Genomic DNA, 55,006 nt, shown 5'->3' with positions numbered 1-55,006 from the left:
CGCGGCTCAGCGCGGTCGGCACCAGCTCGTCGCAGTGCGTCGTGATGCCGCTGAGCACGAGCATCATCGCCCACTGCCGGACGGTGCGCGGACCGAGCATCGTGACGGCGTCGTGGACCGACGTGATGCGCCGGCGCAGCGAGTAGGCGGCCGAGTTCAGCAGGCGCAGGAGACGCAGCGTCAGCCCGGGGTCGCGCGTGACGATCGCCTCGATCTCCTCGAACGTCGCGTCGGCGCGCGTGAGGACGCCGATGTCGTGCAGCGAGCAGGAGGCCGATGAGGGGATCTCGCGCCCGGTGACGATCTCCGGCTTGCAGAAGAAGAAGCCCTGAAACAGCTCGTAGCCGAGGGCGAGGCAGTCCTCGAACATCGCCCGGTCCTCGACCTTCTCGGCCAGCAGCGTGACGTCGAAGCCGCGCAGGAGGCGCGCCTGCTCGGCGGCGTGCTCGACGCCGCCGGCCAGCACATCGATCTTGACGATCGAGGCGAGGCCGAGCAGCTCGTCGGCCTCGGGGCTGTAGACGAAGTCGTCCAGCGTGATCGGGAAGCCGGCCGCTGCGAACTCGCGCAGGCGGCCGAGCAGCTCATCGTCGAGCAGCTGGTCCTCGAGCAGCTCGAGCACGACCTCGCCGGGCGGCAGCGACAGCGGATCGACGTCAAGGAGGAACCGCCGCGAGACGTTGATCCACGCGGGCATGGCACCGACGAGGCTGCTGAGGCCGATGTCGCCGAAGGCGGCGAGCAGGACCTGCGCCGTGGCCTGCTCCCCGTCGGTCGCCGACCCGCGGTGCAGCAGTTCGTAGCCCTTGAGGCGTTGGCGCCGGTCGAGGATCGGCTGGCGGGCGACCGCGACGGAGCTGGCGAGCGCGACGTCCATGCGGCCCTTTGGTCGGCTGATCCTGAGCGCTCTGTAGGCCCGGGCCCGGGGGTTCTGGCCGAATGGTCGACCCAACAGGACGCCAACATCGCGCCCACCGGACCCTCACGGGCCCCTGCGGGCAGCTTCAGCGCCCGGCGAGAGGGTTCGGCGCGGTGCGTGAGACCCCGGCCTACGCCGCCGTGACGGCGGGCTCGACCTCCTCGGCGGGGCGCAGCCGGCTGCGCTCGGCGCGCCCGAGCCTGACGACGGCGCTTCCCGCGCTCCTAGGCACCGTGGCGTCGGGTGCGACCGTCGGCCTCTGCACCGCGCTCGTGCTGGCCGCCGCGGAACGTCCGTCGTTCCTGTCGGGCCCGGCCCGCCACGGCTTCCCGTCCTGGATGGTCGGGCCGCTGGCCCACCGCGCGGGCGGGCTGCCGGCCAGCACCACGGCCCTGCAGGCCGACCTCGTGCGGGTCCTCGCGCTGCTGGCGATCGCCTGGCTCGTGGCGTGGCTCTGCGCCGACCGCATCCCCGCGGCGGTGCTGTGGGGCGCGGTGGTCACCGCCTACGTTGTGCTGCTGCTCGGGCCGCCGCTCTCGCTGACCGACGTCTTCAACTACCTGCACTACGGGCGGATGGGCCCGCGCTACGGGCTCAACCCCTATATCTCGCTCCCGCTCGCCGCCCCGCACGACGCGGCATACCCCTACAGCAACTGGCACCACCTGCCGTCTCCCTACGGGCCGCTCTTCACGCTGGTCTCCGAGGCGCTGTCGCCGCTCTCGCTGCCGGTGGCCTACTGGACGCTGAAGGCGCTGCTGCTGGGCGCTTCGCTCGGGACGCTGGCGCTCGTGGCCACGACGGCGCGGCGGTTGGGCCGGTCGTGGAAGGCCGCTGTGGCGCTGGTCGCGTTCAACCCCTTGGTGTTGGTCTACGGCGTCGGCGGCGCACACGGGGAGCCGTTCCTGCTGCTGGCGATGGTCGGCGCGGTCGCGCTGGTCGTCGCGGGCCGTGCCTCCGACGCGCCGTGGTATGACGCCGCCGCGGGCGCATGCGTCGTGGTCGCGACCGGCGTCAAGCCGTCGGCGGTCTTGTTGGTGGCATTGGTCGTGCTCGGCGCGCGGCGCCGGCTGCCGGCGCTCGGGGGCGCGCTGGCGGCCGGCGCGCTGACCGGCGTTGCGGTCCTGATCGCCTTCGGCGGCCACCTGCCGGCAACGTCGATCCAGGATCGCCTGGTGACGCCGCTGAGCGTCGCCAACGTCGTCGCCGCGCTGGCCGGCCACGGCGGCCTGACCGCGCAGGACCGGACGATCGCCCACGGGCTGCTGGCCGTGGTCTGCGCGGGCGCCGCCATCGCAGTGCTGCAGCGTCGCGACCGCCTGCCGGGGGCCGCCGGGCTCGTGATGCTCGCCGGCGTGCTGACGCTCGGCTGGACGATGCCGTGGTACGTCTGGTGGATCCTGCCGTTCGCAGCGCTGGCGCGCACCCGCGCGCTGGCCGCCGCCTGTGTCGTGTTGACCGTCTGGCTGGCGCTCGGCGCGATCCCGCAGATGCCGCGCCTGATCCACGACGCGCACTTCTACCCGACGCGCTCGGTCGCCGGGCGCACCAACCACGACTTGACCGAGAGGTATCTCAAGTGAGCACCCAGCTCGTGCGCTTCGCGGTCGTGGGAGCATCCAACACGATGATCACGTTGATCATGTACGCCTTGCTCGTGACGGCCGGCGTGCCGTCGGTGGCCGCGGCAGTGCTCAGCTGGTCGGGCGGCGCGGCCAACGGCTACCGGCTCAACCGCGCGTGGACGTTTGCCTCGACGGTGCGGGGCGCGCGACCGGCCGTGCGCTACGCGGCGGTGCAGGCGCTCGGCGCCGGCCTCAACGCGCTGGCGATCTGGGCGCTCGTCACCCACGAGCACGCCCCGCGGATCGCGGGCGAGCTGGTCGCGCTGCCGGTCGCCACCGCGCTGACCTTCTTGTGCTGCCGGCGCTGGGTCTTCGGCGCGGGCGCCGCGCGCGTGAGGCGCGCCGCGTGACGCGCCACCGGCGGGCGCTGGCGACGACGCTGGGCGCGCTGGCGCTGCTGGCGGCGGCCGCGTGGGCGACCGGCGCCTTCGCGCTGCGCTACGCCTCCAGCCCGGCTCGGACGCCATGCGCGGTGCTCCCACCGGGCGACAACAAGGTCTCGGTCGACACGCCCGACGGCGACCGGACCGTCCTGCTGCACGTTCCCGCCAGCGGCGCCGACAAGCCGGTGCCGCTCGTCATCGCGCTGCACGGCGCCGGCGAGACCGGACCCGACTTCGCGCAGGACACCGGCTTCAGCCGCCTGGCCGACCGCGAGCACTTCTTGGTGGCCTACCCGACGGCGGTCGGACCGACGGCGTTCTGGGACATCACCGGCCAAAAGCAGGGCGACCTGCCCGAGGAGGTCGCCGAGCTGGGCAAGTCGCTCGACGCGCTGGAGGGGGTGGCCTGCGTGGATCGCTCACGGGTCTTCGTGACCGGCGTCTCCAACGGCGGCGGGATGACCGCGCGGCTGGCGTGCGAGCTGTCTGACCGACTGGCGGGCGCCGCGCCGGTCGCCGGCGGCTACAAGGCGCTGCCGCCCTGCCATCCGTCGCGCAAGCTGCCGATCCTGGAGATCCACGGCACCGGCGACCAGGTCGTCCCCTACGGCGGCGCGCCACCCGACTACAAGGGCAGCGTCGCGCGCTACCTCGCGCTCTGGCGAAGGATCGACGGCTGTCGCGGCAAAGCCGCGCGCCTGGACCCCGCGCCCGGCGTGCACGAGATCACCTGGCGAAGCTGCGGCGACGCGACGCGCGTCGAGCACGTGCGGCTCGACCACCAGGCCCACGGCTGGCCCGGCGGGCCGCGGACCGTGCCATCGACCGCCGCGTTCTCGACGACGTGGCGGACGTGGGAGTTCTTCCGCTCGCTGCCGGCACGGGCACCGGCGGCGTGACGCGCAGCGCGAAGAGGAGGCCGCGGTGCGGCTGGCCGGCGGCGCGACTGACGTCGGTGCCGTGCTGGCGGGCCCAGCGGACGACGGGGAGACAGCCGGTGCGGCCGTTGCCCGAATTGGCCGTGCAGGCGTCGCCGAGCAGCGCGTAGCGGACGCGGCCGGTCGCGACGGCGGCGGCGAGCTGCTGGGGCGTGACGAGCGCGCGCCCGGCCCCGTCGGACAGGATGAGGACGGGGCGCCCGTCGCGGGCGATCAGCTGGCCGACCTTGGCGGGCGCGCTGGCGGCGACCTCGTCGCCGGCGGCGGCGTCGTGGGCGTGGAGGTAGGCGGCCAGGGCGGCGAACCGGGCGTCCGGCAGCGCGCCGGGGCGGCCGGAGTCCTGCGTCGCGTGGGCGACGGCGGCGACGGAGGTCACGAGCGGCACGGCGAGCACGGCGCCAAATGTTGTGATGGCCATCGCCTTGATCACCCGCCCGCGCTCGGGCGTCGCCACCGCCAGCCCAGCGCCGAGCGCCGCCGCGACCGCCGGGTCGACGCACGCGAGGTAGCGCGGACGCAGGTCGGGCATGGCGCTGCAGAGGACGATCCCGCCGACGAGCCACGCGGCGATGGCGAGCAGCCCGCCACGGGCGATGCGGTCCAACCGCCACGGCCGCCCGAGCGCCAGCGCCGCCGCCAGCGCCGCGAGCGCGGCGACCGCCTCGATCCCGATCCAGCGACCGAGGTGCGCTTGGGCCGAGAGCAGCCGCGTGGGCGACGCCGGGCCAGGACGGCGGGAGAGCGCGACAGCGTGCTCGCGGGCGCGGGAGCCCGTCGTGGTGGTGGCCACCGCCGCACCGCTGTGGGTCGCGCGACCGGGGACGACCCGGTCGATGCCGTTGTAGATCAGCGCGGCCTGCCACGGTGAGCCGGAGGTCGACCCCAGCGCCCACGGCCGCGGGTGCAGAGGAACGAGCGAGACCACCACCAACCAGGCGGTGGCGGTGACCAGGAAAGCCGCCACGCCGATCAGCGCACCGCGACGGCGCTGCCCTGGCACGCGCGGCGCGATCAACCACCACAACAACCCAACGGCCGCCGCAGGCAGCAGCGCCTCGGCGAGCTTGACGTCAAACGCGAGCCCGACGAGCACGCCCGCCCCGGCCAGCGGCGCGAGCCGCTGCGTCCGCGCGGCCCGGACGACCAGCAGCGCGCCCGCCACCGCCAGCGCCGCCATCACCGAGTCCATCGTGTCGCTGCGCGCCGTCACCACCGCAGACGGCAGCACCGCGAGCGCGAGCCCGCCGGCCAGCGCCGCGCCGCGCCCAAGCAGGGCGCGCAGCAAGGCCATCACCAAGACGACGAGCGCCACACCGCCCAGCGCCTCGGGCACGTGCAAGGCCAACGCGGTGAACCCGAAGAGCTTGGTCGCCCCGACCTGCAGCCACAGGTCCACCGGCGGCTTGTCGATCGCCACCCGCCGACCGGGCTCGAACGCACCGGCCAAGAACGCGCTCCAGGAGGCGCCCATGCTGCGCACCGCCGCGTCGTAGTACGGATCGCCCGGCACGCGCGCGAGCGCGACGAGCCGCAGCCCGGCGGCAAGACCGACGGTCGCAACCTCCGGAGCCAGGCCAACCCACCGCAGCGCACGCCCGTCGGTTCGGGCGCGCGCCACGGTGGGAGCCGCGACGGCGACCACGCGGGTCAGACCGGACGCGCCGCGGCTGCGGGCAGGGCGGCCGGGGCCTCGGCCGCCTCTGCCCGCAGTTGCCCGCGCAGGTCCCGCAACTCGCGGAACGCGCGCAACACCACCGCCGGGTTGGCACCCGACGAGCGGCCCGCCGTGCGGGGGCGGTGGGTGACGCCAAGCTCGACGATCTCCGCGCCCGCCGCCTGGGCGCGCACCAGCAGCTCGGTGCTGACCATCGCGCCGTCGGCGCCGAGCGCCAACCGCCCGATCAGGTCGCGGCGCAGGAGCTTGAACGCGCAGTCGACATCGCGGATCGCCAAGCCGAAGGAATGCTGCACCAGCGCGTTCCAGGCGTGCGCGTTGACACGACGGTGTGCGGGGTCGGCACGCTGGATGCGATAGCCGGCGACGATGTCGGCCGTCGACACGAGCGCCAGCGTGCGATCCAGGTCGGCGAGGTCGAACTGCCGGTCGGCGTCGGTGAGGAAGATCCACTCCAGGCGCGCGGCCGCAAAGCCGGTCCGCAGCGCGGCGCCGTAGCCGCGGTTGCGCTCGTGGGCAAGGACGCGCACGCGCGGGTCGCGCTCGCCGATCGCGGTCGCCAACGCCCGCGTTGCGTCCGCGCTGCCATCGTCGACCACCAGGATCTCGTGCGCATCGGCAACGCGACAGGCGGCGGCCGTCGCGTCGGCGATCATCGCCTCGACGTTGGCCGCCTCGTCGTGGCAGGGGAGCACGATCGAGAGGCCGGCAAGACGCGGGAGCGGCCCGATGATCGGAGCCTGTGGAGAGCGATCCATGCCACCAGCCTGCTCGCGCGCCCTGAACCCGTCGCCAAGCCCAGGTTGCGTCCATGCGGAGGGGGTGTTGGGATCGTGTTGCGTTCAGGATCTCACCAGGATGAGCGGTCTACATTCGCTGCTGTGCTGACCGACGACGCCCGCCCTGCCGGCCGCGTCCTCGTGGTGGAGGACGACGCGGATCTCTCCGAGGTGATGGTGGGTGCGCTGGTCTCTGACGGCCACGCGGTCGTCCACGCCGCCGACGGTCGCGCCGCGCTCGACGCGCTGGCCGCCGAGTCCTTCGACCTGGTGTTGCTCGACCTCGCGCTCGGCCAGGGGCCCGATGGCGTCGAGGTCTGCCGCCGGCTGCGGGCCGCCCAGGACGATGCGCACGTCGTCGCGGTCACCGCCCGCGAGGGCGAGGCCGACACCGTGCTCGTCCTCGAGGCCGGCGCCGACGACTACGTGACCAAGCCGGTCGGCATCGCCGAGCTGCGCAGCCGCGTCCGCGCCGTGTTGCGCCGGGCACAGCGCACGCCCGGGCGCCCGCCGCTGGAGCACCGCACGCTGCGCGTCGACACCGCCGCCCGCCGCGCCGAGGTCGCCGGCGCCGAGCTGCATCTGACCTACTCGGAGTTCGAGGTCCTGCAGGCGCTGATGGCCGTCGGCGGCCGCCTGTTGACCCGCCAGGAGCTGTTGGACGCGATCTTCGGCGGCCACGACTTCCGCGACCCGCGCGCCATCGACGTCCATGTCCATCATCTGCGCGACAAGCTCGCCTCGGCTGGCGGCGATCCGGGCTGGATCGCGACCGTGCGCGGAGCGGGCTACCGGATCGACGGCTAGGAGCGCCGGGGTGCCGGGGTTGCGCGTCAAGCTGGCCCTGGCGCTCGTCGCGACCAGCGTGGTGACGCTGATCGCCGCAGTCGGCACCTTGGTGCCGCCGCTGGAGCACCGCCTCGATCAGGATCGCGTGCGCGACATGCGCGAGCTGGCGCGGACCTCCGAGCTCGCGCTCGGGCGGATGCCGGCGAGCGACCTGCGCCCCGGCGCGCGCGGCTCGCGGCGGCTGGTTCACCGCATCGCCCGGCGCGTCGGCGGCCGCGTCGCGCTCTTCGACGTGCACGGCGCCGAGGTCGCAGACACCGACCCCGAGCGCATCGAGCCGCGTTCCCAGACGCCGGAGCGCTTTGTCGATGCGGGCTTCGCGCGCGCCGGCGATGTGCGCCAGAGCGTCAGCGATGGCGAGGCCATCGTAGTCGTCCGCGCCCACACCCGCGCCGGCGTCCGCACGCTCGTGCTGCGCAAGTCGCTGGACGACTCACGCGCCGCGGCGTCGGTGGTCCGCAGCGCGTTGCCGGTGGCCGGCGGCGTCGGGCTGGCCGTCGCGGTGATCCTCGGCTCGGTGCTCGGCTTCGGGCTGCTGCGGCGGCTGGAGGGCTTGCGGCGCGCGGCGCGGCGGCTCGCCGACGAGGGGATCGAGGAGCCGTTGGATGTGCACGCGGCCGGCCGCGACGAGGTCGGTGAGCTGGCCGGTGCCTTGGAGCTGATGCGCGCGCGGCTGCAGGCCCAAGAGCGTGGGCGCCAGGCGTTCCTGTCGACGGCCTCGCACGAGCTGCGCACCCCGGTCGCGTCGCTGCGCGGGACGGCCGAGCTGCTGGAGGAGGAGCTCGCCGGCGCCCAGCCCGACGTCGAGCATGCGCGTGTCCGCGCCGCCGCGGTTTCACGGCAAGCCCAGCGGCTGTCGGCGCTGGCCGACGACCTGCTCGGCCTCGGACGGCTGGACGCGGCGATCCCGCTGGTCGCCGAGCCGATCGATCTCGCCGAGCTGGCCGGGACGCTGGCGGGCGAGGTCGAGCCGCTGGCCCGGGCGGCCGGCGTCGTCGTGCGCCTGCATTCCTACGGCGCCGCCTGGGCGCTGGGCGATCCGCTGGCCGTCGCGCGCATCATCCGCGCGCTGCTGGACAACGCGCTGCGCCACGGCGCGCCGCCCGACACCGAGCTGAGCGTCACGGTGACCACCGACGGCGAGACCGCCGCGGTCGCCATTCGCGACACCGGCGGCGGCGTCCCCGAGGCCGACCGCGAGCGGATCTTCGGGCGCTTCGAGCGGGCGACGGCGCGCGGGGCGGCGGGCTTCGGCCTGGGCCTGCCGATCGCGCGCGGGCTGGCGCGGCAGCTCGGCGGGGACGTGGCGGTGACCGATGCCGCGCCCGGCGCGCGCTTCACGCTGACGCTGCCGGCCTGCGTCTCGCCGTTGGCGCCCGAGCCGCGCATGACTGCTCAGCGTTCGTGAGCCCCGCACAGCGATGCGGCGAGGGCCAGCGTGTCGGGGTCCAGCGCTCCTGCGGTCAGCCGCTCGTGGGCCGCCAGCGTGGCGACGAGCGCCCGCTCGACATCAGCCGCCGTGAGGGCGCGCACGATGTCGGCGGCGCCACCCGCGGTGGCCGGACGCCAGGCGATCTCCAACGCTGCATAGATGTCGACCAGCGCCGCGCGCAGCTCCGCTCCGCCCTCGACGATCACCATCGCGGTCACCAGCGACGCGCCCTTGATCGAGCGTTGCGCGGTCCCCGCCAGCTTGATCCCCGCGGCGTGGACCGACCACTCCCCGGCGCAGTACTCGCCCGGCAGCTCACCGGCGCGCGCGGCGATGCCAAGCCCAGCCAGCGCCTCGACGAGCAGCGCGGTCACCGTCGCAAAGCGCTCGGGGATGCCTTCGGCGATCGTCCCCACCGGCACGATCAGCTCGAGAAGGACCGAGCCCGGGTCGTAGCCGGCCGCGTGCCCGCCGCCGAGGCGCAGCAGCGGCGTGAAGCCGTGCGCGACGGCTGCCGCGCGCGCCTCCGCGTAACCGTCGCTCAACGCGTCGAGGCGACCGAAGGCCAGCGTCGGGCCCGGCCGGAAGATCCGCGCCGTTGGAGGCCGCATGCCCGCGCCGACCTGGCGCAGCAGCGCGTGCGTGATCGCCGCGTCGAGCACGGGATCGTCGGGATGGCGCTCGCGCAGCAGCTCCATCGTCAAGGCCTACACGAAGACATCGGTCAGCGCGAAGGCGTCGACGTCGACCAGCCCGTGGTCGGTCAGCTTCAGCGACGGGATCACCGGCAGCGCGAGGAAGCTCAGCGCCATGAACGGCGCGCCGAGGTGGCACCCGAGCTCGGCGGCGACCGCCTCGGCGCGCGCGAGGTCGTCGGCAACCTCGCGCGGCGGCCGGTCGGCCAGCAGCCCGGCCAGCGGCAGCGCAACGGTCGCCCGCACCTCGCCGCCGGCCGCGACGACGAGCCCTCCGCCGAGGTCGGCAGAGGCGCGCGCGGCGATCAGCGCGTCGCCGTCGTCGGCTGCGGCGACCACGATGTTGTGGGAGTCGTGGGCGACGCTCGAGGCCAGCGCGCCCGCGCGCAGGCCGAAGCCGGTCACGAAGCCCTGGCCGACGTTGCCGGTGTGGCGATGGCGCTCGATGACGCTGAGGCGCAGCAGATCGGCGTCGGGCTCGGGGCCGGCGACGCCGGGGGCGGTGGGGGCGGGTTTCAGCGCGACGGTCTCCGAGGTCGTGATCAGCTGGTCGGCGATCAGCCCGATCGCGCGGACGCGATCGCCGTCGCGGCGCAGCTGGAGGCTGTCGCGCCAGGCGACGTCCATCGTCGGCCGCAGCCCGCCGGGCGCTACGGCGCCGCCGCCGACACGCTCGCCGTCGCGCGCCACCACCCGCCCGCCGGCGATCACCAGCGAGGGCCGCACGTCGGCGAGATCCTCAAAGAGCACCAGGTCGGCGCGGCGCCCGGGCGCAATCGCCCCGCGGTCGCGCAGCCCGTAGTGCTCGGCGGGGTTGAGCGTCGCGAGCGTGATGGCGAGCAGCGGGTCGAGCCCGGCGCCGATCGCCATCCGCACCAGCGCGTCGATCGAGCCGTCGTCGAGCAGCTCGCCGGGAACGCGGTCGTCGGTGCAGAACGCAAAACGGCGGGCGTTCTCGCGCGTGACCGCGGGCAAGACGTCCAGCAGGTTGCGCGCGTTGGTCGCCTCGCGCAAGAACACCATCATGCCGCCCGCGACCTTCTCGCGGGCTTCGCCGGCGGTCAGGCACTCGTGGTCGGAGACGACGCCCGCGGCGAGGTAGGCCTGCAGGTCGTCGCCGAGCACGCCCGGCGCGTGCCCGTCGATCGGGCGCCCGGAGAAGGCCACCAACTTGGCCAGCTCGACCGGGTCGCCGGCGAGCACGCCCGGGTAGTTCATCATCTCGGCCAGGCCCAGCACGCGTGGATGCGCGACCAAGGTCATCAGGTCGCTCGCCGCCAGCCGCGCGCCGGCGGTCTCCAGCGGCGAGGCCGGCACGCAGGCCGGGGCCATCATCAAGACCGAGAGATCGAGGCCCTCGCTCGCAGCGAGCATCCAGCGCACGCCCTCGACGCCGAGCACATTGGCGATCTCGTGGGGATCGCTCACGACCGTCGTCGTGCCGTGGGGCAGGACCGCGTCGGCGAACCGCCCGGGCGCGACCATCGAGCTCTCGATGTGGACGTGCGCGTCGATGAAGCCGGGAGCGACGTAGCGGCCGGCGGCCTCGATCGTTTCCCGCGCGCGCGCGAGGCTCACGCTCTCGCCCACCGCCACGATCCGGTCGCCGACGATCGCCACATCGGCCGGCCTCAGCTGCTGGGTCAGCACGTCGACGAGCCGCGCCCCACGGATGAGGAGATCCGCCGGCTCCAGCCCGCGGGCGACGCGCACTGCGCGGGCGAGGTGGTCGACCATGGGCGACAGTGTCGCGAACTGCGCCCCCGCACCGTTCGCCACTGAGCGCCTGCGCCACAACAGGCGGTTGTCGCGAAGGCCCTCAGCGCTCCTGCAGCACCGACAGGACGTTGCCCGCCGGGTCGGCGAACCACGCGATGTACGGGCCGCCCTCGCGCATGACGCCGCGCTCGTCCTGGGTCATGCCGTCATAGCGCAGGATCTCGACCCCGCGCTCGGTGAGCGCGTCGACCGCGGCATCGATGTCGTCGACCGGGAAGTTGAGGATCGTGTAGCCCGCCGGCACATGGTCGGGCTTGGGGTAGGCGAGCGTCGGCCGCGCGCCGCCGTCGAGGTGCAGCGTCAACAGCCCATGCTCCACCGATGTCTCGATGCCGAGGGTGTCGCCGTAGAACTTCTGTGCCGCCTCGACATCCGGCACAGCAAACCCGCTGAAGGCCTTCGTGTTCTTGAACATGACCTTGAGACGGTACGGGGCGCCCGGACTCATCGGTCGGGTGCGTACGTGGTTGGTGTTCCGCTCAGGCGTTGGTCTGGTGCGCCGCGTGGTCTGCCGGCGGCGAAGAGAGCGAGCGGAGTGGACGTTTCAGTGGGTTGGCTCGTCGTCCACCCGCGCCAGGGAGGGTGGGCCTGTTGAGCGTGACGTGATCGCGCTCAGGAGGCCCACGCCACCGCGAACGCCCGGGCAGACAGAGGTGGGCCCGTTTGCGGACGCATGGTGTCCGCAAACGGGCCCACCCGCGGAGCGAGGCGAGTCAGGCCTCCGCCCCGGCCGGCGCGGACGATGGATCCCGCCCCGAGCCACCACTCCCGCTCGCTCTCCTCGCCGCCCCGAACCACGCGCCACACCGCCCGCCCGCCGCGCGCTGAACGCCACGAACGCCCGCGCGAAAGCTAGCGGTGCCCCAAGATGTTGATGACCTTCCCATGCGGATCTCGCACGAAGAACCGCCGCACGCCCCACGGCTCATCCGTCAGCGGATGCACGATCTCATGCCCCGCCGCCAGCGCCGCCGCATGCACCCCATCGACATCATCAACTTCAAGCGAGACGTCCGGAGCGACAGGCGCGGTCGCGTCGTCGGCCATCACGCTCAGCTGTGCCGCCGGATTGCCCGGGGCCGCGTAGGTGACGATCCACCCCTGATCCATCACGAGCTCCAGACCGATCACGTCCTCATAGAACGCCCGACCCGCCCCCGGCTCCGACGCGTGGAGGTCGCACACGATGCGCTTGACGGGCATGGGCTCAGTATGTCGCCGCGCGCAGCCGCTCGTCCACGGCACGCCGGCGCTCGTCGGCGCGCACCGCGCGCTCGTCGAGCACGCGCATGCCTGGAACGTAGAGCGCGGCGAGCGTCACGATCGCGCCGAGCAGGCCGGCGCCGACCAGCGTCGCGCGGGCGCCGATCGCCACGCTGACCGGACCGGTCAGCGCGAAGGAGAGCGGGAGCAGGCCGACCGAGATCAGCCAGTCCAGCGAGGAGACGCGACCGAGCAGCGCGCTGGGCACGTGGCGCTGTTTGGTCGTCGCCCAGACGATCGTCCCGGCGGTCTCCAAGGCGTTGAAGACCGCGCTGGCGAGCATCAGCTGCCAGATCGCCGACGCCGCGCCGTAGCCGGCGACCGCAAGGGTCGCCAGCGTCCAGGCGATCATCATGAAGGTGATGCCCCGGCGCGGCAGGCCGAAGCGGCCGAGCAGCACCGCGCACAGCATCGAGGCCAGCCCGCCGGCGGCGAAGACGAGGCCGAGGTCGAACGCCGAGCCCTGCATCCCCTCCTTGACCACCCACGGCAAGAGCACCTCGACCGGGCCCATGAACAGCAGGTAGGCGATCGCGGCGCTGACGAAGGTCGCCCAGAGCCAGGAGTGGCCACGCACGAAGCGCCACCCGTCTTTGAGATCGGCCACCATCGAGCCACCCTCGGCCACCGCGTGTCTCTCGCGCGCGGGAGACATCAGCAGCACCGTCCCGGCGGCCATCAGAAACGTCGCGCAGTCCAGCACGAACACCCCGCCGGCACCAGCGACACCGACGAGCACGCCGCCCAGCGCCGGGCCGGCCAGCCGCAGCGCCAGCGGCCGCATCAGTTGGTCCAACGCGTTGGCCTGCGTCAGCCGCTCGCCATCGAGGATCTCGGGCACGAGCGCGTCGAAGGCCGGCGCGTGAAACGCCGCGCCGGTCCCGTACAGCGCAGCAAGAACGACAACATGCCAGAGCTCGAGCTGCCCGCCGATCGTCAGCCCGGCCAGCAACGCGAGCGCCACCGCCCGCAGCAGGTCGGCGCCGACCAGCAGCCAGCGCCGCTCGAAGCGGTCGCTGGCCACGCCACCGATCAGCAGGAACGTGATCGTCGGGACCGTCATCGCGATACCCACCAGTGACATCCCGGTCGGTCCGCCCGACATGGCGTACACCTGCCAGGCCAAGGCCACCAAGAACGCCCCATCGCCCAACAGCGACGCGGTCGCGCCGATCCACAACAGCCGAAAGTCGCGGTCGCGCAGCGGCGTCAGGACGCCAGAGCGACCGCCGGACGGATTTGCACCAAAGCCGTCCAGGCTCTCGTAACTATGGTGCATCGTCGCCGACGGGCAGGCCGGTGAGGAGCTCCCCGGCACGACCCTCGGCGAGGAACGCCCGCGCGGCCTCCGCGTTCATCGGGTGGGCGAAGTAAAAGCCCTGACCGAGCTCGCAGCCGAGGTCGCGCAGCGTCTTCCACTGCTCGGGCATCTCGATGCCTTCGGCGACGACCTCCAGCGACAACGTCGAGCCCAGCGCGACAACCGCGTTGGCCAGGTCGGCCGCCTGCGGCGACGCGCCCTCCTGCAAGAACGAGCGGTCCATCTTCAACACGTCGACCGGGAACTTCGAGAGGTAGCTCAGCGATGAGTACCCGGTGCCGAAGTCGTCGAGCGCGAGCTTGATGCCCAGCGCCTTGAGTTCGGCCAGCCGCTGGACGGCAAGGTCGGTGTCGGCCATCAAGACGCTCTCGGTGATCTCCAGCGTCAGCTGTGACGGCGGTAGGCCGGACTCTTCCAGCGCCTCACGCACGTCGGTGACGATGTCAGAGTGCTGTAGCTGCTTGAGCGACAGGTTGATCGCCAGCGAGACGGGCCGGTCGGTCGGCAGGCTCTCCATGAGCCGGCGGCCTTCGCGGCAACCCTCGCGCAGCACCCAGCGGCCGATCGGCACGATCAGGCCGGACTCCTCGGCCAGCGGGATGAACTGGTCGGGGCCGACCATGCCGCGCTCGGGGTGGTTCCAGCGCAGCAGCGCCTCGACGCCGCTGATCGTCCCGTCCTCGAGGCGGATGACCGGCTGGTAGAAGAGCTCGAGCTGATCGGTGGCCAGCGCGCGCTGCAGGTCGGTGCGCAGCTCCAGGCGCTGCAGCACGCCCTCGTGCATCTCGGGCTCGAAGAGGCGGTAGCCGCCCTTGCCGTCGCGCTTGGCGATGTACATCGCGGCGTCAGCGTCGCGGATCAGCTCGTCGGCGTCAGCCGCGCCGTCCTCCGGCGCGATCGCGATACCCAGGCTGCAGCGCAGCGCGAGCTCCTTGTGGGCGGCGGCCAGCGGCGCGCTGACGGCCTCCATGATGCGCTCGGCGGTGTCGGCCGCCTCCTGCACGCCCTCGATGTCCTCCAACAACACCGCGAACTCGTCGCCGCCGAAGCGCGCGGCGGTGTCGCTGGCGCGGATCGACAGCGCCAGGCGCTGCGCCATCTGGCAGAGCACGTCGTCGCCCGCGGCGTGGCCGAGCGAGTCGTTGATGATCTTGAAGTCGTCGAGGTCGATGAAGATGATCCCGATGCCCCGCGCCTCGCGGCGGCTGCGCGCGATCGCGTGACGCACGCGCTCGACGAACAGCGCGCGGTTGGGCAGGCCGGTGACCGGGTCGTGGAACGCCTGATGGGCGAGCTGGCGCTCGAAGGCCTTGCGCTCGCTGACATCGCGCGAGTTCAGGACGATGCCACCAACATGCTCGTCACGGGTCAAGTTGGTGAACAAGACCTCGAACTGCCGCGTGGTCCCGTCCTTGTGGGCCAGCGTGCACTCGAGCGTCTGCGACGCGACCGGCGCGTCGACGCCGTCGGCGATCAGGCGCAGCAGACGGCTGCCCTCGCCCTGCTCCATCAGCGCGTCGATGCGGCGGCCGACGACGTCCTCGGGCGTCCAGCCGAGCACGCGCTCGATGGCGGGGCTCTGGTAGGCGATGGTCGCGTCCGGCGCCAGCACGGTGATGAGGTCGGAGGAGTGCTTGACCAGCGAGGCGAAGCGCGCTTCGCCCTTGCGGCGCGCGAGATCCTCGGTCAGCGCGGCGCGCTCGAAGGCGAGCACAACCTGCGTGCCCAGCGCGCCGAGCACCTCGCGCACGGCGCGCTCGGCGACCGTCGGGCCACAGAGCAGCAGGACCGACGCGTCACCCTCACGGGGGTCGAGGTCGACGACCATCCGCGTGTGGCCGGTCGCGGCGACGCGGTCCATTGCGGTGAACATCGCAGCGTCGCGAAGCTCTACCTCGACGTCGCCGCCAGCCAACTCGCGGGCGGCGGTGATCGCGACGACGTCGAGCTCTTCGCGCGTCCCCGCCGCGACGAGCGCGGCGCCCGCCCGGCTGAGCGCGCGCTCGCGCTCGATCGAGCGCTCCTGGTTGCGCATCAGGCCGGCCATGCGAGCCACGACCAGCCCGAAGAGGATGATCGCCGCGCCGGTGACGACCGCCATGTCGGTGTCGCTGCGCTGGATGTCGTGGGTCAGCTCGACCGTCGGGGCGATCAGCGACGCGACGGCCAGCAGCGTGAGGCGAATGGGGGTCAGCGCCGAGCGCGCCGGGCGCCCGTGGTCGAGGATCCTCATCGACGGGTGCAACGCCGCGGCGCCCCACAGCACGTAGAAGCCGACCCAGCCGGCGTCGAGCCAGAGCTGGCCGTTGTAGGTCCCGTGCAGCGTCATCAACCCATAGGCGAAGTCCGTGACCAGCAGCAGGACGATGGCCGAGGACAGCAGGTGAAACGACGTCCCGCGCTTGCCGCCGTCCAGCGCCAGGCGCAGGGCCGCTGCCAGCAGCAGGACGTCGCCCAACGGATAGGCGACCGAGACGAGCTTGGCCGCCGTGCCCAGCGAGTGGTCGTGCAGGTAGGGCGCGATCAGCGCGATCCACGACGGGACGGCGAGGCCGATGGTGAGGATCGCGGCGTCGATGGCGCCCCGATCGGTCGAGCGTGCCGCGCGGCGCCGCACGACGAGCAGCAGTCCGACCATCAACGCCGGGTAGACCGCGACGTAAGAGCCGTCGCCCAGCGACGGGAACGGCGTGTCGTGGTGGGTCAGCTTGGGGTAGCTGTAGGTGTACAGATCGCCCAGCCAGAAGAGCAGGAAGCCGCCCGCAAACCAGTACCACGGAGCCTTGGCCTCGGGCTGGTGGAGCCGGATCGCGCACGGGATCGCGATGACCGGCGAGAGCCCCAGGCCGAACATCACGAACGTGTTGCCCTTCAACGGCGCCGTCGTCAGGTACAGCACGGTCGCCAGGACGCCGAGGGCCAGGTAGACCATCCAGGCGCGACGACGGACCAGCTCGATGCTCATGCGGCGCTCCTGATCGGGCCGGCGGGGAGTTCGCCGGTCGGCCGTAGGACGCCGCGCGCGGCGAGCTCCTGGAGCGCGACGAGCAGCATGTCGACCTCGGCGTCGGTGTTGGCGGCGGTCAGCTGCACGCGGAAGCCGACCTCGTCCTTGGGAACCAGCGGGTAGGCGGCAAGCGTCACGTAGACGCCGCGCTCGAAGAGGAAGCGACCGACCGAGTCGATCTGGCCGTGGTCGCGCAGCGGGATCTCGATGATCGGCAGGCCCGAGCGGTTGGGCGTGAAGATGTCCAGGCGCTCCAGCCCGTCAAGCGTGCGGCGCGTCAGCCGCTCCAGCTCGTCGCGCAGCGCATCGCCGCGCTTGTCGTTGACCTCGAGCCCGGCGAGCACCGTGGCCAGCGAGGCGACCGGCGACGGACCCGAGTAGAGGTACGGCGGGGCCGCGACCTTCAACAGGTCCTTGACGGCGGTCGGACAGGCGATGAACGCCAGCAGCGAGCTGTAGGACTTGGAGAAGCCGCCGACGAGGATCAGGTTGTCGTAGGACTCGTCGAAGTGGCGGACGATGCTGTTGCCACGCGACCCATAGGGGTTGGTGATGCCCTCGCCGCGCTCGCCGATGACGCCGAAGCCGTGGGCGTCGTCGACGTAGAGCAGCGCACCGTGCTTGCGACAGACCGCGGCGAACGCCGGGAGATCCGGCGGGTTGCCGGTCATCGAGTTCACGCCGTCCATGCAGACCAGGCGCGTGGGATCGCGCTCGGCGGCGAGCAGCTCGTCGAGGTGATCGGGGTCCTCGAAGCGGAAGCGCCGGACCGCGGCACCACGGGCGCGGGCGGCCTGGCAGCCGTCGTAGATCGTCTTGTGGGCGCGCGCGTCGAGGAAGATCGTCCCCGAGGCGGCCAGCAGCGGGATCACCGACAGGTGGATGTGGGTGATCGTCGGCAGGACCAGCGAGTCCTCGGAGCCGATCAGCGCGGTGAGGCGCTCCTCGATCTGCTCGTAGAGGACCGGGCTGCCGAGCAAACGCGACCAGCTCGGGTGCGTGCCCCACGCGTCGAGGTAGGCCGGAATCGCGTCGATGATCTCGCGATCCAGGTCGAAGCCCAGGTAGTTGCAGGACGCGAAGTCGGCCAGCCACTGCTCCCCTACACGGATCATCCGACCGTCGATCTCGTCGATGACCGCATCGACCATCGGGTGCGAGGCCTTCAGCTCGGCGAGGTCGCGACAACTCTCGAGCCAGTGATCCAGCCAGGGCCGACGTGAGACGGGGCCGGGAACGGACGAGACAGCAGGGGATGTCGGCGTAGGACGCATGGTCCCCCGCTCTGATCGGAACGCGAGCGGCCACTTTGAGGTTTCTCAGGAACCCTGGACGACTTTCTGCAGAATCGGTGCGCCAATCCTGGAGACCGGACCACCCGTTCAGGGGGTGGCCGGAAAACCGGGCGCATTTGCACTCCAGAGCGAGGCCCGAGGGGCCGATCAGGTGGTTTAGCCGTTCGGTCAGGGTCCGGACGCATACCTCCAGAGAGATCCCGCTCCCCTTGCCATCTTCAGCCCGCAGGCTCCTGCCGCCCTTCGCCCTCTGCATGGTGGTCGTCCTCGTGCTGCTGCCGGGCGAGGCGCGCGTGCAGTGGGGCGAGGTCGCCCTCGCCCTGTTGCTGCTGGCCGGCGCGGGGCTCGGCCTCGCCGCCGCCGCCAACGGCCGCGAGCGCCGGGGCACCACGCTGGCGAGCATGTTCGCGCTGCTGGCCGCGATCGCGCTGCTGCGCAACGGCGTCGGCGCCAACGCCGGCTTCGGGCCGCTGATCTTCCTCCCCGTCATGTGGGCCGCGCTAGAGCGCCGGCGCACCGAACTGTTGGCCGTGCTCGTCGGCATCGCGGGCGTCTACTTCCTGCCGATGCTCATCACGGGCCCGCCCCAGTACCCCTCCAGCGGCTGGCGCGGCGGCACGCTGATGCTCGTCACCTCCGCCGCCGTGGGCTTCGCGGTGATCGCGCTGGTCGAGCACCTCCGCGCCGAGCGCGACCGCTCCGCGGCGATCCTCGCCGCGATGTCGGAGGGCTTCGCCCTCACGCGCGACGGCGAGATCATCCAGGTCAACCCCGCGCTCTGCGCGATCACGGGCTTCCCCGAGGCCGACCTGCTCGGTGCGCGCGCGCCGTTCCCGTTCTGGCCCACCGAGTCACACGAGGCCAACACCGCGTTGCTGCGTAAGATCGTCGGCGCCGGCGGTGGCTCGTTCGACATCGAGCTGGTGCGCGCCGACGGCAAACGCTTCCCGGCGATGATCTCCGCCATCGCCACCGACCTCGGTGATGGCAGCCGCTGCTTCCTGAACACCGTCCGCGACATCACCGAGCTGCGTGCGCACGAGGACCGTCAGCGCCAGCACGCCGAGCAGCTCGCCACGATCACCGACGTCATCCGCGAGATCGGGCACTGCGACCCGCTCGACGCGCGGCCGACGATCTGCCGAACCGCGCTCGCCCTTGCCGAAGGCGCCCACGCGGTCAGCCTCTGGGAGATCGGTCTCGACGGCGGGCTCGCCACGACGGCCACGCGCCCGGAGACGACCGCGCCCTACCGCGTCGGCCTCGACCAGTCCGACCACGGCGCGCACGTCGTGATGGCGACCGGTCAGCCGCTCTTTGTGGCCGATGCACGCACCAGCCCGCACTGCGACCGCCGGATCATCGAGCTGCTCGGCGCCGCATCGGTCCTCTTTCATCCGATCTCCGATGCCCAGGGCGTGCGCGGCGCGCTGGCGATCTCCTGGCCGCAGGCGCGGACGGAGATCGCCGAGGGCGAGATCCTGCTGATCGGCGTGCTGGCCGGTGAGGCGGCGCTCGCCATGCAGCGCGCCGACCTGCTGGGCCGCCTCGACGAGCTGACGCGCACCGACGAGCTGACCGGCCTACCCAACCGTCGCGCTTGGGACGAGCTGCTGGTCCACGAGTTGGCCGTCGCCGAGCGCCATGACAAGCCCCTGTCGGTCGCCATGCTCGACCTCGACTTCTTCAAGCGCTACAACGACAAGCACGGCCACCTTGCCGGCGACCGGCTGCTGCGCGCGGCCGCGGCGGCGTGGCAAGCGACGCTGCGCGCCACCGATGTGCTCGCGCGCTGGGGCGGCGAGGAGTTCGCGCTGCTGCTGCCCGGCTGCGACGGCCAGGGAGCCGCGATCCTCATCAACCGCCTGCGCGGCATGCTGCCCGACGGCGTGACGTTCTCGGCCGGCGTCGCGACCTCCGACGGCACGACGCCGCCACGGACGCTGATCGACGCCGCCGACCAGGCGCTCTACCAGGCCAAGGCCGACGGACGCGACCGCGTCGTCGTCGGGTAACGCAGCACAGCTCATCACCGCGTCCCGCCCTGCAGACGGCGCAGCCGCGCGGCCACGTCGGCCCAACCCCGCGCCAGAGGGCGAAGGCGCCCTTCGCCCTCGCCGGCGCCGATCAGCCCGGCCGCCGCGAGCTCCGCCAAGTGGTCGGCGAGCTCCTGGGACGACACGCGAAGGACCGCCGCCAGCTCTTCCGTAGTCCGCTGGCGCTCTTCGAGCGCCACGAGGGCCCCGAGACGAAGCGGATGCGCGACCGCGTGCAGGACTTCCACGGAAACGCGCTCATCCATCGCCATTGGAGACTGCTCTGCGACGCAGTACATCCCACGTCGCAAGGAGGTCAGCGTCGCATCTTGGTCGACGAGCGGCGCGGACGGTCGCCTCCGGAGTAAATAACCCATTCGGCTGGTTTTTGCTCGGAATGGCTAGAAACTAACCTGGACGGTCTTTGCTGTCAAGTCCTGTCCGATTCTGTCCCCGTACGGTCTGCGGACCGTGCTCGAACAGGACGAGATCCGGCGGCGCATCATTGCCGCAAAGACGCTGGCTGATCACATCAGCACGTGGGCGCAGCTGGCCGAGGCCACGAAGATCGGCGAGTCGACGCTGAAGGGCCTCGGCACGCCCCGCGGCCGCGCCGACGAGAAGCACCTGCGCGTCATCGCCGCCGCCTGCGCCCTGCCCTACGCCTGGTTCACCGTTGAGGATCTCGGCCGCGCCGTCAGCCGCGAGGACGAGGATCCGGCGCTCGTCGAGCGCGTGGAAGCGCTCGAGCACACCGTCGCGGCGCTCGTGCGCCGCGACGGTCTTACGCCTCCTCCTCCGGCTCCGCGAGATGGAGGTGATCCTCCCCCAGCTCCTGGAGGCGAGCTCGGCCGTCGACTGCGAGGGCGTGCGACCAAGTCTGCAGGTCCTGGGCGACCCGACTCGGCGCCGGAGGAGGGTTCTGCGCCAAAAAGCGCCGGATAAGCACGCCAATCGTGTGCTCGGCGCGCGCCTCCCAGCTGGCAAGCGACTCGCATTCGGCCGGTCCGCCGCCCGCGGCGATGAGGTCTTGCATGGGTCAGGAGCCGTTGCGCGCGGTGGCGGCCGCGACGATGTCGCGGACCTCCGGGCGGAGCTTGGCGATCACGCGCTGCAACTGCTTGCGCGCCCGCGCATCCAGGACCGTCTGGCGCGGGTAGCCACCGTCGGGCGCCGGCACGGTCAGCGCGCCACAGAGCCCCAGCAGCTGGCCGACAGGATCGGCGAGCTGCAGCTCATCTTCGTTGCCTGAGACCAGCGCGTAGAAGTGCTCGACCGCCCCCCGGACGCGGCCCTCATCGGCCAGCTCGACGATGCCGGCCGAGACGAGCGTCCGCACGTGATAGGCCGTGGAACCCAGCGATCCGCCGGTGATCCGCGCCAGTTGGGTCGGACTGATCGGCCGCCCGTAGCTGCGCATCACATCGACGATTTGATAGCGCGCCGGGTGCGGCCGAAGCGTCTTGCGCCGCTTCTCCATCTGCTTCTTGGTGGACGACATGCGGCGGAACCGTAGCTTCGCCGTAACAACTGTGCAACTTGCGCTTCACAGTTTATTTTGCTGACCGTTGCACGACGAGGCGCGCTAGGGCGCCTCAGACGGTCAGCGTCGGCGCCCGCGCCCGACCAGCCGATCGACCACTGCGACCACCCACGTGCCGAGCGCCACGATCGCTGCTAGACCCATCAGCGTGTCCGATCGACGAGCGCGCCGACCAGCGGATCGAGCACGGCGTGGACCTCGTCGAGCGAGGCATCGGCAAGCGCCGTCAACGTGCCGCTGGAGCGGGTGAGCGTGGTGCCGAGCGCGAGGGCGACCAGCAGCTCGGCGCGCAGCTGGGGCTGCTGCACGCCGTCGTCGGCGAGCCGCTGCGCGAGCGGCCCGATGACGCGGCGGGCCATCAGCGCGCCGACCTGGTCGCGCAGCGCCGGGCTCAACGACGGGCTGACCATCGCCCGGCAGATCGGGTTGTTGGAGCCGTTCTCGTCGGACTTGCCGAGGAACTTGGCGAAGACGGCGAAGGGGTCGGTCGGCAGCGGCGGCCGCTCGGTCTCCTCCAGCGCCGCGAGGTAGAGCCCTTCCTTGCCGCCGAAGTAGCGCGCGATGAGCGCGGCATCGACGCCGGCACGTTCGCCGATGTCACGGACGGTCGCGCCTTCGTAGCCACGCTCGTCGAAGAGCGCGGCGGCGGCCTCCAGCAGCGCGCGGCGGCTGGCCTGCGCGTCGTTGCGACGGCGCAATACGCCCGGCGCGCCGTCGGTTTCTGGCGTCGCGAGCGCGCTGCTAGGGTTGTCAGCACCTGATGACATCGACTGCTGACTCTACCACCTCCCCTGCTCCTCACCGCCAGCATTACGGCCTGACCTTCGCCGTCCTCGCGCTGGCGGGCGCCACCTACGCAGTGCTCCAGTCGCTCGTCGCCCCGGCGATCCCCGAGATCCAGCGCGAGTTCCACACCAGCACGACGTCGGCCGCGTGGGTGCTGACGGCCTACCTGCTCAGCGCCTCGATCTTCACGCCCATCCTCGGGCGCCTCGGTGACATGTTCGGCAAGGAGCGCATGCTCGTCGCCGTGCTGGTCGTGCTCGCGTTCGGCACGCTGCTGGCCGCCCTCTCGACCACCATCACCGTGTTGATCGCCGGCCGCGTCATTCAGGGCGCCGGTGGCGCGATCTTCCCGCTCGCCTTCGGGATCATCCGCGACGAGTTTCCGCGTGAGCGCGTCCCCCACGGCATCGCGCTGATCTCGGCGATCCTCGGCATCGGCGGCGGCCTGGGCATCGTCCTGGCCGGGCCGATCATCGACGCGCTCTCGATCCACTGGCTCTTCTGGATCCCGCTGATCCTCGTCGTGATCGCGACGATCATGACCGTCCTGTTCGTGCCCGAGTCGCCGATCAAGACGCCTGGGAAGATCAACTGGAGCGGCGCCGCGTTGCTGTCGGCGTGGTTGGTCGCCCTGCTCGTCGGCATCAGCGAAGGCTCATCCTGGGGCTGGACCGACCCGCGCACGCTCGGGCTGTTCGTCGCCGCCGCGATCCTGCTCGGCGCGTGGATCGCCAACGAGCAGCGCGCCGTCGAGCCGCTGGTCGACATGGCCATGATGCGCATCCGCGGCGTCTGGACCGTCAACGCCGCCGCGTTCCTGGTCGGCGCCGGGATGTACAGCTCGTTCGTGCTGCTGCCGGCGTTCACCGAGACCGCCCCCTCGGCCGGCTACGGCTTCGGCGCGAGCGTCACGCAGGCCGGGCTGTTCCTGTTGCCCTCGACCATGATGATGCTCGTGATCAGCCCGATCGCCGGGCGGCTGTCAGCGCGGGTCGGCTCACGCGTCCCGCTGATCGGCGGCTCGATCGCGACCTGCCTGGCCTTCGTCCTGCTCGCCATCGCCCACGACCAGAAATGGGAGATCTACGTCGCCTCCGGCATCCTCGGGATCGGCATCGGCCTCGCCTTCGCGTCGCTGGCCAACCTCATCGTCGAGGCCGTGCCCCCCGATCAGACCGGCGTCGCCACCGGTATGAACACCGTGATGCGCTCGCTCGGCGGTTCGGTCGGCAGCCAGATCGGCGCCAGCGTCATCGCCAGCACCATCGTCGGGACCGCGCTGCCGACCGAGCACGGCTTCGAGATGGCCTTCATCCTCGCCGGCGCGGCGTGCTTCCTCGGCGCGCTGGCCAGCCTCGCGGTGCCGCGGCCGTCGAGCGCGCTCCGCGTCAGCAATGAGCAAGTAGCACTAGTCGGCGAGTCGGCGCGCTAGCAAATCGGGCCGCGCCGCGCCCCTAGCTGTTGCTGGTGGCGCGGGAGCGCTCGACGAGATCGGCGAGGCGCACGAGCTTGACGCGCGGGCGGCCGTGGGGCTCGCCGGAGCTCTTCTCGTGTGCGTCGATCGCCTCCCAGCCGGCCCAGGTGACCGAGTCGGGCGCGCGCTGCGCGTAGAAGGCGGCGATCTCCTCGGTATCGGTCAAAGTCGGGGTGTTCAGCGCGTTGGCGCTGCGATCCTCGACGATGCGGGCGACCGTGTCGGCCGCATCCTTCTTGTTGGTGCCGATGACGCCGGAGGGGCCGCGCTTGATCCAGCCGACCACGTACTCGCCGCGATGCGCGTCGCCGCTCTCGGCGCAGACGCGGCCACCCGTGTTGCGGATCAGGCCACGGCGATCGTCAAACGGGACGTCGTCGACGGGCTTGCCGCGATAGCCGATCGAGCGCAGCACGAGGCCGGCCTCGATCGTCTCTTCACGGTCGGTCGGGACGGCGCGAAGGCTGCCGTCCTCACCTTTCTGAATCTCGTTGACGACGACGCGCACGCCGGTGACCGGACCGTGCTCGCCCTCGCCGAGAATCTCGACCGGCGAGCGCAGGAAGCGCAGGATCACGCGATGGCTGGCGTCCTTGGGGCCCTTCTCGGCGTAGTCGCGCAGGATCTCGACGTTCTTGCGCGACGTGATGTCGGCTTCTTCCTCCAGCCAGCGGGCGGAGTGCTCGTCGAGGTCGAGATCGGTCGCGTCAACCTCGACGCCCGCGCGCTGCAGGTCGGCCAGCTCACGCAGCTCGGGGTTGGTGAACGCCGCCTGGGCCGGGCCGCGACGGCCGAGCAAGATGACCTCCTCGACGGCCGACTGGGAGAGCACGTCGATGGCGTGGTCGGCCGTGTCGGTCGGCGTGAGCTCGTCGGGATGGAGGACGAGCATGCGGGCGACGTCGATGGCGACGTTGCCGTTGCCGATCACCACCGCGCGCTTGACGCTCAGGTCGTACTCGTGGTCGGCCGCGTCGGGGTGGCCGTTGTACCAGGCCACGAAGTGCGTGGCGGCGTGCGAGCCGGGACGGTCTTCGCCGGGCACATTGAGGCGGTTGTCGTCCGAGGTGCCCAGCGCGTAGAGGACGACGTGGTAGCGCTCCAAGAGCTCGGCGCGCGTGACGTCGCGGCCCAGCACGACGCCACCGAAGAACCGAAAGCCATCCTTCCTGGCCGTCTTCTCGTAGACCCGCGTGACGGCCTTGATCTTCGGATGGTCGGGCGCGACGCCGGCGCGCACGAGCCCGAACGGGGTCGGCAGCGCGTCCAGGACATCGACCTCGAAGCCCGCGGTGAGCAGCTGATCGGCGGCGTAGAACCCCGAGGGGCCGGCGCCGACGATCACCGCCCGGGGCGCATCGGTCGGGGTGGCGGAGTCAGGAAGATCGGTCATGAGAAGGGGATCCACGGTGAGGGGGCGCGGATCCCCGACTCTAGCGATCGGATATGGACGGAAGCTGTGTGAGGGCTAGGCCTGAGGGCAGGGCGAGGCCCTGCCTATGACTTGATCGAGCGCTGGTAGGACCGCACGGCCAGCGGCGCGCAGATCACGACGATCCCGACCGCCCACAGCAGCGTGTAGGCCACGGGGTGCTGCAGCGGCCACGGGCCGCTGGCCGGGATCGCGCCGCCCGGGTTCTCGAAGAGGTGGCGTAGCGCGTTGGCCAGCGACGACGTCGGGTTCCACTCGGCAACGGTCTTGAGCACGCCCGGCAGCGTGCTCGTCGGCACGAAGGTCGATGCGATGAACGTCACCGGGAAGATCACGACGAAGGCCACGCCCTGCACACCCTCGGGCGTCGGCACGATGCTGCCCAGCAGCACGCCGACCCAGATCATGGCGAACGAGAACACCAACATCAGGCCATAGGCGCCGAGGACGTCGAGGATCCCGGAGTGGATCCGCCAGCCGACGACGAAGCCGGTGATCGTCATGAACCCGATCGGCAAGAACGCGCGAATGAGGTTGGCCACGGCGTGGCCGGCGAGCACGCTCGAGCGCGGGATCGGCAGCGAGTGGAAGCGGTCGATCGCCCCGTTGTTGCGGTCGTTGGAGAGCGCGAGCGCGACGCCGAAGCAGCCGAAGACGATCGTCTGGGCGAAGATCCCGCCCATCAGGAACTCCTTGTAGCTGCCGCCGCCCGGCACGCTGATCGCGCCGCCGAAGACGAACGCGAACAACAACACGAACATGACCGGCTGGATCGTCGCGTCTGACAGCGCCTCTGGCTGGCGGCGCATGTGGAGCAGGCCGCGCCGCGCGATCACCCACGTGTCGGAGAGGAAGGTGGCGCGGGCGCTCGCGGGCCGCTGGGAGTATCGGTCCCCGCCAGCCCCGGCGTCAACGGTTTGGGTGCTCATCGCTGCTCCTCGGAGATCGTCGAAACGGGGACGGCGGATGCGTCATCCGCCTCAGGGGGTGCGCCGGTCAGCGTGAGGAACACGTCGTCGAGCGTCGGCTGGGCCAGCCCGAGGTCTTCCACGGCGATCTCGGCGTCGTTGAGTGCTTCGGCCAGCGCGGCGATGGCGGCGACGCCGCCTTCGGCGGGCGCCACAACCGAGCGGGCGCCGATGTCGACGGCCGGCTGGTGGCCGGCGACCCGACCGACGATCGTGGTGACGGCGTCGAGGTCGGAGCGGTCGGCCACGACGACGCGCAGCTGGTCGCCGCCGACCTGACGCTTGAGGCTGCGCGCGTCACCGCGAGCGATCACGCGGCCGTGGTCGACGACGACGATGTCGTCGGCGAGGCGATCGGCCTCCTCCAGGTACTGCGTGGTCAGCAGGATCGTGGCGCCGCCGGCGACCAGGTCGTCGAGCACGTCCCACAGGTCGTTGCGCGCACGCGGGTCCAGACCCGTGGTGGGCTCGTCGAGGAACAGCACCTCGGGCTCGGCGACGAGCGTCGCCGCGAGGTCCAGGCGCCGGCGCATACCGCCCGAATACTCCTTGGCGAGCTTGTCGGAGGCGTCTGAGAGCGCGAACTGCTCCAGGAGGACGGTGGCCCGCGCGAGCGCACGCTTGCGCCCGAGATGGTGCAGCTCGCCGATCATCGTCAGGTTCTCGTGGCCGGTCAACAGACCGTCGACCGTCGCGTCCTGGGCGGCCAGGCCCATGCTGCGGCGTACTGAGACCGGATCACGCAGGACGTCGTGGCCGGCGACGGTCGCCGTGCCGGCGTCGGGCGCGGTCAGCGTCGTCAGGACGCGGACCGCTGTGGTCTTGCCGGCGCCGTTGGGGCCCAGCAGGGCGCAGACCGCGCCGCGCGCGACGGCGAGGTCGACACCGTCCAGCGCGCGCTTGTCGCCGTAGATCTTGACGAGGCCGTGGGCTTCGATGGCGTTCGTGGTCACGCGGGAAGAATTGCATGCTCGACGGAATTTTTCAACGGGTGTAAAGTTCTCGTCATGGCATCTTCTTCTTCCGTGCAGGAGGCCGGCGTCCCGCCCGCCGGCCTGCGCGCGTGGAAGAAGGCGCGCACGCGCCTCACCATCTCCAACATCGCCACCGGCCTCTTCATGCGCGACGGCTTCGAGGCGGTCACGGTGGCGCAGATCGCCGCGGCGGCCGAGGTCTCGGTCAAGACGGTGTTCAACTACTTCCCCTCCAAGGAGGAGCTGTTCTTCGATCGCGTCGAGGATGTGATCGGCGCGCTGGTCGACGCGGTCGTCGAGCGTCCGGCGGGCGCGACGGTCGTCGGGGCGCTGCACGGCGTTCTAGCCGACCGGCTCGTGCCGTTTGACGACGATGGCTGGCGCCGCCTGCGCAATGCGGAGGACTACGAGCGCTTTCGCCGCTTCCTCGCGACCGAAGAGGCGTCGCCGGCGCTGCGCACGCGGCGCCTGGTCATCGCCGAGCTGTGGACGGCGCGCCTGGCCCAGCTCTTCGCCCACCAGCTCGGGCTTCCCAAGGGCGACCCGCGTGCCGCGACGCTGGCCGCGATGGTCATCGCGGTCATGACCCTGCGGGCGCGGACGCTGTCGGCCGCGATGGCCGAGCGGCTGAGCGCGCGGACGGTCGAGCGCCGCGTGCGCGCCGTCGTCGACGAGGCGTTCGAGCGTCTGGCCGTGGCGTTCGCCGACGTCGACCTCCCGCGTCCGGCGGCCTGACGGAGGCTTCGACGGGGTGACGCGGCACGTGACGCGGCGCCCGCCCACCTCTAGCATCGGCACATGCCGCCCTTCACCCGCGGGTTTCACGGTCGGCCACGCCGCCCGGACGTCGATCCGGCGCGTGTTCCGCCCGGGCAGTACGTCGTCGAGGACTTCCCGGTGCTGTCGGCCGGGCCGACGCCACACCCCGACCTGGCCGCGTGGTCGTTCTCGATTCAAGGTGCCGTCGATGGGGTTGTGTCCTGGACATGGGAGGAGCTCAACGCGCTTCCCCAAGAGACGTTCACGGTCGACATCCACTGCGTGACGAAGTGGACCAAGCTCGACACGGCGTGGACCGGCGTCTCGATCGACAAGCTGCTGGAGGGCGTCGCAACCGAGGCCGAGCACGTGAGCGTCTGGGCTGACGGCGGCTACACCACCAACCTGCCGCTGGAGGATCTGAGCGACGGCAAGGCGTGGGTCGTGCACACCTTTGACGGCGAGCCCTTGGAGCCCGCCCACGGCGGACCGGCGCGGCTGTTGGTGCCGCATCTGTACTTCTGGAAGAGCGCGAAGTGGGTGCGCGGCCTGACGCTGACCGTCGAGGACGAGCCCGGCTTCTGGGAGGCCGCGGGGTACAACAACTACGGCGACCCGTGGCGCGAGCAGCGCTATTGGGGCGACTGACGATGGCGGGAGGGGCGCCGGTGGCGCCGGTGGCACCACCGCGCGCGCGGCTGGTGTGGCGCATGGCGACGGTCGTCGAGCTGATCGAGGAGACGCCGCATGCCCGGACGCTGGTGCTGGACGTCCCCGAGTGGCCCGGGCATGCTGCCGGCCAGCACGTGGATATCCGGCTGACGGCCGAGGACGGCTACGTGGCCGAGCGCTCGTACTCGATCGCCTCGACGCCGGAGGATGCGCCGCGCGTCGCGCTGACCGTCGAGCGGATCGACGACGGCGAGGTCTCGCCGTATCTGGCGGGCGAGCTTGTTGTAGGAGATCAGTTCGAGGTGCGCGGGCCGGTGGGCGGGCACTTCACGTGGCGGGCGGCCGATGGCGGCCCGCTGTTGTTGGTGGCCGGTGGGTCGGGGCTGGTGCCGCTGATGGCGATGCTGCGTCATCGCCGCGCCGCGGGGAGCCGAGCTGACACGCGGCTGCTGGTCTCGACCCGTGAGCTGGAGGCGGTGCTGTACCGCGAGGAGCTGGAGCGATTGGGTACTGCGGGCGATGGGTTGAGCATCACCTACACGTTGACGCGCACGGTGCCGGAGGGGTGGGACGGGTTTGCGCGGCGGGTGGATGGCGCGATGTTGGAGGCGGTGGGGCCTGCGGCGTCGGCGACCCCGCGCGTGTTTGTGTGCGGGCCGACGCCGTTTGTCGAGGCGGTGGCGGATGCGCTGGTGGGGCTGGGGCATGAGGCGGCGTTGGTGCACACGGAGCGGTTTGGACCGACAGGAGGGTGATGACGGTGACCGACGAGGCGTTGGTGTTGGATGGGAACGCGGTCGCAGGGCTGCTGGCCGAGGTGTTCGGAGGCGCGGAGGTGACAGGAGCCGTGCGGGGCTGCGGGTCGTGCGGGCAGCGGCATGCGGTGGGAAAGCACCGGCTGTATCGGGGCGCGGGGTTGGTGCTGCGGTGCCCGGGGTGTGGGGATGTGGCGCTGGTGGTGGTTGAGCGGGGTGCGCAGCGTGACGTGCGGATGCGGGGGTCTTGGGCGCTGAGCGTGCCGGTCGCGTCGGCGTAGCTCGGCGCGTGGTCGTCCGTCCGCGGTGGTGGTTTGCGTGGCGCACCCGTGGCGCTCCGCGCGTTTGCTCTGGTGGGTGCGCGGCGGGGTTTGGGGCACCGAGGGCAGTGAGCAGTGGCTGGGGCCTCGGGGCGCGGGCTTGTCGTCCGTTGGCGCCTGGGCGCGGGCGGCTCGTGGCCCTGGGTGAGGTCCGGGGCGTTTCGGACCCCATATAGGGACACCCGGCGACACGGACCGATCCTTCAGGCCTGAATCGCCGGCCCGGGGCGTTTCGTGGTGACCCATTCACCACCAGGCGACCCGGACCGAGGCTTCGGGCCCGAAGCGTGGGTCCGGGGCGTTTTCGACGTCCGCATGACGCTCAAAACGACCCGGATCGATTCGGGTCGGCCAACCGACGACCCGGACCCGCCGGAACGCCGCGAATCGCACGCCAGTCCCGCGAACCCTCACGCGGAAGACCGACAACCCCGCGAGCCACCACGACTTCCTTCCCCTTGGTGCCCCAAACCCCGCCGCGCACCCCAACCACAGTGCGCGCGGAGCGCCACGGCTGCGCCCCGCAAACAACCAAAGCGGACGACCCACCAAACGCCCCAGACCAACTACCCCAACATCGGCGACCGCGGGATCCGCGTCTCCCCCGTGATCTGCGGGATCCGCATCGCCAAGTCGTCAACGAAGCACCAACACCACTCCTCGCCCGGCTCCAGCGACCGGATCAGCGGATGGTCATCGGCCGCCGCGTGCGCCGACGCGTGCTTGCCCGGCGAGTCGTCGCAGCAGCCCACGTGGCCGCACGCCAGGCAGATGCGCAGGTGCAGCCAGACGCCACCGGACGCCAGACAATCCTCGCAGCCCGCCACCTCCTCCGGTAGCTCGGTGATCTCGATGGTGTCCAGGTGCGTGCAGCTGGTCGCGCTCATGTTGAGGAGTCCTCCGTGGTCGTGGGCGGAGCCGCCAGCTCCGATCCGTCGGGAATCGGCAGCCAGACGTGGAAGCTCGTGCCGTCAGGGCCGGTGTCGAAGCCGAGGCTGCCGTCGTGGCGGTCTTCGACGATGCGGCGCACGGTGTCCAGACCGAGGCCGGTGCCGGAGCCGACCTCTTTGGTGGTGAAGAACGGCTCCAGCACGCGTCGGCGCGCCTCCTCCGGGATGCCGGGGCCGTCGTCGGCGATGTCGACGCGCACGCACGGGCCGTCGCGCGAGGTGGTGATCGTGATCGTGCCGGTCTCTCCCAGCGCATCGACAGCGTTGTCGATGAGGTTGGTCCAGACCTGGTTGAGCTCCGAGCCGCGCACCGCCAGACGCGGCAGGGTCGGGTCATAGTCCTTGCGAACGTCGATCTTGGTGTGCTTGAGCTTGTGGCCGAGGACCTTGATGGTGGCGTCGATGCCCTCGCGCAGGTCGACCTGGACCAAGTCACCACGATCCATGTAGGAGTAGGTCTTGATCGCCCCAACCAGATCGCTCATCCGGCTCGCGGACTCCTGCAGCTCGGTCGCCAGCCCGCGGGCCGAGAGCGTCGCGACGACCCAGGCCAGCGCGTTGGAGACGGCCGGGCCCGCGCGCTCGGCGACCTCGCTGAGCCAGGCCTCGTCGACGCCGGCCGCGGCGAGCACCTCGGCCAGGCGCCAGGGCTCATCGATGCCGAGATCCTCCAACCGCTCCAACATGTCGTCCTCGGCGTCGGCGGCGTCGACGCTGCTCAGCGCCGCGGCCGAGTCCGAGCGCCGCAGCGCCTCCTGCTGCAGCTCGACGAGACGCTCGGCGTCGGCGCGCTCGATGCCACCCTCCACGAACGCGCCGATCGCGCCGGTGACGATGTCCAGCGCATCCACGAGCTGCGACGACGCGCGCTTCACCGCGGCCACCGGGTTGTTGAGCTCGTGCGCGAGGCCGGCGGCCATCGTGCCGAGTGAGGCGAGACGCTCGCGGTCGTTGTCGATCTGAGCCAGGCGCGCCGTGACCGGGCCGATGGCCTGCATGATCTTGCGGTGCACCGAGCGGTGTGCGAGCGCGAGCTCGGTGAACGTCTGAAGCGGGATGAGCCCGACGACGCAGTCGGTGTCGGTCTGCAGGCGCACGCCGACCGGCGTCTCGGTGAGCGCGGCGATCGCCTGCATCCAGGTCGGCGCGTCCATGTGGCCGATCGGCTCGAAGCGCGTCTCGTCGACCATCTTGTAGGTCCGCAGGCGGCCCTCGAGCAGGAGCAGCAGCCCGCGGGGCGAGGCGTCCTGCTCGGCGATGATCTTCCCGGCGGGAACGTTGAACGCCTGGGCGGCGGCGCGCCACTGCTCGAGCTGGGCCTCGTCGAGACCGTCGAACAGGTCGACGCGACGCAGCTCGTCGAGCGAGACGGGGATCGTCGGGGTCATGCGGCCGACCGCTTGACGATGGACTCTTCCGCTGTCCGGTACTGGGTCGTCATGCGGCCGCCAGATACTCGTGGATCAACGACACCGCCATCGACCCTTCGCCGACCGCGCTGGCCACGCGCTTGATCGAGCGGGCGCGGACGTCGCCGGCGACGAAGACGCCAGGGACCGAGGTCTCCAGCAGATAGGGGTCCCGCTTGAGCGGCCAGCCCGCGCCGCGGACCTCGGCCCCGGCGAGGATGAAGCCGTGCTCGTCGCGCGCGACGACCGTGTCGAGCCAGGAGGTGCGCGGGGCGGCGCCGACGAAGACGAAGCAGGCGTCGGTGTCCTCGAGGGTCTCCGCGCCATCGGCGCCGCGGATCCGCAGCGCCTTGAGGTGGCCGTCCTCGCCGGTCGCCTCCACCGCTTGGGAGCCCGTGCGCACCTCGACGTTCGGCAGCGCGGCGATCTGCTCGATCAGATAGTTGGACATGGACTTGGTCAACGACGGCGCGCGCACGAGCATCGTGACCTGCGCGGCCCAGCCGGCGAAGTGGACGGCCGCCTGGCCGGCGGAGTTGGCACCCCCGATGATCACGACGCGCTGCTGCGAGCAGGAGCGCGCCTCGCTCAACGCGGCGCCGTAGTAGATGCCTGCGCCGGTGAGCTCGTCGAAGCCCGGCGTGTCGAGCTTGCGGTAGGAGACGCCGGAGGCGATCAGCACCGTGTTGGCGCTCAGCGCGCCGCCGCCAGAGAGACGGACGAGGCGCCCGGTGCCCTCGACCTCGAGCGTCACCGCATCCTGCACGGTCAGCAGCTCGGCGCCGAGGCGCCGCGCCTGGTCGGTGGCGCGGCGCGCGAGGTCCGAGCCGGAGAGGCCGTTCGGGAAGCCGAGGTAGTTCTCGATCCGGCTGGAGGTGCCGGCCTGGCCGCCGGGCGCCTCGCGCTCGACCATCACGGTGGACAACCCCTCCGACGCGCCGTAGACCGCGGCGGCGAGACCGGCGGGGCCGCCGCCGACGATGACCAAGTCATAGTGGTCGGTTGCGGGCTGACTGGTGACGCCGAGGCGCTCGGCCAGCTCCAGCACGGTCGGGCGCTCCAGGACCGAGCCGTCCTCCATGAGCGCAACCGGCAGACCCTCCTCGCTGACCCCGGCGACGCGCAGCAGCTCGCGCGCTTCGCCGTCGCGCTCGATGTCCAGCCAGCGGCCGGGGACGCGGTTGCGCGCCAGGAAGTCGCGCAGGTCGTGGGCCGGCTTGGAGAAGCGATGGCCGATGACGCGCACGCCACCGGACTCCAGCGCCGCGCCGGACTCCCACGTGGTCAAGAGGTCCTGCACCACCGGGTAGAGCTCCTCCTCCGGCGGGTCCCAGGGCTTGAGCAGGTAGTAGTCAAGCGCGACCTCGTTGATCGCCTGGATGGCGGCGCCGGTGTCGGCGTAGGCGGTGAGCAGGACGCGCTTGGCGTCGGGTGCGAGCTTGCGCGCCTCGACGAGGTACTCGGTCCCCGAGAGGCCGGGCATGCGCTGATCGGCGATCAGCAGCGCGACCTGGTCGCCGCGCGTGATCAGCTCACGCACGACCTCCAGCGCCTCCTCCCCGGAGGCGGCACGCAGGACGCGGTAGCGCTCGCCGAACTGGCGGCGCAGGTCCCGGGCGACGGCGGCGAGGACCGCGGGTTCGTCGTCGACGGCGACGATGGCCGGTCGACGGGTGCGTTCAGGAGCGTCGGCAGACATCTGCCCCGGAGCTTCTCATCCCTGTCGAGGGTTGCGGCGGCAAGGGCGGGCGGGTGCGATCACGCGGTGGCAGACGCCGCGGCCTCGCGGCGGGCGACCTCGGCCCGCACGACCGGCGCGACCTCCGTGCCGAACAGCTCCATCGAGGCCAAGACGTCGGCGTGGGCGACCGACCCGATGCTCATCTGGCCGATGTAGCGCTGGTGGCCGAAGAGCTCGTGACCGAGCAGGATCTTCTCGGCGACCTGCTCGGGCGAGCCGGCGGCCAAGGCGCCGTCGGGCGAGCGCAGCGCCTGGTACTCGCGCTGGCCGGAAGGCGGCCAGCCGCGCTCGCGGCCGATGCGGTTCATGACCTCCAGGTAGCCATGCGCGTGCGCGCGGTCAGACGCCGCCGAGGTCGCGCCGACGAACGCATGGGTGTTGATCGCGATGCGGGCGGCGGCGGGGTCGTGGCCGACGGCGGCCCACGCCTCCCGATAGAGCTCGACCAACGGCACGAAGCGCTGCAGCTGGCCACCGATGATCGCGATCGTCAGCGGCAGGCCGAGCGTGGCGGCGCGCACGACCGACTGCGGCGAGCCGCCGACGGCGACCCACACCGGCAGCGGATCCTGCACGGGACGCGGCCAGACTCCGGCGTTGTCCAGCGCGGCGCGATGCTTGCCCGACCACGTGACGTGGGTGCTCTCGCGCAGCGCCAGGAGCAGCTCGAGGTTCTCGAGGTAGAGGTCGTCATAGTCGTCGAGGCTCTTGCCGAACAGCGGGAAGGACTCGGTGAACGAGCCGCGCCCCGCCATGATCTCCGCCCGCCCGTCGGAGATCAGATCGACCTCGGCGAACTGCTGAAAGACGCGGACCGGGTCCTCGGAGCTGAGCACGGTCACGGCGCTGGAAAGGCGGATGGTGTCCGTGATCGCCGCGATGGCGCCAAGGGCGACCGCGGGCGAGGAGATGAGGTAGTCCGGACGGTGGTGCTCGCCGACGGCGAAGACATCAAGCCCGAGCTCGTCAGCGAGCTTGGCCTCCTCGAGGAGGTCGTTCATGCGCTGCTGCGGGCTGACGCCGGCGGCGAGGTCGGCAAAGGTGGCGAGACCGAGTTCCATGGTGTGGCTTATCCTAGCAGAAGTAGTTGCGCACGCAATCATCTGTCAACGAGACGGCTCACCGGGAACAGCACCAGCGCCTGCAGCGCGGTGGTGACCAGCCGCCGCGCCGCACGCTCGAGCTGCTCGGCCTCCGTATCGAAGTGCTCGGTGTGCAGCGAGACAAACGGTGGCGGCGGTTGATGCAGGCAGGCCGAGCAACCCTCGATGACCTGCGCCGCGCCGGTCAGCAGATCCATCAGCCACTCCGGCCAGTCGGCCTCGCCAGGCCGCGCCCAGAGATGCTCACGACCTGCCCGCGCCATGGCCTGCGTCAGGCGCCACTCACGCTCGAAAGTCCGCTCCGTCACGCACGCTGAGCCCGCGCTGCCGAGCGTCAGCACGGTGGCGGCCAACGCCGCGATTGCCGCGTCGCCCCCGAAGTCCGGGCCGTCCTCGATCACCGTCGCGCACAAGCGCCCGACGGCCTTTCCGACCCGCACCGCGTCGTCGACAGGCGAGCAGTTCGGACCAGACTCCAGGCCGTCCGGCATGACCAGCACGTACCCCGCCGCAGCACGCAAGACCGCCGGGGCAAGCGGTGCGCCGTCGCCCTCGAGACCGACGCCACCAGCCTCTTCGATCCCATCGAGATCGTCGCCACCGACCAGCGGGCGCCGCTCCAGCACCGTCGTCTCGGGACCCCGCACGACCAGGCGCTGCAACTCGTCGCCGAGCACCTCGAAGCGCTCGACGCCGACGATCACCTCGCAGTGGTGCGCGCAGAGCGCTTCCAACGACGCTGGCCGCGCCGTCCGCCAGACCAGGCGCGGCGGGCCGGCCGTGGGGCCGGCCACGGCGACTGCGCCGGCAGTGCAGAGGTCGTCGGCCAGCCGCGCGACGGCGGCGGGCGGACCGTTGAGGACGAGGCGTTGCTGATGCATGCCGCCACCATCAGGCACGGCGCACGCGAGACGGCCTGACGGCGCGGAAACGGCACAGACGCTGCGCGCACCTGACACACCCCGCACCACACCCGTAGCGGGCCTCACCCGCAGCCGGTGACTAGGAAGAAGCAGTGAGGATCCCGCGCAGAACCTCGAGCGCCCGGTCGCGATGGGCGTCCAGCTCGGCGACGAGGCGGTCGGCATCCCGCGCGCGCAAGGCGTCGAGGATCCGGTCGTGTGCCTTCAACGACGCTCGCCGCTCTTCAGGCGAGTTGTAGTACATCGCGCGATAGGCCTCGGTGGAGTCCCAGAGCAGCTTGATCACCCGCAGCGCATGCGGCCGGTCGGGCGCGTCGACGATGCCGAAGTGCAGACGGCGGTTGGCCGCCAGCTCGGCGGCAACGTCGCCACGCTCGGCCGCGACCGCACACGCGCGAGCGGCCTGCTCGATCCGCGCGATCGCCGCACCGTCGAGGCCTGGCAGCGCGTGGCGCGCCGCGCGCTCCTCCAGCAAGGCGCGCAGCTCGTAGATCTCCTCGAGATCCTCCATCCGCAGCTCGGTGACGAAGTAGCCGCGCCGCGGCAGGTAGGTCAGCTGACCCTCCTGCTCGAGGACGCGCAGCGCCTCGCGCACCGGCGCAACGCTGAGGCCGACCTCGGTGGCGACGTCCTCCTGGTTGACGCGCGCGCCCGGCGCCAGCGCCCCGGAGACGATCAGCCAGCGCAGCTCGGAGACCGCGTGCTCCTGGGCGGTCCCGGGCGTCGCGGGACGCACGCTCATCGAAACGCCTGGATCCCCGTCAACGCCCCGCCGACCACGAGCGCGTGGATGTCGGCCGTGCCCTCGTAGGTGACGACCGACTCCAGGTTGTTCATGTGCCGGATGACGGGGTACTCGAGCGTGACGCCGTTGGCGCCGAGGACCTGACGGGCGTTGCGCGCGACGTCCAGCGCCATGTTGACGTTGGCCAGCTTGCCCATCGAGACATGCTCGTTGCGCAGCAGGTTGTCGTCCTTCATCCGGCCCAGGTGCAAGGCCAGCAGCGTCCCCTGGTTGACCTGCGTGGCCATCGTGGCGAGCTTGAGCTGCTGGAGCTGGGTGGCGGCGATCGGCCGGCCGAAGGCGATCCGCTCGCCGGCGTAGTCCAGCGCGGCCTCAAAACATGCGCGTGCAGCGCCGACGGCGCCGAAGACGATGCCGAAGCGCGCCTCGTTGAGGCAGGAGAGCGGACCGCGCAGCGAGCTGACCTCGGGGAGCACCGCGCTGGCTGGGAGGCGGACGTCGTCGAAGAGCAGCTCGGAGGTGATCGACGCGCGCAGCGACAGCTTCTTGTGGATGTCCTGCGTGGTGAAGCCCTTGGTGCCCTTGGGGACGAGGAAGCCCCGCACGCCATCGTCGGTCACTGCCCACACGACCGCGACATCGGCCACCGACCCATTGGTGATCCACATCTTCTGGCCGTGCAGGATCCAGTCCTCGCCATCACGGCGTGCATGGGTCCGCATGGCGCCGGGGTCAGATCCCGCGTCGGGCTCGGTCAGGCCAAAGCAGCCGATCGCCTCGCCGGCGGCCATTCGCGGCAGCCATTCCTGCTTGTGCTCTTCGCTGCCCCAGCGCCAGATGGCGTACATCGCGAGCGAGCCCTGAACCGAGACGAGCGAGCGGACGCCGCTGTCGCCGGCCTCGAGCTCCAGGCAGGCCAAGCCGTAGGCGGTGGCCGAGACGCCCGCGCAGCCATAGCCGGTGAGGTGCATGCCCAAGACCCCCAACGTGCCCAGCGCGGGCGCCAGCTCGCCGATCGGAAGCTGGCCGGCCTCAAACCAATCACCAACGTGGGGCACGATCCGGTCGGCGACGAACGCGCGGACCGTGTCGCGGATGTCGCGCTCCTGGTCGGAGAGGAGATGGTCGATCGCGAGGAAGTCCTTCGGGCGGATCTCGGGCGGAGCGGCGGTGGTGCTCATGGCGGGTCGGTCTCCTTGCGCGCAAACTTTCGAAGATCTAGGATCTTTGCAGATGGAGCCTCCCGCCGCGCTCGGCGACCTGACGATCGTCGACTTCTCCCGTGTGCTCGCGGGACCGCTGGCCACGATGGTGCTCGCCGACCTGGGGGCGACGGTGATCAAAGTCGAACGGCCCGGCATTGGGGACGACACCCGCGCCTGGGGCCCGCCCTTCGATGAGCGCGGCGAGGCGACCTACTTCCAGGCGGTCAACCGCAACAAGTCGAGTGAGGCCATCGACTTGGGGACCCCGGACGGCACGGCGCGGGCGCGCGAGCTCATCGCGCACGCCGACGTCGTGGTCGAGAACTTCCGCCCCGGCGTCATGGACCGTCTCGGTCTCGGCTGGGACACGCTGTCGGCCGAGGACCCCAAGTTGGTGTACTGCTCGATCACCGGCTTCGGCGCGGGCCCCGGCGCGGCGCTGCCCGGCTACGACCTGCTCGTCCAGGCCCTCGGAGGGCTGATGTCCATCACCGGCGAAGCGGACGGTGAGCCGCAGAAGGTCGGGGTCGCGCTGGTCGACGTCATCGCCGGGCTCTTCGCGAGCACCGGCATCCTGGCGGCGCTGCACCACCGTGCGCGCACCGGCGAGGGCCAGCGGGTCGAGGTGAACTTGTTGTCGTCCTTGCTCGCAGCACTGGTCAACCAGGGCTCGGCCTACACGCTGGCCGGCGCCGTCGGCCAGCGCATGGGCAACGCCCACCCGTCGATCGCGCCCTACGAGCTGCTGCCCACCGGCAACGGCGACCTCGTCCTGGCCGTGGGCAACGACAGGCAGTTCGCCGCGCTGTGCGAGACGCTCGGCGCGCCGGAGCTGGCACACGACGCGCGCTTTGCGACCAACGGCGCGCGGGTCGCACATCGCGACGCGCTGCGCACCGAGCTCACGACATTGCTGGCAGCGCGCGGTGCGGCGACGTGGATCGCGAAGCTATCGGCCGCCGGCGTCCCAGCGGGCCAGGTCAACGACGTCGCCGGCGCCTTCGCGCTTGCAGGCTCACTCGGGCTGGACCCGATCGTCGAGCTCCCGCGCGCCGACGGCACGATCGCACGGCTGACCCGCAACCCCATCAGGTTGAGTGCAACCCCGCCGACCTACCGCTGCGCCCCGCCGACGCTCCCGGCGCCGTGACGACCGAGAAGGCCGGCCGCGGCCAGCCTCACCCGCGGCGCGACTCCAGCGGAGTGAGGACCGCGAACATCCGGTCTGGCCCGGCGATAGCCGCCAGTCGGCGCGTCCGGCGGCCCGACAGCCGCGAGGTCGCGATCAACACGGTGCCGTAGCGATCCTGGCCGAGGATCCGGCCCAGCCATCCCTCGGCCCTGCCATGGCGGCAGACGACGCCGCATTCGGCATCACCGCTGAGCGTTCCGACCTTCTCGCGCAGCTGGGACTCGGCGCGCATGCGGGTGTCTTCGGCCCACGGCCGCGGGATCATCATCCAGCCGCTGGCGGCCACGGCCCACCAGAACGGCATCCGCGCGGAGCCGGCGATCGTCACGCGGGCACCGAGCGCCGCCGCACGCGCTTGGGCGATCGGCAGGGCCTCGGCCAGCGCCTTGTCATCCAAGGCCACCAGCAGCACGCCGCCGCCACCGCTGCGCACGCGGTCAGCATCGTGCCGTCGCTCCGGCGCCCTCAGGTTGATCACCGCGTCTCCTCCTCCTCGCTGACCAGAGACCGACCATACACCCCGATCCCGTGCCGCGCTTGGGCTTTTTGTCCAGCCGGCGCCGCGGCGATGGTGTGGGCGCCCGTACCCCGACGGTCGGTCCTCCGCCACGCCGTACACGGGTCACCACGCCGCACAGCAGGAGGACCCGATGCCAGGCTGATCGGTGCCCGCCACTCCCCTACCCGGGCCTCCCCAATGTCCCAGCTCACCTCGTTTCGACCGGCTGACCCCACGGCCGAACTCACCCGCCGCGCGACGTTCCAGCGGCCCGATCTGGCAACCGCGCTGACCGACGACGGCTGGCTCGCCGTTCGGATCGACGACGTCACGATCACCAGCGCAGGCCTGGCCTTCGCAGCCGGCGACCTCGCGCTGGCGCGCCCGGCCGTCGCCCGCCATCCCTCGGACTTCATCGCGTTCAGCGAGCGGCTCGGCAGCCTTGTCGGCCTGCGCCACGGCCAGCACTTCCGCTTCGACGACGAGGTGGCGCCGTAACCGCGACCTCACTGCACGAGGCCGCGGCGGATCGCCTCGGCGACGGCGCTGGCTCGATCCGAGACACCGAGCTTCGCGTACAGCGTGGAGAGGTGGACCTTGATCGTTGCCGGGCTCAGGTGCAGGTGCTTGCCCATCCCAGCAACCGTGAGCCCCCTGACCGCCAGCTCCAGTACGGAGCGCTCGCGTTCGGTGAGCTCCAGCGTGTGACGCTCAGCCCGCACCTGGATCTCTTCGACGATCTGGTGCTCGACGCCAGCGCCAATGCTGCGCACGCCCGAGGCGACGCGCAGCACCGCGTCCTGGATCTCGCGCATCGATGCGTCCTTGGTCACGTAGCCGTAGCCGCCGGTGGCCAGCGCGTCATAGACCGTGGCGCCGTCGCGATGTGCTGAGAGGAACAGGACGCGCGTCGGCAACTCCAACGCGACGATCCGCGCCGCGACCGCAGGCCCGTTGTAGATGGGCATCTCCACGTCGAGGACAGCCACGTCGGGACGCACACGCTCGATGATGTCGATGGCCTCGGCGCCGTCGTTTGCGGTCCCGGCCAGCGACAGCTCCGGGACGGCGTCCACCGCACGGCTGAGCGCGTCGAGGTAGACCGGATGGTCGTCGGCCACCACGACGCTGAACGTCAGCACTGGTCCTTCAAAAGATTCCATACTCACCGAATGCTGAGTATCGCCTATCGAGCAGCGCGGGCGGAAATCCGACCGACCGATTCGGCCGATCAACGCTCAATCTGCGGTCTTCCTGCTGACCAGCTCCTGGTCCCGCCGTAGCGCCATCGCCTGATCGATGGCGATGGTCAGGACCAGCACGACGAGCACGAGAATCGCCACCGTCAACGCCGCGGCATCGGCAAAGAGCAGGCCGATCGCCACGCAGGCCAGCGCGGCCGACGGCCGGCGCCAGCCGATGTGACCGCTCAGCCGCAGCCGAAAGAGCGCGTGGGCGAAGAGGTAGAGCGCCGGTCCGCCGACAACCGCCGCGACCTCGGCCGAGGAGCTCAGCGCCTCGCGCGGGTGGGCGATCACCAGCTCGTCGCCGACGGCCGAGACGACGACGCCGGCGACCAGCACGACGTGGAGGTAGGTGTAGGCATCGCGCGCCAAGGTGGTGCGGTTGGTCGTCGCGGACTCCAGCCGCTGCTCACCGATCCGTGCCACCGCGGTGAAGTACAGCCACCACAACGCGGCGGTCGTCAGGAAGGCGGCGGCAAACGCGACAGCCGTCTGACCGGTCAGCCCGATCTCCGACGTCGTCGTCCCCGTCACCACGATCGACTCACCCAGCGCGATGATGATGAACAACCCGAAGCGCTCGCTGAAGTGGCTGGTCTCGACGTCCCACGTGCTGCCGTGCAGCCGCGGACGGCCGGGGACCCAGAAGACCGTCAGCGGCGCGCCGTAGTCGATGGTCAGCGCGATCAGCCACAGCAGCGTGCGCGCCTCGCCGTCAGCCAGCGCGCCGGCGATCCAGAACACGCCCGCAAACGCGAACCACATGAGGATCCGCCCCGCCCGCTCGCGCTCGGGTTCGCCGCGGTCGGCCGCCGCGAAGGTCAAGAACGTGTGGCGTCCCAGCTGGATCGCCAGGTAGCAGCCGACGAAGAGCAGGCCGTCGTCGCCGAAGGCGTCGGGGATGGCGACGGCCATCATCAGGCTCGCCAGCATCAGCGCGATCATCAGCAGCCGGACGACCGTTGACTCGGGATCGAGCTCGTTGGTGACCCACGTCGTGTAGTTCCACGACCACCAGACGACCATGAGCAGCAGCGCCGACTGGCCCGCGCCCTCCCAGGTCAGATGCCCGAGCAAGTAATGGCTGATCTGCGTGACCGCAAAGACGAAGACCAAGTCGTAGAACAACTCAAGCGACGTGGCCCGTTGCTCCTCGGCCCCGCGGCGACGGCGGTAATGCGTCATCGCGACGCAGCCTAGAACCCCGCCGCCCAATATCCTTTGCCGCCAATGTTCTTGCACAGGGACTGCAAATGAACGCCGACGCAATCGTCGTCGGCGCCGGCCTCGCCGGGCTCGTCGCCACCGCAGAGCTCGTCGCCGCCGGCAAGCGGGTCGTGCTCGTCGACCAAGAGCCCGAGGCGTCGCTCGGCGGCCAGGCGTTCTGGTCCTTTGGCGGCATCTTCCTGGTGGACTCGCCCGAACAGCGGCGGATGGGCGTGCGCGACTCCTACGACCTGGCCTGGCAGGACTGGCAGGGCACGGCGGGCTTCGACCGCCCCGAGGATCTTTGGCCCTCGCGCTGGGCCGAGGCCTACGTGCAGTGGGCCGCCGGCGAGAAGCGCTCGTGGATGCGCGAGCGCGGCATCCGCTTCCTGCCCAACCCAGGCTGGGCCGAGCGCGGCGGCTACGGCGCGATCGGCCACGGCAACTCGGTGCCACGCTTCCACGTCACCTGGGGCACCGGCCCGGGCGTCGTCGATCCGTTCGTCGCACGCGTGCGCGAGGGCGTGGCCCAGGGGCTCGTCGAGCTACGCTTCCGCCACCGCGTCGATGCGATCTCGGTCACCAACGGGACGGTCGACGGCGTCAGCGGCGCGGTGCTCGCGCCGTCAGACGTCCAGCGCGGCCAGGCTTCCTCGCGCGACGTCGTCGGCGACTTCACGCTCAACGCGCCCGCCGTGATCGTCACCTCCGGCGGCATCGGCGGCAACCACGCGCTGGTGCGCCAGAACTGGCCCGCGCGCCTCGGCCAGGCGCCGGCCCGGATGATCTCCGGCGTCCCCGCGCACGTCGACGGCCGGATGCTCGCGATCGCCCAGGAGGCGGGCGCGCGGTCGATCAACCCCGACCGCATGTGGCACTACGTCGAGGGCATCAACAACTGGGATCCGATCTGGCCGCTGCACGGCATCCGGATCCTGCCCGGCCCGTCGTCGCTGTGGCTCGACGCGCTCGGCCGCCGCCTGCCGGTCCCGCTCTTCCCCGGCTTCGACACGCTCGGCACGCTCGAACACATCATGACGACCGGCCACGACCACACGTGGTTCGTGCTGACCCAGAAGATCATCGAGAAGGAGTTCGCGCTGTCGGGCTCCGAGCAGAACCCCGACATCACGAGCAAGTCGCTCAAGGCGGTGCTGCAGTCGCGCGTGGGCTCCGGCGCGCCCGGGCCGGTCGAGGCGTTCATGCGCCACGGCAGCGACTTCCTCGTCGAGCCGACGCTCGAGCGCCTCGTTGCCGGCATGCGCACGCTGGAGCCCGACGCCGAGCTGACCTTCGCGCAGGTCGAGCGCGAGGTGCTCGCGCGCGACCGCGAGATGGACAACAAGTACTCCAAGGACCTGCAGGTCGTCGCGCTGCGCGGCGCGCGCAAGTACCTCCCGGACCGCATCGCGCGCGTCGCCGCGCCGCACCGTCTGCTCGACCCCAAGGCCGGGCCGCTGATCGCCGTGCGCCTGTCGGTGCTGACGCGCAAGTCGCTGGGCGGGTTGGAGACCGACCTCTCCTCGCGCGTGCTGGGCGACGACGGCAAGCCGGTGCCGGGGCTGTTTGCGGCCGGCGAGGTGGCCGGCTTCGGCGGCGGCGGCATGCACGGCTACCGCTCGCTGGAAGGGACGTTCCTCGGCGGCTGCCTGTTCAGCGGGCGCGCGGCGGGGCGGGCGGCCGCGCAGGGCTGAGAGGATCTGCGGTCCATGCCCAACGTCGCCACCACCGTCAGCGTCCGGGTCGACGCCGCACGCGAGCCGCTCTTTGACTGGTTCATCCCGATCGAGCTTCCCCGGATCCTGACCGGCTGGGGCCCGGTGCCCGCGGTCGTCGCCACCCGCGACCAGTCGGGCCCGTGGGACACGCCGGGCTCGCAGCGCACCGTGCAGCTCGCCGACGGCTCGACCGCCCATGAGCGCGTCACGGCCTGTGCGCGGCCGGCGGTCTTCGCTTACACCGTCAACGGCTTCTCGGGCCCGGTCCGCCACGTCGCCGTCGAGGGCCGCGGCCAGTGGTGGTTCGAGGCCGCCGGCGCCGGCGCTACCGACGTGCGCTGGACCTACACCTTCCAGGCGCGCTCGCGCGCGGCGGCGCTCCTGCTGACGCCCGTCGTCAAGATCGCCTGGCGCGGTTTCATGCGCCGCGCGCTGGACCGGCTGGCCGTGCTGGCGCGCGACGAGGTCGGCTGACCGCGATGACGACGGCGCCGGCGAGCACGAACGCCACAGCGACCGCAGCGCCGCCGATCAGCCAGTCGCCGAGCGGCTCGGTCAGCACGTCGTAGACCGCCCGTCGCAGCGGGCCGAAGATCGCGTCTCGCGCCAGCGCGTCGGCGGCGACCACCAAGAGCGTCGAGACGCCGAGGCAGAGCCCGGCCCGGACGAGGCCCCCGCCGATCCGCGGCGCGGTCAGCACGACGCCGAGCAGCGCGAGGACCGCGAGCGGAATCGCGATGCCGCGGACGATCCGCACGATGTTGGTGGCATCGTGCGCGCGCCGCACCTCGGCGCGATCGAGCAGGACGACCGGCGCCGGGTCGGCGATCGCGTTAGCCACCGGCGCCAAGCCCGCAGCGGCGACCCGCGCGCGCAGGATCGCGGCGACCGGCGCGAGGTCGAGCTCCAGGGGCGTCCGGACGTCGCCGGTCAGCCGGACGGCCAGCCGCGCATGCGCTGAACGCTGGATCGCCAGCCAGCTGCGCTGGTAGGCCTTCGTGCGCACCAGCGCCTCGGCGCTCGGCCGCAGCCGCGCCGGCGCGCGGGTCCTGGCGAGCAGCTCATCGACGACCGCAGCCTGCACGGTCGCATCGGTGGCCAGCGGCCGTGCGGTCTCGCTGAAGCGCGCCGTGTCTGTCGCCTGACCGTAGACCCACCATGCCGACAGCGCCGCAGCCGGCGTGATGCAGGCCAGCACGAGGCAGACGACCGCCAGCATCCGGCGCACTACGTCGACAGCCGTCCGCAAGTGGGCGCTGTCCTCAGGCTCCCGCGGGGCGCGCCCGATCCAGTTGTCATGGGTCGTTTGTAGCGGACGGCCGCCGTCACCCGTACCGTCGGAGAGCCCCCCACCACCATGCGCCTGTCCACGATCCGTCCCCGCCGTTGGGCCCCCGCCGCGACGCTCGCGCTGCTGCTGATCGTCGTCGGATCCGGCACCGCCGTGGCAAACACCAGCCACGAGGGCTGGCCGAAGATCGACGGCGTCCTGCTGATGAACAAGCAGGACCAGAGCCGTCCGCTGGACGCGCGGCCAGGCCACGACCTCTTCGGCGGCACCGACCGCTCTTACTCGTGCGACGGTCTGCACAAGAACCGCTCGTGTGCTCACAGCTCCGGCGTCGTCGCTCGGCGTGGCCACAACGAGCTGCTCGGCGGCCACGGCAACGACACCATCTTCGCCGGCCCGCAGGGCGACGTGATCTGGGGCGACTACAAGCCCTCCGGTCAGCCGTCCACCCAGTTCGACCGGCTCTACGGCGGCAACAGCCGCGACTTCATCTTCGCCAGCCACGGCACCAACGTCATCAGCGCCGGCGGTGGCGACGACTGGATCAAGGCTCACTTCGGCCGCGGGACCATCAACTGCGGCGGCGGCCGGGATGTCCTCTACATCAGCCGCCGCGCCCAGAAGCGCTACAAGATCATCAACTGCGAGACGATCTCGCACAAGACGCTGGGCTACTGACGCGCCCGCCCATCCGGCTGTCAGGATGGGGCGATGTCGCGACGTCGCCCCTCCGACCAGCGCGCGTGGCTGGAGGGCGACCCGCCGCTGACCGCGGTCCGCGAGCGGTTCCCGCGCGAGTGGGAGCAGGTCCAGCGTGAGCTCGCCGCAGTCGTGGAGCGCGACGACGTGGAAGCGATCAAGGCCTATGCCTCGAGCGTGGCGCGGCCGCCGCGGGTGCCCGACGAACAGGCGCTCGTCTCCGCGCTGGCGCGCCAGCGGCTGGCCGCCGGCGCGCTCAAGCAGATGGGCGTCGCGGCCGCCACCGGCGTAAGCGCCGGCACGCTGCGCTTCGGGCTCGTCTCGGGATTTCTCGCCCAGCGGCTGCTCTTTGACGGCGGCGGCCTGGAGCGCAAGCCCGTCTCGCTGCGCTGGTTTCGGCCCGTCTGGCCGCTCGTGCGCCAGAAGCGCTACCTGATGCCGCTGGTCGAGCCGCGCGGGATCTACTGCTTTTACTCCAGCGCCCTGATCGCACGGCTGGTCGCGCTGATCGATGGTCGCCCGTGCGTGGAGATCGCCGCCGGGGACGGCACGCTGGCGGACTTCCTGCGCGACGCCGGCGCCGACGTCCTCGCCACCGACGACCACAGCTGGCAGCAGACGCGCCGAGCCGCTGCCGACGTCGTCGACCAGGACGCACGCACCGCGCTGCGCGAGCGCGCACCCGAGGTCGTCCTCTGCTCCTGGCCGCCGGCCGGCAACGACTTCGAGCGCTGGGTCTTCAAGACACCGAGCGTCAAGACCTACATCGTGATCTCCAGCGCCGACGAATCCGCCGCCGGCAACTGGAACGACTACCGGCAGCAGACGGCCTTTGACCTCGTCGCCGATCCTGGGCTCGGCCGCCTGGTCCTGCCGCCCGAGATCGGGTCGGCCGTGTACCTCTTCACCCGACGGTGATCCGTTCGGCGGCCGCCAGCGCAGGGACGGGCATGAAGAGCTCCCGCCTTTCCCTCGCCGCCGGCACGCTCGTGGCCTGCGCCTCGGTCGCCTCGCTGACGCCGGCGCTGGCCGCCGCGCCGCCGCGCGCCCACGCGGCAAGCACGACCACCGTCACGCTCAAGGACATCTCCTTCAAGAAGGCCACCGTCAAGATCGCCAAGGGCGGATCGGTCAGGTGGGTCTGGAAGGACGGCGACACGCCGCACAACGTCACCTTCGCGACGAAGCACAGCAAGACGCAGAAGTCCGGGTCCTACACCTTGCGCTTTGCCCGGGCGGGCACGTTCAAGTACCACTGCACGATCCACCCCGGCATGGATGGCAAGATCGTCGTGCGCTAGCGGACCGTCAGGTCGGCGTGCATGCCGCCCATGTAGTGGCCCTTGACGTTGCAGATCAGGGCGTAGTGGCCCTTCTTGAGGTTCAACGTCAGGCTCTTGGTCTTGTGACCGGCCAGCTCGACCTCGCCGACGGAGCCCTTCTCGGAGGCCTCGCCGTTACTGACCGGCAGCTTCGCCGCCTTCTCGGAGGTCTTGATCACGACGAGCTCATGCTCCATCGACGCCTTGTTGGCGACGATGAACTTCACCTTGCCGTGACCGACCGACTTCGCCGAGGGGATGACCTTGAAGTCGGTGAGCTTGACCGAGACCGAGGAGCTCGCGTCGGCGGCGACGCCGGGCAGCAGGATCGCGGCCGCGACGGCAGCGGCGCCGGAGACGGCGACGCCACGGCGCAGCAGGTGAGCAGAGCGAGGGCGGATCATCGTGGTGGGGTCCTTTCGATGGGAGTGAGGCGATTGCCTCACTCCCCAGACTCCACGCTCTGCGATTCCTTCCGCGCCGATGTCAGCGCGGTCCCTGCCAACCGGCTCAGACCTGACTCGGCCCTGCGGCGACCGCCGACTCCTCCGCCGGAATCGGCGCTGCGCCCGTAAACAGATAGCCGTGCAGCGCGGCGCCAAGGACCGCACCAATGACCGGCGCGACGATGAAGAGCCAGAGCTGCCCGAGCGCCCAGCCGCCGACGAACAGCGCCGGGCCGAGGCTGCGGGCCGGGTTGACGCTGAGGTTGTCGACCGGGATGCCGACGAGGTGGATCAGCGTCAGCACGAGGCCGATCGGGATTCCCGCAAACGCGACGTTGGCGATCCGGTCGGTGGCCGACAGCACGGTGAAGACCAGGAGCGCGGTGAGCACGACCTCGACGATCAGCGCGCCGCCGAGCGGATAGCCGTCGGGCGAGTGACTGCCATAGCCGTTGGCACCGAAGCCGTTGTCTGACAGGTCATAGCCGCCGGTGCGTGACTTGATCACCACGAACAACACGAAGGCCGCGACCACCGCGCCGATCACCTGACCGATCCAGTACTCGATCGCCTCGGCCACGGTGACGCGCTTGCTGACCAGCAGCCCGACCGTCACCGCCGGGTTGATGTGACAGCCGGAGATCGGCCCGATGGCATAGGCCATGGCCAGCAGCGAGAGCCCGAACGCGAAGGCGACGCCCAGCGGGCCGATCACCTTGCCGGCGATGACCGCTGAGCCGACACCCCCGAAGACCAAGACAAACGTTCCCAGTGCTTCTGCCCCAACGATGCGCCGGTTTCTCATGACGTCCCCTCCGAAGGTTCGATCGACCTCGCCACCCTATGCCCGCCCTGCCGCATCGGCAAGTGCGCGCGTCTGGTTGGCGTAGCGGCACCGGCCGCGGCCGCTACAGCCAGCCGCGCGCGGAGGCGTGCAGGACCGCCTGGGAGCGGTCAGCAACGCCGAGCTTGCGGTAGACGTTGTGGCAATGCGTGCGCACGGTGCTCGCCGAGAGCCCGAGCTCGACGGCGATCTCCTTGTAGATCTTGCCCTCGGCCAGACCGCGCAGCACCGCTGTCTGGGCGCGTGACAGCGGCGAAGGCTCGGTGGCCCGCGGGGCCGCGTCACCCGTGCGCGACAGGTCGAACATCAGCGCGCGCAGCTGCTGCGGGGAGAGGCCGGCGGCGACCGCGCCGTGGAGCATGACCTGCGGATCGACCGGCCGGGCATGGACGTAGTGGGCGAGCATGTCGGCAAGCCGCAACACCGCAGCCGGGCCCTCGGCATCGACGGCATGGTGGCCCTCGACCATCTCGGCGATCTCCTCGGGCAGTGCCCAGCGGCGGAGCATCAGGCCGCCGACCACCGCGTGGTCGACGCCGAGCACGCGGCGCTCGGCGCGGACGCGACCGTCCGGGGTGTCGGCATCGCCGTGCACCGCGCGCGGATAACCGGGCGAGGACTGCTCGAGGACGAGCTTGCCGATGTCGTGCAGCAGCGCGCCGACCAGCAGCGTGTCGCGGTCAGGTCGGTGCAGCATGCGCGCAATCAGATCGGTGGCGCGCTGGGTGGCCATCGCGTGCAGGCGCAGATGCTCGAGCGGCTTGTCCCAGCCGGCGATGTGCTGGAAGTAGTCGACCGAGCCCATCGCGCGGACGACGTCTGCGAGCTGCTCGCGGCTGAGCTGGCGCACCGCCTCGGGAATCGTCGTGACCGGGCGCTCGGTGACGCTCAGCGCGTTGGCCGCACGGACCGTCGCAACGGTCAGCGCGAGGTCGGACTCGATGACCCCGAGCAGTTGCGCATCCTCGGTGGACGGCTCGGCCAGCAGCTGCTCGAGGCGCTCATGCGACTCTCGCAGCGCCGGCAGGCGCGCAACCCGCACCATGGCGGAGGAGAGCGCCGTAGCACGGCGGCGCCGCTCGTCGCCGGCGTTCGCGGCACAAGCGGGCGCGGGCGCCGGGGCGCCGTCACCGTCGCGGCTGAAGCGCCCCGCACGGTCGCGGTTGGTGACGGTGACGGCCAGCAGCGCGTCGACCACGGCGGGGTCGAACTGCGCACCGGCACCGTCCGCCAGCTCCTGGCGCGCATGCTCCTCATCGAGCGCGCGGCGATAGGAGCGGTTGGAGGTCATCGCATGCCACGCGTCGGCCACGGCGATGATGCGGCTGGCGATGGGGATCGCCTCACCGGCGAGCTCGTCGGGGTAGCCGCGACCGTCCCAGCGCTCGTGATGGCCGCGAACCGCCGCGGCGACCGCCGCACCGCCAGGCACGCTGGCCAGCGCCTCGGCGCCCCAGCCGGGGTGCTTGCGCATGACCTCCCACTCGGCCGGCGTCAGGCGGCCCGGCTTGTGGAGGATGACGTCGGGCACGCCGATCTTGCCGAGGTCGTGCAGGCGCGCGGCCATCTCGAGCTCGCGCAAGGCTTCCGGCGGCAACTTCAGGTGGCGGGCGATCGCCTCGCAGAGCGCCACGACCTCCTCGGCGTGGCTGCCCGTGTAGCCGTCGCGCAGGTCCAGCAGTTTGGCGAGCGCGCCGACGCCGGCCTCGAACAGGCGCTCGGCCGCCGCAGCGCGCTCGGCGCTGCGCCAGCTCAGACCGGCAAGGACGGCGAGACCGTGCACCGCGTCGTCGAGTCCAGTGCCGGCGGCTGCCGCGTCGCCACCCATGACCGCCAGCGTTCCGAGTTGCTCACCATCGCTGTCGCAGACCGCAACCTGCGCGGCGACGCCCAGGCCCGCAAGGCGCGCGGGCGCGAGCACGGTGCCGCGACGGCTCGCACCGTCGCCGGCGCCGGCGACGACCCGCAGCGCATCGGCACCCGCCTCGACGAGGATCAGCGCGCCCTCGACGCCCGGCAGCCGGCACGCCTGGTCGACGACCAGATCCACGGCCTGCTCCTGGGCCCGCCCAACGCGTTGTTGAGCCCGATCTTCCGCGATCAGCGGCCATGACACGATGCTGCCCCCTTGCTCTCGGATCGACCGATGGATCAATCGATTCTTGGCGCATTGGGGTTCCCCGCCAGCGTTCCACTAAACGGAGCACTTCCGTTCTTTCGCACCATGCCTAGGCGCCGCGCGGGCTCCAGGAACGACGAAACCCCGCCGCAGGCGGGGCTTCACAAGCCCTCCATCGGGATCGAACCGATGACCTCTTCCTTACCATGGAAGCGCTCTACCGTCTGAGCTAGGAGGGCGGCGGATTTCTGATTCTAGCCAATTGGCTCTGAAAACCGCAGCCAACTGGCTTAAGGGGAACGTGCGCCGGCGCCGCTACTCGACGAGGCCGCGGCGCATGCCTTCGGCCACCGCGGCGGCCCGGTCAGAGACGCCGAGCTTCTCGTAGACGTTCTTGAGATGGGTCTTGACCGTCTCGGGGCTGAGGTGCAGCTCCCGGCCGATCGACGGCGCGCTCTGGCCGCCGGCGGTCAGCCGCAGCACCTCGAGCTCGCGCGGGCTGAGCAACGGCCGCTGCCACACGGGCTCGGCCACGTCGACCTGCAGACGGTCGCCGCGGGCGGCGGCCGCCACGGCGTCGCAGATCGCATCGCGGTTGACCTCTTTGGAGAGGTAGGCCATCGCGCCCGCGGCGAGCCCTTCGCGCGCCTCGGGCGGCAGCACGGTCGCCGAGAGCAGCACGACCGCCGTCGGCAAGTCGTCGCGCTGCACCGCGCGCAGGACGGAGTGACCGTCGAGGCCGGGCATCTTGACGTCGAGCAGCGCGACGTCGGGCTTCAGGACCCGGATCTCCTCCAGCGCGGTCCGGCCGTCCTGCGCCTCGCCGACCACTTCGAAGTCCGGTCGCCGCCTGAGCGCGAGCACGACGCCGTCCCGGAAGACCGGATGGTCGTCCGCCACATACACCCTGACCCTCATGCCGTTGTCCATGGCCTCCCTGCCGCCCCCTTGATGCGACAAGGGGCGATTCTAATGCGACGAGTCAAGGCTCGTTCTACGCAGGTGTGGCGGAGCGTTCCGTGGCGGTGATCGTTGTGACCGGCAGGCCGAGACCGCCGATCTTTGAGGGCAGATCCAGGCGCAGCCAGCGCGAGACGCGCGCGGGCAGCGTCGAGACGATGATCTCGTCGAAGCCGTGCAGGTTGACGGCGTCCTGGACGGCGTTGAGCGGCTCAGGATCGCCGACCATACTCTCGACCTGCGCGCCCGCGGCCTGCTCGAGCAGCGGCAGCGCCAGCGCGAGGACGGCCTGGGCATCATCGTCGTCCTGGTCCTCGGCGTCGACGATCCGGTGCAGCCCGTGAGCGACGTTGGGCACCAGCAGCGTGAACGCACAGGGACCGCGAGCGGCCCGCTGGCGGACGGCCTCGAGCAGCGCCGGGGTGGCAGCCGTGCGGTGGGCGACCACGAGGACGCGGGTTGGTGTGGAGGACTCCATGGGACAGGAACTCCTTTTTGATCGCGTGTGCGCCCATGCTCGCACCGCGACGGCCCGCGCGCCAGTGGCGGCGCGCGGGACGGACCTACCGAGGCGGCTAGGCCTTGGCGATCTTCTTGAGGTCGACCACGAAGATCAGCGGCGCGTTGGCCGGGATCGTCGGGGGGGAACCGGCAGCGCCATAGGCGAGGTCGGCCGGGATGACGAGGATGCGACGGCCGCCGACCTTCATGCCCGGGACGCCCTGGTCCCAGCCCTGGATGACCTGGCCCTGGCCGAGCGTGAACTGAAACGGCGTGCGGCCCTTCTTCCAGGAGGTGTCGAACTCCTTGCCGTCGGCGAAGAGCTGGCCGACGTACTGGACGGTGACCTTGTCACCCTCCTTGGCCTCGGCGCCCTTGCCGACGACGACGTCGGAGCCCTGCAGCTCCTTCGGCGCGGCCCCGGTCGCCTTCGGCGCCGTGGGCTTGGTCTTCAGGTCGGTGCTCACCCCGGTGACGTTCTTCTGCTCGGGGAGCGGCTCGCCCGGCTGGCGGGTCTTCACGGTCGACTCGGTCGACGCGAGCGAGGCCGGCAGCGTCGTGCCCGGGTCGCCGTCGATCTTGGAGCCATCCTTGCGGAAGCCATCGTCGCTGCCGCCGCCACAACCGGCCGTGAGGCCGGCGGCGAGTGACAGAACGCTCAGGGACAGTGCGATTGAACGGGTTCTGGTCATGAGAAGGGCGGCATGCTAACCGCATTTTCTTAAGGGAAGGTGCAGGAACCGTGTACGAGGCCAGTACCGTTTGGCAGGTGCCGCCGGAGCCACGCGAGATTCAAGAGCCTCCGTTGAGTCCAGAACCGGCCGGCTTCGACCAGGATGGCGACGCAACGCGACGCACCTGGCTGGCCAGTGAGCGCACGGTTTTGGCCTGGCTGCGAACGGGTCTGACCGCGACCGCCGTGGCGCTCGCGGTCGGCAAGGTCGTGCCCGATCTGCGCAACGGGGGGACGACCTGGCCGTTCATCGTCCTCGGCGTTGGCTACGGGCTCCTCGGCGTGCTGATCGTCGCCTACGGCTTTTACCGCGGGCGTGAAGTGGACCGCGCGATCCGTGCCGGCCGCTGGCTGACGCTCGACGATCGCGCGATGTGGCTCATCGGCGGGCTGGCGATCGCCCTCGGCGTCCTTGCCGTCGTGGCGATCGTCGCAGACACCTAGGCTAGGTCGTCGATGGCGCCAGCGGCCACGGCGCAGCAACCCGCGTAAACGTGCGCGGACCGTCCCATTGGGCGTAGGCGTCCCGCGCGTTGTCGGCGTCGTGCCGGACCGACGCGCCGTGGGCCGTGGCCACCGGATCGGCGGGGTAGTTGATGACCTTGCCCTCCGTCCTTGCGCCGACCATCAAGATCGCGCACGGCTCCGCGCTGACGCCGATCGTGATGTGACGCGTGCCTGGCGGGCAGTGCAGGTAGTCCCACTGACCCAGCCGCCGCTCCTGGCCCTCGATGATCGCCAGGCACTCACCTGAGAGGACCAGGAACCCCTCCTGGTCGCTCTCGGCGTGATAGAAGCCCGGCATCTCGGCCGGCGGGAGGACGTGCACGCCGATGCCGAACTGCTCGAAGCGAGCCTCGTCGGACTCCAGCAGCGACCACGTCCCGCCTCGCTCGGTCGTCTCCCAGACGGCCTCCGCGACGTTGAGGACGAACCAGCCCTCACCCTCAACGCGCCGGCCCGTCTCGGTCTGCACCACCCGTGCCTCGCGCATGGCGCTAGCGGTAGGTGAGCCGGCGCGTGATCCGGATCTTGCTGATGATCGACGTCGCGGGCGCCGTGGCCGAGCCGGCGTAGTGGACCCGCAGCCGGTAGGTCCCGGTGCGGCGCTGGGTGAAGCGCTTGCTGAACGTCGACTTCGACGAGATCTTGGTCTTGCCGATCGACTGGTACCTGCCGCCCTTCGTGCCGCGCGCCAGCGCGAGGGAGACGGTGCCGCGGATGGTCTTGTCGCGCACGGTGCCGCGCAGCAGGTAGCTCGGGCCGCGGGCGTCCGGGAAGGTGAGGAGGTCGAGGTCGAACGGCACGATCGCGGTGATCGTCACCGGCGGGCTCCACGGCGACGTGTACTCGCCGTTCTTGGCGCGCGCGACGACGGTCCACGTGCCGGGCGTGCGCAGCGACAGGTCGATCGTGCCGGTCGTCTGGTTGACGTAGCCGGCCGTCGACGGACCGCTGATCGAGCCGTCGGCCGCCAGCACCGCGCCCTGGGCGTACTGGACGTCGTAGGTGCTGGCCCCCGGGTTCAGCCCCACCGGCAGCGACAGCGTGTTAGTGGAGAAGCTGTTGGCCGCGCGGATCAGGAACGGGCCGGGCGGCGGCGTCAGCGCCACGCTGGAGCCGATCGTGTAGACGTAGCTCTCGGTCGAGGTTGGCGTCTTGCAGGTCGTGTCGGCCTTGGCGTAGTTGGTGATCGTCACCGTGTAGTTGCCGTTGCCGCGGAAGTCGGTGATGCGCGTCCAGTTGTCGTTGAGAAAGCACGTCAGCGCCGAGGCGACCGCGACGCCGTCGGGACCGGTCACCGTCGCGCTGAAGCGGCCTTCGGTGGTCGGGAAGCCGATGCCGACGGTTGGCGACATGTTGCGGATCGCGACAGGGGCGCCCTGGACGAGCCCGACCGGGTTGCCGGCATCGCCGGTGACGGTGACCGTCGCCGCGTCAGCGGCGTTGGCGCCAGCGAGGGCGAAGAGGATGGACGTGGCTGCCACGGCAAAGCAGCGACGCGTGCGCGTGTGATGCACCTGAAAGCTCCCTGTCTGGACCGGCGTGCGAAAGACGCTGTTCCCAGACAGGACACAAACCGAACCGCGACGTTGCGAAAGACCGCGCTATCCGGGCGCGGGAAGGCTCACGAAGAGCACGCCGGCGCCCGTGGCATCCACCGCGCTGAGCGCGCGCTCGTCGGCGTCGACGACCGCGCGGAACGCGGTCAGCTCGTGCGGATGGGAGACCGCGTTGTCGATCGCCAGCAGACCGGGACGGCGCAGGATCCGCACCAGGTCGTCCCAGTAGGCCGGGTATTCGGAGCGCTCGGCGTCGAGGAAGACGACGTCGATGCTGTCTGCCGGCGTCTGGGCCAGCACCAGCGCGGCATCGGAGACGTGGAGATCTACGACCTCCGAGAGACCAGCCCGCGCGAGGTTGCGCGCAGCCTCTGCAGCCCGCGCAGGATCCATCTCGACGCTGGAGAGCCGTCC

General features: G+C 71.4%; 55 protein-coding genes, 1 tRNA gene and 1 pseudogene (2 of these 57 running past the window's edge). 20 read left to right on the top strand and 37 right to left on the bottom strand.

Going from position 1 to position 55,006, the window contains the following annotated elements; all coding sequences use genetic code 11:
- Nucleotides 1-877, bottom strand: the 5' portion of a protein-coding gene (locus VGO10_RS10955) for an EAL and HDOD domain-containing protein (protein ID WP_327468143.1). 320 nt of this gene lie to the left of the window's left edge; the window shows 877 of its 1,197 coding nt (coding positions 1-877); its start codon is at nt 875-877; its stop codon lies off the left edge, out of view.
- Between the two features lie 155 nt (nt 878-1,032).
- Between VGO10_RS10955 and VGO10_RS10950 the strand changes: the two genes are divergently transcribed.
- Genes VGO10_RS10950 through VGO10_RS10940 form a run of 3 tightly spaced genes read left to right on the top strand, consistent with a single transcriptional unit; the run spans nt 1,033 to nt 3,826 of the window.
- Nucleotides 1,033-2,502, top strand: a complete 1,470-nt coding sequence (locus tag VGO10_RS10950) for a glycosyltransferase 87 family protein (RefSeq protein ID WP_327468141.1) — start codon at nt 1,033-1,035, stop codon at nt 2,500-2,502.
- Nucleotides 2,499-2,894, top strand: a complete 396-nt coding sequence (locus VGO10_RS10945; protein ID WP_327468139.1) for a GtrA family protein — start codon at nt 2,499-2,501, stop codon at nt 2,892-2,894. The genes VGO10_RS10950 and VGO10_RS10945 overlap by 4 nt, the downstream gene beginning before the upstream one ends.
- On the top strand, nt 2,891-3,826 hold the full coding sequence (locus tag VGO10_RS10940; protein WP_327468137.1) for an alpha/beta hydrolase family esterase: 936 nt from the start codon (nt 2,891-2,893) through the stop codon (nt 3,824-3,826). Before VGO10_RS10945 ends, VGO10_RS10940 begins: the two co-directional genes overlap by 4 nt.
- 991 nt (nt 3,827-4,817) lie before the next feature.
- On the opposite strand, the pseudogene VGO10_RS10935 reads toward VGO10_RS10940, so the two are convergent.
- Both VGO10_RS10935 and VGO10_RS10930 read right to left on the bottom strand, forming a co-directional pair.
- Nucleotides 4,818-5,336, bottom strand: a pseudogene (locus tag VGO10_RS10935) (ArnT family glycosyltransferase); the annotation flags it as partial.
- A gap of 176 nt (nt 5,337-5,512) precedes the next feature.
- Nucleotides 5,513-6,298 (bottom strand): glycosyltransferase family 2 protein, encoded by a 786-nt coding sequence (locus VGO10_RS10930; protein ID WP_327468135.1) that lies wholly within the window; start codon nt 6,296-6,298, stop codon nt 5,513-5,515.
- Nucleotides 6,299-6,421: 123 nt separating this feature from the next.
- Between VGO10_RS10930 and VGO10_RS10925 the strand changes: the two genes are divergently transcribed.
- On the top strand, nt 6,422-7,126 hold the full coding sequence (locus VGO10_RS10925) for a response regulator transcription factor (protein ID WP_327468132.1): 705 nt from the start codon (nt 6,422-6,424) through the stop codon (nt 7,124-7,126).
- Between the two features lie 10 nt (nt 7,127-7,136).
- The gene (locus tag VGO10_RS10920; RefSeq protein ID WP_327468131.1) at nt 7,137-8,576 is read left to right on the top strand and encodes a HAMP domain-containing sensor histidine kinase; all 1,440 of its coding nucleotides are present in this window, start codon (nt 7,137-7,139) and stop codon (nt 8,574-8,576) included.
- Here the strand turns inward: VGO10_RS10920 and VGO10_RS10915 are convergent.
- From VGO10_RS10915 to VGO10_RS10885, 7 genes are all read right to left on the bottom strand, one after another.
- Nucleotides 8,564-9,298, bottom strand: coding sequence for a lipoate--protein ligase family protein (locus VGO10_RS10915; RefSeq protein ID WP_327468130.1), 735 nt, complete (start codon nt 9,296-9,298; stop codon nt 8,564-8,566). The genes VGO10_RS10920 and VGO10_RS10915 overlap by 13 nt on opposite strands.
- Nucleotides 9,299-9,307: 9 nt before the next feature.
- Nucleotides 9,308-11,032, bottom strand: coding sequence for an adenine deaminase (ade, locus tag VGO10_RS10910; protein ID WP_327468128.1), 1,725 nt, complete (start codon nt 11,030-11,032; stop codon nt 9,308-9,310).
- Between the two features lie 82 nt (nt 11,033-11,114).
- Nucleotides 11,115-11,489: a VOC family protein gene (locus tag VGO10_RS10905; RefSeq protein WP_327468126.1), complete on the bottom strand. Its 375-nt coding sequence runs from the start codon at nt 11,487-11,489 to the stop codon at nt 11,115-11,117.
- Between the two features lie 437 nt (nt 11,490-11,926).
- On the bottom strand, nt 11,927-12,277 hold the full coding sequence (locus tag VGO10_RS10900; protein ID WP_327468124.1) for a VOC family protein: 351 nt from the start codon (nt 12,275-12,277) through the stop codon (nt 11,927-11,929).
- A gap of 4 nt (nt 12,278-12,281) precedes the next feature.
- Nucleotides 12,282-13,616, bottom strand: coding sequence for an MFS transporter (locus VGO10_RS10895; RefSeq protein WP_327468123.1), 1,335 nt, complete (start codon nt 13,614-13,616; stop codon nt 12,282-12,284).
- Complete coding sequence (locus VGO10_RS10890) at nt 13,606-16,623, bottom strand: putative bifunctional diguanylate cyclase/phosphodiesterase (protein WP_327468122.1); 3,018 nt, start codon at nt 16,621-16,623, stop codon at nt 13,606-13,608. The genes VGO10_RS10895 and VGO10_RS10890 overlap by 11 nt, the downstream gene beginning before the upstream one ends.
- A complete protein-coding gene (locus tag VGO10_RS10885; RefSeq protein WP_327468121.1) occupies nt 16,620-17,816 on the bottom strand; it encodes a pyridoxal phosphate-dependent aminotransferase family protein in 1,197 nt (398 codons plus the stop codon). The genes VGO10_RS10890 and VGO10_RS10885 overlap by 4 nt, the downstream gene beginning before the upstream one ends.
- 353 nt (nt 17,817-18,169) lie before the next feature.
- Between VGO10_RS10885 and VGO10_RS10880 the strand changes: the two genes are divergently transcribed.
- Nucleotides 18,170-19,975, top strand: coding sequence for a diguanylate cyclase (locus VGO10_RS10880; RefSeq protein WP_327468118.1), 1,806 nt, complete (start codon nt 18,170-18,172; stop codon nt 19,973-19,975).
- A gap of 14 nt (nt 19,976-19,989) precedes the next feature.
- Here VGO10_RS10880 and VGO10_RS10875 read toward each other — a convergent pair whose 3' ends face one another.
- Nucleotides 19,990-20,262: a helix-turn-helix domain-containing protein gene (locus VGO10_RS10875; RefSeq protein ID WP_327468116.1), complete on the bottom strand. Its 273-nt coding sequence runs from the start codon at nt 20,260-20,262 to the stop codon at nt 19,990-19,992.
- A gap of 205 nt (nt 20,263-20,467) precedes the next feature.
- Between VGO10_RS10875 and VGO10_RS10870 the strand changes: the two genes are divergently transcribed.
- On the top strand, nt 20,468-20,941 hold the full coding sequence (locus VGO10_RS10870) for a hypothetical protein (RefSeq protein WP_327468114.1): 474 nt from the start codon (nt 20,468-20,470) through the stop codon (nt 20,939-20,941).
- Nucleotides 20,942-21,035: 94 nt separating this feature from the next.
- Here the strand turns inward: VGO10_RS10870 and VGO10_RS10865 are convergent, their stop codons facing one another.
- Together VGO10_RS10865 and VGO10_RS10860 are read right to left on the bottom strand one after the other, a co-directional pair.
- The gene (locus VGO10_RS10865) at nt 21,036-21,497 is read right to left on the bottom strand and encodes a helix-turn-helix domain-containing protein (protein WP_327468112.1); all 462 of its coding nucleotides are present in this window, start codon (nt 21,495-21,497) and stop codon (nt 21,036-21,038) included.
- 185 nt (nt 21,498-21,682) lie between these two features.
- Nucleotides 21,683-22,306 (bottom strand): TetR family transcriptional regulator, encoded by a 624-nt coding sequence (locus tag VGO10_RS10860; protein WP_327468110.1) that lies wholly within the window; start codon nt 22,304-22,306, stop codon nt 21,683-21,685.
- On the opposite strand from VGO10_RS10860, the gene VGO10_RS10855 reads away from it, so the two are divergent.
- Nucleotides 22,300-23,757 (top strand): MFS transporter, encoded by a 1,458-nt coding sequence (locus VGO10_RS10855; RefSeq protein ID WP_327468108.1) that lies wholly within the window; start codon nt 22,300-22,302, stop codon nt 23,755-23,757. The two genes, VGO10_RS10860 and VGO10_RS10855, sit on opposite strands and share 7 nt — an antisense overlap.
- Before the next feature lie 22 nt (nt 23,758-23,779).
- Here VGO10_RS10855 and VGO10_RS10850 read toward each other — a convergent pair whose 3' ends face one another.
- From VGO10_RS10850 to VGO10_RS10840, 3 genes are all read right to left on the bottom strand, one after another.
- Complete coding sequence (locus VGO10_RS10850; RefSeq protein ID WP_327468106.1) at nt 23,780-25,192, bottom strand: FAD-dependent oxidoreductase; 1,413 nt, start codon at nt 25,190-25,192, stop codon at nt 23,780-23,782.
- Between the two features lie 104 nt (nt 25,193-25,296).
- Nucleotides 25,297-26,160, bottom strand: coding sequence for an ABC transporter permease (locus VGO10_RS10845; protein WP_327468104.1), 864 nt, complete (start codon nt 26,158-26,160; stop codon nt 25,297-25,299).
- Nucleotides 26,157-27,152 (bottom strand): ATP-binding cassette domain-containing protein, encoded by a 996-nt coding sequence (locus tag VGO10_RS10840; protein WP_327468102.1) that lies wholly within the window; start codon nt 27,150-27,152, stop codon nt 26,157-26,159. Before VGO10_RS10840 ends, VGO10_RS10845 begins: the two co-directional genes overlap by 4 nt.
- Before the next feature lie 54 nt (nt 27,153-27,206).
- Here VGO10_RS10840 and VGO10_RS10835 point away from each other — a divergent pair, with 54 nt between their 5' ends.
- The 4 genes from VGO10_RS10835 to VGO10_RS21810 all read left to right on the top strand — a co-directional run bounded on the left by VGO10_RS10835 (nt 27,207) and on the right by VGO10_RS21810 (nt 29,640).
- Nucleotides 27,207-27,908 (top strand): TetR/AcrR family transcriptional regulator, encoded by a 702-nt coding sequence (locus VGO10_RS10835; protein ID WP_327468100.1) that lies wholly within the window; start codon nt 27,207-27,209, stop codon nt 27,906-27,908.
- A gap of 63 nt (nt 27,909-27,971) precedes the next feature.
- Nucleotides 27,972-28,580, top strand: a complete 609-nt coding sequence (locus VGO10_RS10830; RefSeq protein ID WP_327468098.1) for a sulfite oxidase-like oxidoreductase — start codon at nt 27,972-27,974, stop codon at nt 28,578-28,580.
- Nucleotides 28,581-28,582: 2 nt separating this feature from the next.
- Nucleotides 28,583-29,359, top strand: a complete 777-nt coding sequence (locus VGO10_RS10825) for a ferredoxin reductase (RefSeq protein ID WP_349258939.1) — start codon at nt 28,583-28,585, stop codon at nt 29,357-29,359.
- Nucleotides 29,359-29,640, top strand: a complete 282-nt coding sequence (locus VGO10_RS21810) for a DUF6510 family protein (protein ID WP_414642226.1) — start codon at nt 29,359-29,361, stop codon at nt 29,638-29,640. Before VGO10_RS10825 ends, VGO10_RS21810 begins: the two co-directional genes overlap by 1 nt.
- Before the next feature lie 605 nt (nt 29,641-30,245).
- Here the strand turns inward: VGO10_RS21810 and VGO10_RS10820 are convergent.
- The 7 genes from VGO10_RS10820 to VGO10_RS10790 form a co-directional block, all read right to left on the bottom strand.
- The gene (locus tag VGO10_RS10820; protein WP_327468094.1) at nt 30,246-30,566 is read right to left on the bottom strand and encodes a UBP-type zinc finger domain-containing protein; all 321 of its coding nucleotides are present in this window, start codon (nt 30,564-30,566) and stop codon (nt 30,246-30,248) included.
- A complete protein-coding gene (locus VGO10_RS10815) occupies nt 30,563-32,017 on the bottom strand; it encodes a HAMP domain-containing sensor histidine kinase (protein ID WP_327468092.1) in 1,455 nt (484 codons plus the stop codon). The genes VGO10_RS10820 and VGO10_RS10815 overlap by 4 nt, the downstream gene beginning before the upstream one ends.
- Before the next feature lie 49 nt (nt 32,018-32,066).
- A complete protein-coding gene (locus tag VGO10_RS10810) occupies nt 32,067-33,737 on the bottom strand; it encodes an FAD-dependent oxidoreductase (protein ID WP_327468090.1) in 1,671 nt (556 codons plus the stop codon).
- Between the two features lie 59 nt (nt 33,738-33,796).
- Nucleotides 33,797-34,840 carry an LLM class flavin-dependent oxidoreductase gene (locus VGO10_RS10805; protein ID WP_327468088.1) on the bottom strand — a complete coding sequence of 348 codons (1,044 nt, stop codon included), beginning with the start codon at nt 34,838-34,840 and terminating at the stop codon, nt 33,797-33,799.
- Nucleotides 34,841-34,878: 38 nt separating this feature from the next.
- Nucleotides 34,879-35,763: a hypothetical protein gene (locus tag VGO10_RS10800; protein ID WP_327468086.1), complete on the bottom strand. Its 885-nt coding sequence runs from the start codon at nt 35,761-35,763 to the stop codon at nt 34,879-34,881.
- Nucleotides 35,764-35,884: 121 nt separating this feature from the next.
- Nucleotides 35,885-36,547 carry a GntR family transcriptional regulator gene (locus VGO10_RS10795; RefSeq protein WP_327468084.1) on the bottom strand — a complete coding sequence of 221 codons (663 nt, stop codon included), beginning with the start codon at nt 36,545-36,547 and terminating at the stop codon, nt 35,885-35,887.
- Nucleotides 36,544-37,731: an acyl-CoA dehydrogenase family protein gene (locus VGO10_RS10790; RefSeq protein ID WP_327468082.1), complete on the bottom strand. Its 1,188-nt coding sequence runs from the start codon at nt 37,729-37,731 to the stop codon at nt 36,544-36,546. The genes VGO10_RS10795 and VGO10_RS10790 overlap by 4 nt, the downstream gene beginning before the upstream one ends.
- A gap of 52 nt (nt 37,732-37,783) precedes the next feature.
- On the opposite strand from VGO10_RS10790, the gene VGO10_RS10785 reads away from it, so the two are divergent.
- On the top strand, nt 37,784-38,905 hold the full coding sequence (locus tag VGO10_RS10785; protein ID WP_327468080.1) for a CoA transferase: 1,122 nt from the start codon (nt 37,784-37,786) through the stop codon (nt 38,903-38,905).
- A gap of 28 nt (nt 38,906-38,933) precedes the next feature.
- On the opposite strand, the gene VGO10_RS10780 is transcribed toward VGO10_RS10785, so the two are convergent.
- Nucleotides 38,934-39,425 carry a hypothetical protein gene (locus VGO10_RS10780; protein ID WP_327468078.1) on the bottom strand — a complete coding sequence of 164 codons (492 nt, stop codon included), beginning with the start codon at nt 39,423-39,425 and terminating at the stop codon, nt 38,934-38,936.
- A 219-nt stretch (nt 39,426-39,644) separates the two neighbouring features.
- Between VGO10_RS10780 and VGO10_RS10775 the strand changes: the two genes are divergently transcribed.
- Nucleotides 39,645-39,944: a hypothetical protein gene (locus tag VGO10_RS10775; RefSeq protein WP_327468075.1), complete on the top strand. Its 300-nt coding sequence runs from the start codon at nt 39,645-39,647 to the stop codon at nt 39,942-39,944.
- Nucleotides 39,945-39,952: 8 nt separating this feature from the next.
- On the opposite strand, the gene VGO10_RS10770 is transcribed toward VGO10_RS10775, so the two are convergent.
- Nucleotides 39,953-40,609, bottom strand: coding sequence for a response regulator transcription factor (locus tag VGO10_RS10770; RefSeq protein WP_327468073.1), 657 nt, complete (start codon nt 40,607-40,609; stop codon nt 39,953-39,955).
- Nucleotides 40,610-40,684: 75 nt separating this feature from the next.
- Nucleotides 40,685-41,875 carry a low temperature requirement protein A gene (locus VGO10_RS10765; protein WP_327468071.1) on the bottom strand — a complete coding sequence of 397 codons (1,191 nt, stop codon included), beginning with the start codon at nt 41,873-41,875 and terminating at the stop codon, nt 40,685-40,687.
- Nucleotides 41,876-41,943: 68 nt separating this feature from the next.
- Between VGO10_RS10765 and VGO10_RS10760 the strand changes: the two genes are divergently transcribed.
- Together VGO10_RS10760 and VGO10_RS10755 are read left to right on the top strand one after the other, a co-directional pair.
- The gene (locus VGO10_RS10760) at nt 41,944-43,590 is read left to right on the top strand and encodes an FAD-binding dehydrogenase (protein WP_327468069.1); all 1,647 of its coding nucleotides are present in this window, start codon (nt 41,944-41,946) and stop codon (nt 43,588-43,590) included.
- A gap of 15 nt (nt 43,591-43,605) precedes the next feature.
- The gene (locus VGO10_RS10755; RefSeq protein ID WP_327468067.1) at nt 43,606-44,088 is read left to right on the top strand and encodes an SRPBCC family protein; all 483 of its coding nucleotides are present in this window, start codon (nt 43,606-43,608) and stop codon (nt 44,086-44,088) included.
- Here VGO10_RS10755 and VGO10_RS10750 read toward each other — a convergent pair.
- Nucleotides 44,033-44,863: a hypothetical protein gene (locus VGO10_RS10750; RefSeq protein WP_327468066.1), complete on the bottom strand. Its 831-nt coding sequence runs from the start codon at nt 44,861-44,863 to the stop codon at nt 44,033-44,035. The genes VGO10_RS10755 and VGO10_RS10750 overlap by 56 nt on opposite strands.
- Before the next feature lie 108 nt (nt 44,864-44,971).
- Here VGO10_RS10750 and VGO10_RS10745 point away from each other — a divergent pair, with 108 nt between their 5' ends.
- Genes VGO10_RS10745 through VGO10_RS10735 form a run of 3 tightly spaced genes read left to right on the top strand, consistent with a single transcriptional unit; the run spans nt 44,972 to nt 46,905 of the window.
- Complete coding sequence (locus VGO10_RS10745; protein WP_327468064.1) at nt 44,972-45,583, top strand: hypothetical protein; 612 nt, start codon at nt 44,972-44,974, stop codon at nt 45,581-45,583.
- A gap of 33 nt (nt 45,584-45,616) precedes the next feature.
- On the top strand, nt 45,617-46,522 hold the full coding sequence (locus VGO10_RS10740; RefSeq protein WP_327468062.1) for a hypothetical protein: 906 nt from the start codon (nt 45,617-45,619) through the stop codon (nt 46,520-46,522).
- Nucleotides 46,523-46,554: 32 nt separating this feature from the next.
- On the top strand, nt 46,555-46,905 hold the full coding sequence (locus VGO10_RS10735) for a cupredoxin domain-containing protein (protein WP_327468060.1): 351 nt from the start codon (nt 46,555-46,557) through the stop codon (nt 46,903-46,905).
- On the opposite strand, the gene VGO10_RS10730 is transcribed toward VGO10_RS10735, so the two are convergent.
- From VGO10_RS10730 to VGO10_RS10700, 7 genes are all read right to left on the bottom strand, one after another.
- The gene (locus VGO10_RS10730) at nt 46,902-47,330 is read right to left on the bottom strand and encodes a sulfocyanin-like copper-binding protein (protein WP_327468058.1); all 429 of its coding nucleotides are present in this window, start codon (nt 47,328-47,330) and stop codon (nt 46,902-46,904) included. The genes VGO10_RS10735 and VGO10_RS10730 overlap by 4 nt on opposite strands.
- Nucleotides 47,331-47,436: 106 nt before the next feature.
- Complete coding sequence (gene aqpZ, locus VGO10_RS10725) at nt 47,437-48,177, bottom strand: aquaporin Z (protein WP_327468056.1); 741 nt, start codon at nt 48,175-48,177, stop codon at nt 47,437-47,439.
- Between the two features lie 103 nt (nt 48,178-48,280).
- Nucleotides 48,281-50,266 (bottom strand): HD domain-containing phosphohydrolase, encoded by a 1,986-nt coding sequence (locus VGO10_RS10720; protein ID WP_327468054.1) that lies wholly within the window; start codon nt 50,264-50,266, stop codon nt 48,281-48,283.
- A 235-nt stretch (nt 50,267-50,501) separates the two neighbouring features.
- Nucleotides 50,502-50,574 (bottom strand) — tRNA-Thr (locus tag VGO10_RS10715).
- Nucleotides 50,575-50,650: 76 nt separating this feature from the next.
- A complete protein-coding gene (locus VGO10_RS10710; protein WP_349258938.1) occupies nt 50,651-51,265 on the bottom strand; it encodes a response regulator transcription factor in 615 nt (204 codons plus the stop codon).
- 64 nt (nt 51,266-51,329) lie between these two features.
- Nucleotides 51,330-51,773 carry a hypothetical protein gene (locus VGO10_RS10705; RefSeq protein WP_327468050.1) on the bottom strand — a complete coding sequence of 148 codons (444 nt, stop codon included), beginning with the start codon at nt 51,771-51,773 and terminating at the stop codon, nt 51,330-51,332.
- Between the two features lie 97 nt (nt 51,774-51,870).
- Nucleotides 51,871-52,488 carry an FKBP-type peptidyl-prolyl cis-trans isomerase gene (locus VGO10_RS10700; protein ID WP_327468048.1) on the bottom strand — a complete coding sequence of 206 codons (618 nt, stop codon included), beginning with the start codon at nt 52,486-52,488 and terminating at the stop codon, nt 51,871-51,873.
- A 113-nt stretch (nt 52,489-52,601) separates the two neighbouring features.
- Between VGO10_RS10700 and VGO10_RS10695 the strand changes: the two genes are divergently transcribed.
- The gene (locus tag VGO10_RS10695) at nt 52,602-52,973 is read left to right on the top strand and encodes a DUF202 domain-containing protein (RefSeq protein ID WP_327468046.1); all 372 of its coding nucleotides are present in this window, start codon (nt 52,602-52,604) and stop codon (nt 52,971-52,973) included.
- A gap of 1 nt (nt 52,974) precedes the next feature.
- On the opposite strand, the gene VGO10_RS10690 is transcribed toward VGO10_RS10695, so the two are convergent.
- The 3 genes from VGO10_RS10690 to VGO10_RS10680 all read right to left on the bottom strand — a co-directional run.
- Complete coding sequence (locus tag VGO10_RS10690) at nt 52,975-53,523, bottom strand: cupin domain-containing protein (protein ID WP_327468044.1); 549 nt, start codon at nt 53,521-53,523, stop codon at nt 52,975-52,977.
- A 4-nt stretch (nt 53,524-53,527) separates the two neighbouring features.
- A complete protein-coding gene (locus VGO10_RS10685; protein WP_327468042.1) occupies nt 53,528-54,517 on the bottom strand; it encodes a hypothetical protein in 990 nt (329 codons plus the stop codon).
- Nucleotides 54,518-54,637: 120 nt separating this feature from the next.
- Nucleotides 54,638-55,006, bottom strand: the 3' portion of a protein-coding gene (locus VGO10_RS10680; RefSeq protein ID WP_327468040.1) for an O-methyltransferase. Its footprint extends 225 nt past the window's final position; 369 of the gene's 594 nt are visible here — the last part of the coding sequence; its start codon lies beyond the right edge, outside the window; it ends in the stop codon at nt 54,638-54,640.

The sequence above is a fragment of the Baekduia sp. genome, from assembly GCF_035996765.1.
Lineage (GTDB): Bacteria > Actinomycetota > Thermoleophilia > Solirubrobacterales > Solirubrobacteraceae > Baekduia.
Note: the sequence above shows the minus strand (reverse complement) of the source record. Positions and strands in the feature narration are given on the sequence as shown.

Coding starts and splice junctions, on each gene's coding strand:
- VGO10_RS10930 (WP_327468135.1), bottom strand. CDS start 6,298: ATGGATCGCTCTCCACAGGCTCCGATCATCGGGCCGCTCCCGCGTCTT.
- VGO10_RS10915 (WP_327468130.1), bottom strand. CDS start 9,298: ATGGAGCTGCTGCGCGAGCGCCATCCCGACGATCCCGTGCTCGACGCG.
- ade (WP_327468128.1), bottom strand. CDS start 11,032: ATGGTCGACCACCTCGCCCGCGCAGTGCGCGTCGCCCGCGGGCTGGAG.
- VGO10_RS10905 (WP_327468126.1), bottom strand. CDS start 11,489: ATGTTCAAGAACACGAAGGCCTTCAGCGGGTTTGCTGTGCCGGATGTC.
- VGO10_RS10900 (WP_327468124.1), bottom strand. CDS start 12,277: ATGCCCGTCAAGCGCATCGTGTGCGACCTCCACGCGTCGGAGCCGGGG.
- VGO10_RS10895 (WP_327468123.1), bottom strand. CDS start 13,616: ATGCACCATAGTTACGAGAGCCTGGACGGCTTTGGTGCAAATCCGTCC.
- VGO10_RS10890 (WP_327468122.1), bottom strand. CDS start 16,623: ATGAGCATCGAGCTGGTCCGTCGTCGCGCCTGGATGGTCTACCTGGCC.
- VGO10_RS10885 (WP_327468121.1), bottom strand. CDS start 17,816: ATGGTCGATGCGGTCATCGACGAGATCGACGGTCGGATGATCCGTGTA.
- VGO10_RS10875 (WP_327468116.1), bottom strand. CDS start 20,262: ATGGATGAGCGCGTTTCCGTGGAAGTCCTGCACGCGGTCGCGCATCCG.
- VGO10_RS10865 (WP_327468112.1), bottom strand. CDS start 21,497: ATGTCGTCCACCAAGAAGCAGATGGAGAAGCGGCGCAAGACGCTTCGG.
- VGO10_RS10855 (WP_327468108.1), top strand. CDS start 22,300: ATGACATCGACTGCTGACTCTACCACCTCCCCTGCTCCTCACCGCCAG.
- VGO10_RS10860 (WP_327468110.1), bottom strand. CDS start 22,306: ATGTCATCAGGTGCTGACAACCCTAGCAGCGCGCTCGCGACGCCAGAA.
- VGO10_RS10850 (WP_327468106.1), bottom strand. CDS start 25,192: ATGACCGATCTTCCTGACTCCGCCACCCCGACCGATGCGCCCCGGGCG.
- VGO10_RS10845 (WP_327468104.1), bottom strand. CDS start 26,160: ATGAGCACCCAAACCGTTGACGCCGGGGCTGGCGGGGACCGATACTCC.
- VGO10_RS10835 (WP_327468100.1), top strand. CDS start 27,207: ATGGCATCTTCTTCTTCCGTGCAGGAGGCCGGCGTCCCGCCCGCCGGC.
- VGO10_RS10830 (WP_327468098.1), top strand. CDS start 27,972: ATGCCGCCCTTCACCCGCGGGTTTCACGGTCGGCCACGCCGCCCGGAC.
- VGO10_RS10825 (WP_349258939.1), top strand. CDS start 28,583: ATGGCGGGAGGGGCGCCGGTGGCGCCGGTGGCACCACCGCGCGCGCGG.
- VGO10_RS21810 (WP_414642226.1), top strand. CDS start 29,359: ATGACGGTGACCGACGAGGCGTTGGTGTTGGATGGGAACGCGGTCGCA.
- VGO10_RS10820 (WP_327468094.1), bottom strand. CDS start 30,566: ATGAGCGCGACCAGCTGCACGCACCTGGACACCATCGAGATCACCGAG.
- VGO10_RS10815 (WP_327468092.1), bottom strand. CDS start 32,017: ATGACCCCGACGATCCCCGTCTCGCTCGACGAGCTGCGTCGCGTCGAC.
- VGO10_RS10810 (WP_327468090.1), bottom strand. CDS start 33,737: ATGTCTGCCGACGCTCCTGAACGCACCCGTCGACCGGCCATCGTCGCC.
- VGO10_RS10805 (WP_327468088.1), bottom strand. CDS start 34,840: ATGGAACTCGGTCTCGCCACCTTTGCCGACCTCGCCGCCGGCGTCAGC.
- VGO10_RS10800 (WP_327468086.1), bottom strand. CDS start 35,763: ATGCATCAGCAACGCCTCGTCCTCAACGGTCCGCCCGCCGCCGTCGCG.
- VGO10_RS10795 (WP_327468084.1), bottom strand. CDS start 36,547: ATGAGCGTGCGTCCCGCGACGCCCGGGACCGCCCAGGAGCACGCGGTC.
- VGO10_RS10790 (WP_327468082.1), bottom strand. CDS start 37,731: ATGAGCACCACCGCCGCTCCGCCCGAGATCCGCCCGAAGGACTTCCTC.
- VGO10_RS10785 (WP_327468080.1), top strand. CDS start 37,784: ATGGAGCCTCCCGCCGCGCTCGGCGACCTGACGATCGTCGACTTCTCC.
- VGO10_RS10775 (WP_327468075.1), top strand. CDS start 39,645: ATGTCCCAGCTCACCTCGTTTCGACCGGCTGACCCCACGGCCGAACTC.
- VGO10_RS10770 (WP_327468073.1), bottom strand. CDS start 40,609: ATGGAATCTTTTGAAGGACCAGTGCTGACGTTCAGCGTCGTGGTGGCC.
- VGO10_RS10765 (WP_327468071.1), bottom strand. CDS start 41,875: ATGACGCATTACCGCCGTCGCCGCGGGGCCGAGGAGCAACGGGCCACG.
- VGO10_RS10760 (WP_327468069.1), top strand. CDS start 41,944: ATGAACGCCGACGCAATCGTCGTCGGCGCCGGCCTCGCCGGGCTCGTC.
- VGO10_RS10755 (WP_327468067.1), top strand. CDS start 43,606: ATGCCCAACGTCGCCACCACCGTCAGCGTCCGGGTCGACGCCGCACGC.
- VGO10_RS10745 (WP_327468064.1), top strand. CDS start 44,972: ATGCGCCTGTCCACGATCCGTCCCCGCCGTTGGGCCCCCGCCGCGACG.
- VGO10_RS10740 (WP_327468062.1), top strand. CDS start 45,617: ATGTCGCGACGTCGCCCCTCCGACCAGCGCGCGTGGCTGGAGGGCGAC.
- VGO10_RS10735 (WP_327468060.1), top strand. CDS start 46,555: ATGAAGAGCTCCCGCCTTTCCCTCGCCGCCGGCACGCTCGTGGCCTGC.
- VGO10_RS10730 (WP_327468058.1), bottom strand. CDS start 47,330: ATGATCCGCCCTCGCTCTGCTCACCTGCTGCGCCGTGGCGTCGCCGTC.
- aqpZ (WP_327468056.1), bottom strand. CDS start 48,177: ATGAGAAACCGGCGCATCGTTGGGGCAGAAGCACTGGGAACGTTTGTC.
- VGO10_RS10710 (WP_349258938.1), bottom strand. CDS start 51,265: ATGGACAACGGCATGAGGGTCAGGGTGTATGTGGCGGACGACCATCCG.
- VGO10_RS10705 (WP_327468050.1), bottom strand. CDS start 51,773: ATGGAGTCCTCCACACCAACCCGCGTCCTCGTGGTCGCCCACCGCACG.
- VGO10_RS10700 (WP_327468048.1), bottom strand. CDS start 52,488: ATGACCAGAACCCGTTCAATCGCACTGTCCCTGAGCGTTCTGTCACTC.
- VGO10_RS10690 (WP_327468044.1), bottom strand. CDS start 53,523: ATGCGCGAGGCACGGGTGGTGCAGACCGAGACGGGCCGGCGCGTTGAG.